Source organism: Paracoccus methylarcula, assembly GCF_003007735.2.
In the GTDB taxonomy this organism is placed as follows: Bacteria; Pseudomonadota; Alphaproteobacteria; order Rhodobacterales; family Rhodobacteraceae; genus Paracoccus; species Paracoccus methylarcula.
The window spans coordinates 171366-229036 of record NZ_PXNQ02000003.1; the positions used below are offsets into that span (position 1 = coordinate 171366).

Below are 57671 nucleotides of genomic sequence, written 5' to 3' on the forward strand. Positions count from 1 at the left end.
GGCTGCGCGACATGGATGCGCGGATGGTCATCCAGGCTGGCGGCCTGCCGATCAAGCTTGGCGATGCGCTGGTCGGTGGCATCGGTGTCGGTGGCGCACCCTCGGGCGATATTGACGCCAATTGTGCCATTGCCGGCCTGACCGCGATCGGAGCGGCAGAGTAGACCTGTCTCGGAAATCGGTGCGGCTCGCCTCGCTGCGGGCCGCACTTGCTCAGGGGGGAATAGATATGCCGGGAACATTTCCCGTTTGCCTGTGCCTGGCCGCGGCAAGCGCCGGACCTGCCGCCCATGGAGGCCGGAGGCAAATCCGGATGGATCAGATCGCCGTCTTGCGGCTCTCCTCCAGATAGATTTCGCGCAGGCGGGTTGCCACGGGACCGACCTTGCCGCCCCCCACCGATGTGCCGTCGATCTCGACCACCGGCATCACGAAGGCCGAGGCCGAGGTCACGAAGGCCTCCGCCGCCGCCTGCGCCTCGGCCAGGGTAAAGCTGCGTTCCTCGACCTGCATCTGCGCCTCGCGGGCAAAGCGCAGCACGGCGGCGCGCGTGATCCCGTGCAGGATGTCGTGGCTCAGTTCACGCGTGATGATCTTGCCGTCCTTGACGATGTAGGCGTTGTTCGAGGTGCCCTCGGTCACCTTCCCGTCCTCGATCAGCCAGGCATCGTCGGCACCGCGCGCCTTGGCCTCCATCTTGGCCATCGACGGGTAGAGAAGCTGAACCGTCTTGATGTCGCGGCGGCCCCAACGCTGATCCTCGACACTGACGATCTTCCAGCCGGTTCGGGCAGCCGGGGCATCCGCCAGGCCGGGCTTCGCCTGCGTGAACATGACCGTGGTCGGAACCGTTCCCTTCGGCGGATAGGCGAAATCGCGATCACCGGGATTGCCGCGAGAAACCTGCAGATAGACCAGCCCGTCGGTGATCCCGTTGCGCTCGACCAATTGCCGATGCGCGTCGAGATATTCATCCTCGGACAACGGGTTGTCCATTTCCAGCGCCTCAAGGGAACGGGTGAGCCGCGCCATGTGGCCAGCGAAATCCAGCAGTTTTCCGTCCAGGACGCTGACCACCTCGTAGACGGCATCGGCCATCAGGAAACCCCGGTCGAAGATCGAGACCGTGGCCTGATCCTCGGGCAGATATTCGCCATTCACATATACGGTCCGCGCCATGCCTTTTCCTCCGTTCCGGCCGATTTCCCCGGTCCTGCGCCGAAAGCGGCACAGCGTCAAGCACGACAATCCGACGGAACCGCAATGCTGCGGTGCAAAAACCCGGCTTGATGACCGCGAAGGGCTGCGCTAAACGGTCACGCAACATCGTTTCACCGAACGCCAAGGATTCGCAATGAGCTTTCGCCTTCAACCTCAGCCCCCTGCCCGCCTCAACCGCTGCCAATTGTTCGGCCCGGGTTCGCGGGTGGCACTGTTCGAGAAGATGGCCAAGTCCGATGCCGATGTGATCAATATCGATCTCGAGGATTCGGTCGCTCCCGACGACAAGGACAACGCGCGCAAGCAGACCATCCAGGCGATCGGGGATATCGATTGGGGCGACAAGACCCTGTCGGTGCGGATCAACGGGCTGGACACGCCCTGTTGGTATCGCGACGTGGTGGACCTGATGGAACAGGCAAGCGAACGCCTTGACCTGATCATGATCCCCAAGGTCGGCAACGCCTCGGACATCTACGCAGTCGATGCGCTGGTGACCGCGATCGAACGCGCGAAGGCCCGTGAAAAGCCGCTTGGCTTCGAGGTCATCATCGAAAGCGCCGCAGGCATCTGCCATGTCGAAGAGATCGCCTCGGCTTCCCCGCGCATGCAGGCGGTCAGCTCGGTGCCGCGGATTTCGCCGCCTCGATGGGCATGGCCACGACCGGCATCGGCGGGACGCAGGAAAATTACTACATGCATCGCGAGGGTCAGAACTACTGGTCCGATCCGTGGCATTGGGCGCAGGCCAAGATCGTCGCGGCCTGCCGCACGCATGGGGTGCTGCCCGTCGACGGCCCCTTTGGCGATTTCAGCGACAAGGAAGGCTTCATGGCCCAGGCCCGGCGCTCGGCAACCCTGGGGATGGTCGGCAAATGGGCGATCCATCCCAGCCAGATCGCCCTGGCCAACGAGGTCTTTTCGCCATCGGACGAGGCCGTGACCGAAGCCCGTGAAATCCTTGCCGCGATGGAAGAGGCCAAGCGTTCCGGCGCCGGAGCCACGGTCTACAAGGGGCGGCTGGTCGACATCGCCTCGATCAAGCAGGCAGAGGTGATCGTGCGCCAGGCCGAACTGATCCGGAAGTAATCACCATACCCGAGCAGGCCCGGTTCAGTGGAGGGAACCGGCCTGCGACCCGGGAGGGCGCGGGCCCGTGGAAACACGGGGCCCGCTGCGTTTCGGTTGACCGCCCCCCCGGAATGGGATCCGCGGAACCGGCCGGAGGGAGTTGCGACAGGATGCGTGCGTTGCATCGGCACGCCAACGCAACACATAACCGCTTCAGCCAGCAAATGCTGGGATTTCGACGGCACAGCCCGTACACAGCCCGTACACAGGTAGCGCGCGTTGCGTGATGAATTACGGTCATTCGTTCGAGTCACGCGGTATGCCAAGCTGTAGCCGGAAACTATCGCGCAGAGTTTAGTACGAAAAACATACTGAGGCAGCCGATAGGGACCGCCACCTTGTCACGAAACTCGATGCGCCCCTTCTTCTTCATGCAACATATCCCCGGGGGGCGCCGGGGGGCAGGCAGCCCCCCGGCCATCGCGGGACGCAAACCATTCCCTTTCCCGGTCGGGTCCGAAACCGGACCACCCAACATACGATTCAGGCGCGGCGCAGCTTGCGGAAAGCGGCAGAGGCGCCCCATCCGGCGATCACGGCAACGGCAAGCGACATCAGCCCGTAGATCAGCGGCTGGTCGAAGGCCAAGCGATAGAGCCAGCGTTCAAGGCCGACCTTGCGCACCTCGATCGGTGCGCGATAGACATCCATGACCTGCCCATCGCGCAGCAGGAAGATCCGGGTCTTGTAATCGCCCTCGATCAGGTTGGCGGGCAGGCGCACATCGGCGCGGAACAGCGTCTGGTCAACCAGCTTCACACTTCCCTCATCGAGCCGATACAGCCCGTTGCTCTCGCGCAGGCGGATCAGTGCCTCGGTAAAAGGCACCGCGTCTTCGACGGCCAGTTTCCCGGCATAGGCCCTGAGCGCCAGCGGCAAGGATATCCGGTAGCGGCGATCCCAATCCTCTTGCAGGATGTCATTCATCGGCCCCGAGGTCGCAACGGCGTAGAACCCCGGCGCGGCACCGATCTCGACTTTCTCGGTGTTGATCCAGATGCCCGCCTTGCGTTCCTTGCGCCAGATCGTCAGCGGACGCGAAGGCGCCTCGACAGTGACGATGATCTGCAATGGCGGGCCGTCCGGGATCGGCGTCTCGCGCTTGATCGCGCCATAGATCAGGATCTCGGAGCCGTCGAAACTCGCCGTGATCGCCACCGAGTCCCTGGACAGCCCGGCCACGACCTGCTCGGCCGGTTGCTCCTTGCGCTTGGCGATCGCGGCGATCACGCGCTGCCGCTGTGACGGGTCCGGGAATGTCGGAATAACCTCGCCGGTTTCGGAAACAGGCGCCGGCTCTTCGCCCGTCTGCGCCACCGCCGGTCCTCCGGTCAGCCACAGCGCCAGAAGGACCGTCAGGACTACCCGCATCACCGCGCCTCCGTGGTGATCGAGTAAAGCTCGTCCGGACGCAGGAACAGATCCAGCGCCAGCTTGCCGCAGACCAGAAGCACCAGCAGCGCCAGCAGGATCCGCAACTGCTCGGCCCTCAGGCGCGCGCCCAGGGTGGTGCCGATCTGCGCGCCGATCACCCCGCCCACGATCAGCAGAACGGCCAGCATGATATCCACGGTATTGTAGCTGACCGCATGCATCACCGTCGTGAAGGCGGTGACGAAGGTAATCTGGAACAGCGAGGTGCCGACGACGACCTTGGTCGGCACGCCGAGCAGGTAGATCATCGCGGGAACCATGATGAATCCGCCGCCCACCCCCATGATGGCGGCCAGCACACCGACGGCCACCCCGACCAGCAGCGGGGGAATGACGCTGATATACAGCCCCGAGGCGCGGAACTTCATCTTGGCGGGCCAGCGATGCACCCACATATGCTGGTGCGACCGCTTGCGATAGGTGGGATTCTTGGACCGGCGCAGCGCGCGGATGCTTTCCTGCAGCATCATCGCACCGATCAGGCCCAGGAACACGACATAGCAAAGCTGCACGACCAGATCGACCTGCCCGACTTCCTGCAGGATGGTGAACACCCACACACCCAGCCCCGATCCGACCAGGCCGCCAGCCAGCAGCACGCCCCCCATCCGGAAATCGACTGTCTTGCGCTTGACATGGGCGAGCACGCCGGAAACCGAGGATGCCACGACCTGGTTGGCGCCCGTGGCCACGGCGATGGCCGGGGGGATGCCGATGAAGAACAGCAGCGGCGTGATCAGGAAGCCGCCGCCCACGCCGAAAAGCCCGCTCATCAGCCCGACAAGGCCGCCAAGCCCGACCAGGGTGAAAGCGTTGACGGATACCTCGGCGATGGGAAGAAAAATCTGCATGTCACGCGCTATCGGGCAAGTTGCCTCAGGATGCAACGGCGGGCCGTTCGCGTCAAACCACTTTCGGTCAGCCGCCAATGGGTTGAAGCCCATCCGGCACAGGGATAAGCAGGGAGATGAAACAACAGCGCGTGAACGGAACCGCAATGCGCATTCTCATCACCAATGACGACGGCATCAACGCTCCGGGCCTGGAGGTGCTGGCAGAGATCGCCGCCGAGATCGCCGGTCCCTCGGGCGAGGTCTGGACCGTGGCCCCCGCTTTCGAGCAATCCGGGGTGGCGCATTGCATCAGCTATTCGCATCCCACCATGGTCGCCCGACTGGAAGAGCGCCGATACGCGACCGAGGGCAGCCCCGCCGATTGCGTGCTGGCCGCGATTTCGGACGTGATGGCCGACGCCCTGCCCGATCTGGTATTGTCCGGGGTGAACCGTGGCAATAACGCAGGCGAGAACGCGATGTATTCCGGCACGATCGGCGGCGCGATGGAGGCGGCCTTGCAGGGACTCCCGGCTGTCGCCCTGTCGCAATATCTGGGCCCCGAGACCGTCGGCCTGGCCGACCCCTTCGAGGCGTCGCGCCGCCATGGTGCGGCGGTGGTGCGCCAGCTACTGGATCATGGCGACTGGAATTCGAGCGACGATTTCCGGCTGTTCTACAACGTGAATTTCCCCGCGAAACCGGCCTTGGGCGTGCGCGGCATCCGGGTCGCCCCACAGGGGCGGCGGAAGGATTCGCGTTTCAGCGTGGTGCCCTATACAGCGCCGAACGGCAGGCGCTTCATGTGGGCCCAGGGTGGATCGCAGCAGGCTCCGGCCAACGAGGGCAGCGATGTGGCGATGAACATGGCGGGCTTCGTGTCGGTCACGCCGATGCGGGCCGACCTGACCTGTCACGCCTCGCTGGAACGGCTCTCGGAGGCGCTGGACCGGGACGGCCAATTGCAGGAGGCCGATCCAGTCAGATGAGCGACGAGGATCATCAGGACAGCCCGGCGGAACGCAAGATGCGCTTTCTTTTCCAGTTGCGCTCGCGCGGGGTGACTGATCCCCGTGTCCTGGCGGCGATGGAACGGATCGACCGCGGCATCTTCGTGCGCGGGCAATTCGCGGACCGCGCCTATGACGACACGCCGCTGCCCATTCCCTGCGGCCAGACGATCAGCCAGCCCTCGGTGGTCGGGCTGATGACACAGGCGCTCAATCCGGGGCCGCGCGACACGGTGCTGGAGGTGGGCACCGGTTCGGGATACCAGGCGGCGGTGCTGGCCGGGCTGTGCCGCCGCGTCTATACCGTCGACCGCCACCGCCGGCTGGTGCAGGAGGCCGAGGCGATCTTTCACGATCTCGGGCTGCCGAATATCACCGCGCAGGTGGCCGATGGTTCTCGCGGGCTGCCCGACCAGGCGCCCTTCGACCGCATCCTGGTGACTGCTGCGGCCGAGGATCCGCCAGGTCCGTTATTGGCACAGCTCAAGATCGGCGGTATCATGGTGGTGCCTGTCGGGCAGTCGGACGCGGTGCAGACATTGATCCGCGTGACCCGGTCCGAAACCGGGTTCGATTACGACGAGCTGCGGCAGGTGCGGTTCGTGCCGCTGGTCGAGGGGTTGGGCCAGACATGACCCCCGGCCGGGCAGTTACAGGTTAAGGATATCGGAATGAGCAGAAATTTCAGGCTTCTGGCCAGTGCGGCAGGGACAATCGCGCTGCTCGCGTCCTGCGGCCCCAATGGATTTGATCCCGATCTGCGTGGCTGGGTTCCCGGTGCGCTCAACACCGCCGATGCGGCCGCCAAGGCCGTGCCGCGCCCGAATCCCGACAGTCGCGGATTGATTTCCTTCCGCGATTACCAGGTTGCGGTGGCCAAGGCGGGCGATACCCCGGCCAGCATCGCGTCGAGATTGGGGCTGGGGGCGGATGAACTGGCGCGTCACAATGCGTTGCCCGCCAACGCCTCGTTGCAGCGAGGGGCTGTTCTGGTCCTGCCGCGCCGTGTTGCGGGCGGAACCCCGGTCCAGGGCGGCATCGTCAGCAGCACCGGGCAGGTCACCGATCCGTTCGCGGGTCAGGGCATCGCCAAACCCGATGTGCCGGGCCGTGACAAGGGCGCCGCTTCAAGCCAGCAAACCACGGCCAAGGGCCAGCAGCCCCGGCAGCACCAGGTCGCCTCCGGGGAAACCGCCTGGTCGATCGCGCGGAAATACGGTGTCAATGTCCAGGATCTCGCCTCGTGGAACGGGTTGCCATCCGATATGCGGCTGCGGGTCGGTCAGAGGCTGATCATCCCGGTGGCCGGTCAGCCTGCGCCCAACGCCGCGCAGGCCACGACGCCTCCGGGTTCCGGCAGCCCGACCCCGCGTCCGCCTTCCGCCGCCCAGCCCCTGCCGGATGAGGATACCGCGCCCGCTTCGGAGCCCGGCCCCGAAGCCGACGCTCCGGATCTTGGCGCAACCCGGACCGCGGCCTCGGGCAACGGGCGTTTCAACATGCCTGTCTCGGGCTCGATCATCCGCGTCTACGAGAAGGGCAAGAATGACGGGATCGACATTTCCGCACCAAGCGGAACACAGGTCAAGGCGGCGGGATCCGGGAAAGTCGCGGCGATCACCCGCGACACGAAAGGCGTGCCAATCGTCGTCGTCCGGCACGATGACGGGTTGATGACCGTCTATACAGGGCTGGACGGGCTGAATGTTTCCAAGGGAGACAGCGTCAGCAGCGGGCAGGCGATGGGAACAGCCGGAGAGTCCGGCGTGGTCCATTTCGAGGTCCGCCGCGGATTCGACAGCGTCGATCCCGAGGGTTACCTGCGCTGACCGCAGGTCAATGACCGGCCATATGGTTTTCGCCAGGATGGCCGGTCGAGCGGTTTTCTCGCTTCAGACGCGATCGAACTGATCCTCGACCGCCGCTGCGATCTCACGCCGGATGACGATCCGCAGGTTGCGAGAGAAGCGTTGGCCAAGCTCTCCCTGCAGCTCGCCCTGGATCATTTCGCGGATCTGGCTGCGAACGCCCTTGACCTCATCTTCGATGATCGGACCGAAAAGCGATCCAAGCCCGCCGGGCGTCAGCGCCTGTTCCTTGTCCTGCGCGCTGTCGGACTTGACCAAATCGTCGAGGCGCAGGTCAACCTTCTCTGCGATTCCGCTATCGGAGAACGGTTTGAGTTCTTCTGCCGTCTGCATCTGCTTTTCCTTTCCTATGTCAGTGACGTCATCCACGGCACCCGCATCCGACGGGTGAGCGTTGCTGCTCTCATCGCTTTGCGATGAAGTGCTTCTTTCGGCAGTTCTGGAAGAATCCGGTGACTCTTGCGGCGCTGCGACGGGGTTGCCAATATCATCGGGTCGCATGTCGTCAGCGATAGCCGGCGGTTCAGGGAGGGCGGCGAGCATATCCCGGACCGACGCCTTCTTTCCCGGCCAGAGGCGCTGACCCGGGTTGGCACTCTTGTCCAAGTCGCCGGTCGAGCCGCCATGCGGCAGGTCTGCCGTCGCCTCGGCGTGATCATTGGAATACCGGGATGCGGCCCGTTTCTGCCGCCTCGACAATTTCATCGCCAACCCGATTCTGCGGGGAACCCCGCCAGTAACCGTGTTTCAGCCATGGGTCACCCCCATGGCCGAATTGTCAGTTGTCGCGGCCGATGGCGCGCAGCACGCGATCCAGGCTTTCGCCCTGCTTGCTGGTAAAGGGCGCATCGCGCACCGCGTTGTAATATTGGGACGGGTCATATGTGGGAATCCCGAGCTTAAGGTTTTCTACCGTAAGCAGACCCATAGCGGCCAGAAGTTGATAATGTGCTAATTGCAGATTGGCTTCCGCCGTGATCTTGTCAGCCCGCGCCTCAAGCAGGGACTGTTCGGCGTCCAGCACGTCCAGCGTCGTGCGGGCACCAAGCTGAGCCTCTTCGCGGACCCCGTCATAGGCTTGCTGGGCGGCGGAAATCTGTTCGTTGATCGATCCGATCTGCGCGCGCGCCACGTCGATATTGGCCCAGGCTGTCCCGACCTGCTGATTGATATCCCTCGCAACGCTCAGAAGCGCGGCCCGGGCCTCGTCCCGCGCGGCCATCGCCTTGCGATGCGCAGCCGGCAGGCGTCCGCCGGAATAGATGGTCTGGCTCAGTTCCAGTCCGACCGATCCGTTCAGCCGGGTGTCGTAATCGCGGGAGCCCTGAATGATATCGCGGCCAACACCCGCCTGCGCCGTGCCGGACAGGGTCGGATTGCGTTCCGCTGCCGCCGCGGCCACGCCCAATTCGGCAGCCGCAGCGGATCGCTGCGCCTGCTTGATCGCCGGGTGGTTCTTTTGCGCGATGGAGCGGGCTGCCTCCAGATTGGCGGGCAGCTTGGGCAGGGGTGGAGGAGCGGATAGCTGGCCGGGTTTCTTGCCGGTCGAGGCCAGATATTGTTCCCGCGCCACCTCGAGATCGCCTTCGGCGGCGGCCAGGGCTGCCCGCGTCGCAGCCAGCCGGGCCTCGGCCAAGGACACATCGGTCACCGTGATCTCACCGACTTCGAAACGATCCTGCGCGGCCTGGCGTTCCTGCCCGATCACCCGGACCGAGTTCTCTTGCAGGGAAACCTGTTCGGTGGCCCGGCGAACATCGAAGAAGGCCTGGGTCGCCCCAAGGAGCACGTCCTGCTCGACCCCGACCAGCGCCTGCCGGGTCGCCAGAACCTGCTCCTTGGCGGAATCGATCGCCAATTGCGAGCGCCCCCAATCGTAGAGTGGTATCTCGGCCCGCAGGGCCAGCGCGCTGGAGCGCGTGCTGCCGTGGTTGCCCTCGATCCGGGAAACCTGATGACTGGCGACCCATTGCAATATCGGCCGAAGCTGGGCCACGGCATTGGCGACATCTTCGTCGGCGGCCCGCAGAACGGCGCGGTTCTGCTCCATCAGCGCGGAATGACGATAAGCTGAGACCATGGTGTCCGCCAGTGATTGCGCGCCCGCAGGCAATGCGGCAACCACAGACAGCGCCGCAGCGGCTGCCATGCGTTTGAAACTCGTCAGATGCTTCACAGGCTGAATCCCCGTTCCTTCGTGAAAGCCTTGAGCACCGGCGCATGCGCATTGAATGCATAGCGCCAGTTCACCCGGCCGTTCAGGCGATATCCGATTCGGGCCACGCCAAGCGAACCTTCCATGAAGAGGGCACCGATCCGTCCCCCTTCCTTCAACTGCTCCAGGATGGCCGAGGGCACGTCCTCGACCGCGCCTTCGATCAGGATGACGTCATAGGGACCTTGCCTGGGCTCTCCCTTGGTCAGGTCGCCATGAAGCGTCGCGACATTGAACACATTCGCGTCGGCAAGCCGTTTCTCGGCCTCGGCCGCCATGGTTTCGTCGTCTTCCACGGCAACGACGGCTTCGGCCATCCGTGCGACGACCGCGGCGGAATATCCATAGCCGCAGGCCAGATCCAGGACCAGATCACCGGGCTGGATATCCAGCCCGTCCACCAGCTTGGCCAATGTCCGCGGCTCAAGCATGACCCTGTTTTCACCGATGGCGAGATTCTCGCCCGAATAGGCGACGGCGCGCAGAGGCGCCGGGACGAATTCTTCACGGGGAATCGCCAGCATGGCTTCGATCACCGGGAACTTGGTCACATCGTTGGGGCGAACCTGGGTATCCACCATCACGGTGCGGCGCGCGGCAAAATCGGTCATTGTCGGAACCTCTGCTCGACCTGCTTCTGGGGCTTATTGCCACGTTTCATGTAGGTGAGCAACGGCGGTCATTCCAGTCTTGCGCGGCGCGCAGCGATCCTTTATCCCGAACGCACTCTCGACGGCGGTGGGTTGGCGGAGTGGTTACGCACCGGATTGCAAATCCGTGAAGACCGGTTCGATTCCGGTACCCACCTCCAGTATCAGCCGAGGGCTTCCGATGATTTACACCGCAACCTCCCGATTGGCCGAAGCCTTCCTGCGATTGCGCGCGCACCTCGGCGGATCAGGGAACCTGCGCGAGAGGCTTGTCCTGGATCGGGTGCCCGGCCGTGCCGATATCTGGGTGCATGGCGCTTCGGTGGGCGAGTTGACCTCGGGCCGCCCGGTGATCGAGGCGCTGGCCGCCGAGTTCGAACTGCAAGTCACCGCGAACAGCGTGACCGGGCGCGACATGGTTGCCGGGTGGGGGCTGCCTGCAAGATTGGCTCCGCTGGACATGCCGGGATCGCTCAGCCGGTTCCTGGATGCCGTCCAGCCCCGGCTGGCGCTGACGATCGAAGGCGAGTTCTGGCCGTTGCGCTCTCGCGTGCTGGCAGATCGGAACATCGCGCAGGCGATGATCGGAGCGCGGATGTCCGAGCGGTCGGCGGCCAAATGGAGCCGGTTGCGCAATGTGATCACACCGATGCTGGGACGGATTGCCGCCTTCTCGGCCCAGGACAGCGGGAGCGAGGCGCGGCTGCGCGGCCTGGGCCTGCCGGATGCGGCGATCCTGCCGCGATTGGACCTAAAACTGCTGTCACCGGCGCAAGTCGCCCCCCCCGCTGACGATCCCGCGCGTGATCTTGTCCTTCTGGCCGCCTCGACCCATGAAGGCGAGGATGCGCCGATTCTGGACAATTGGCTGGCGGCACGGGCCGCTCACCCCGGTCTGCGCCTGATTCTCGCGCCACGCCATCCACAGCGCGGCGACGACATCGCGGCGCTGATCGCGGCGCGCGGGCTGGATGTCCGGCGGCGCTCCGATGGCGCCCAGGACGCGCCGCTCCTGCTGGCGGATACCCTGGGCGAGATGCCGCGCTGGTATGCGCGGGCGGGAATCTGCCTCGTCGGCGGGTCGCTGACGGATAATGGCGGCCATACGCCGTGGGAACCCGCAGCCTATCGCTGTGCGATCCTGCATGGCCCGCATATCGCCAATCACGCCGACAGCTATGACGCCCTCGCCTCGGCGGGCGGGGCGGTCGAGATCGACGGTGAGACCCTGGCGACCGAGCTGATCCGGCTGGCAGGCGATCGTTCCGCCGCCCGCAGGATGGGCCAAAACGCCCGGGATGTGCTGACCGAGCGGGCTGGCGATCCGACGGCATTGCTTGCCCGGCTCGGAGAACTTGCCAAAACCGGGCGATGACACGATATAGAAGGAACATGAATGAGGTTTTCGCATGATCCGCTATGCGTTGCGCTGTGACAAAGGCCACGATTTCGACGGCTGGTTCCGCTCGTCCGACGGTTTCGAGACGATGCGGGATGCCGGCCAGGTCACTTGTGCGCAATGCGGCTCGACCAGCGTGGAGAAGGCGTTGATGACCCCCTCGGTGCCCGTCGAGCAGAAACGGCCCCTGGACGCTCCGCGCAATCCATCAGAGGCCGCGCTGGAAAAGCTGCGCGAACATATCGAAAAGAATTCCGATTACGTTGGGCTGCGCTTTGCCGACGAAGCGCGCGCCATGCATGAAGGCGAACGTCCCGGCCGCGCGATTCACGGCGAGGCGAAACCGGAGGATGCCCGAAAGCTGATCGAAGATGGCGTGCCGGTCGCCCCGTTGCCCTTCATCCCGCGCCAGAAGGCGAATTGACGTCGCATGCGACATGCGGCCACGGGACATGCCGGTTGCATCTCCTCTTGCGGTTTCCCCTGCTCACTCATAAAAGCCGCGCCGATGGACAAGTCTGAGGCTGGAGGCCCGCAATGCCGCTTCTGGTAATGAAATTCGGCGGCACTTCCGTGGCCGACCTGGAGCGGATCGGGAATGCCGCCCAGAAGGTTCAGCGCGAGGTCGAGCGCGGCTATGACGTCATCGTAATCGTCAGCGCCATGTCGGGCCGGACCAACGAACTGGTCGGATGGGTCGAGCAGACCTCGCCGCTATTCGATGCGCGCGAATATGACGCGGTGGTAAGCTCGGGCGAGAACGTGACCGCCGGGCTGATGGCCCTGACATTGCAGGAAATGGGCGTGCCCGCGCGCAGCTGGCAGGGCTGGCAGGTGCCGATCAACACCACCGACGCCCATTCGGCAGCGCGTTTCGTGGAGATTCCGCGCGACAATATCGACCGCAAGTTCCAGGAAGCTTCAAGGTCGCCGTAGTGGCGGGTTTCCAGGGGCTGGGACCTGACGGGCGGATCACGACCCTGGGGCGTGGCGGCTCGGATACCACCGCCGTCGCCTTTGCCGCCGCCTTCGAGGCCGAGCGCTGCGATATCTATACCGATGTCGATGGCATCTATACCACCGATCCGCGCATCACCTCGAAAGCGCGCAAGCTGGAAAAGATCGCCTTCGAGGAAATGCTTGAACTGGCCAGCCTGGGGGCAAAGGTGCTGCAGACCCGCTCGGTCGAGCTGGCAATGCGCTACAAGGTCCGGCTGCGCGTGCTATCCTCTTTCGAGGATACCGACGAGAATTCCGGCACGCTGGTCTGCGATGAGGATGAAATCATGGAATCGAAAGTCGTAAACGGGGTCGCCTATTCGCGGGAAGAGGCCAAGATCACCCTCGTCACCGTCGAGGATCGGCCGGGCATATCCGCCGCGATCTTCGCGCCGCTGGCCGATGCCGGCGTGAATGTAGACATGATCGTGCAGAACATATCCGAAAAGGATTATGACGATCACCCCGGATCGGTGACCGACATGACCTTTTCGGTCCCGGTCAATCAGGTCGAGCGCGCCAAGCGCGCCATGGAAGAAGCACGCGCGGCGGGCCATATCTCATATGACGAATTGATCGTGGACACCGAAACCGCCAAGGTCAGTGTCGTCGGTATCGGCATGCGCAGCCATACGGGCGTTGCGGCCCGGATGTTCAAGGCGCTGGCTGATGAAAATATCAACATCAAGGTCATCGCCACCAGCGAGATCAAGATTTCGGTGTTGATCGACCGCAAATATATGGAACTCGCGGTGCAGGCGTTGCATGATGCCTTCGGGCTCGAAGCGGCCTGACAACAAACCGGGCGCAAGATCCGGAGAACGGCCCAAAGGGCCATCGCGGCAGAAAAGACAGGGGCGCGATGCCGGACCGTAACGAAAGCGATTCACGCAAGCTGCTGAGGCGGCTCAAGGAAATTCTTGCCGCTCCCGGAGGCGGGCAGGACCGGTTGGATCAGATCACCCATCATATCGCCGATTCGATGGGCACGCAGGTCTGTTCGATCTACCTGTTCCGCGATGCCGAAACGCTGGAGCTCTGCGCCACCGAAGGGCTGCGCAGCGAGGCCGTCCACCAGACAAGGCTGCGCTTGGGCGAAGGCCTGGTCGGGCGCGTCGCCCGCACCGGACGTTACGTGAATACCGCCGACGCCCCCTCGGCTCCCGGTTTCCGCTTCATGCCCGAAACCGGCGAGGAAGTGTTCCCCAGTTTCCTGGGTGTCCCGATCCAGCGCGTGGGCGAGCGGCTCGGGGTGCTGGTCGTCCAGTCGCAGGACAAGCGGCTGTTCAGCGATGACGAGGTTTACGGCCTTGAGGTCGTCGCCATGGTGCTGGCCGAGATGACCGAGCTTGGCGCCTTTCAGGGCAGCCAGTCCGACAGCATGCCCCTGGCCCATCGCTTTCCGCTGATGTTCCGCGGCGGCACCGGACAGGAAGGCGCTGCCGAGGGGCATGTCTGGCTGCATGATCCACGGGTGGTGATCGCCAATCCGGTCGGCGACGATCCCGAGACGGAACTGCAGCGCCTGCATGACGGCGTGAACCGGCTGCGCGAGACAGTCGATACCATGGTCGCCGCAGCCGACATGGGGGGCGGCGGCGAACATACCGCCGTGCTGGAAACCTACCGGATGTTCGCCCATTCACGCAGTTGCTGCGCCGGATGGAAGAGGACATCAAGCTGGGCCTTTCGGCGGAGGCCGCGATCGAGAAAGAGCAATCCGCCGCGCGTGCGCGGCTGGAGATGTCCGCCGATCCCTATCTGCGCGACCGGCTGCACGATCTGGATGATCTGTCGAATCGATTGCTGCGGATCCTGACCGGCCAGGGCAGCAATACCGGCGCCGAAATGCCCGACGACCCGATCCTGGTCGCCCGCAATATCGGCCCGGCGGAACTGCTGGAATATGGCCGCAAGCTGAAGGGCGTGGTGCTGGAAGAGGGCTCGGTCGGCAGCCATGCCGCCATCGTGGCGCGGGCGCTTGCCATACCGCTGGTCATCCATACCAGCCGCATCACCGCCGAGGCGCTGAACGGCGATCCGATCCTGGTCGATGGGGATCAGGGCATCGTGCATCTGCGTCCCGAGGAGAGCGTCGCCGCCGCCTTCCGCGACAACCTTGCCATGCAGGCCGAGGCACAGGACCGCTATGCCAGCCTGCGCAACCTGCCCGCCACCGGTACCTGCGGCACGACGATACAGCTTTACATGAATGCCGGGTTGATGGCCGACCTGCCCTCGCTGGAAGGATCGGGCGCCGAGGGCGTGGGGCTGTTCCGGACCGAATTGCAGTTCCTGATCCGCAACCATGTGCCCCGCCGGGCGGAGCTGGCAAGGCTTTACCGCCATGTCATCGACAGCGCCAAGGGCAAACCGGTCATGTTCCGCACGCTGGATATCGGTTCGGACAAGGTGCTGCCCTACATGAAGCCACAGGACGAACCAAATCCGGCGATGGGCTGGCGCGCCATCCGCGTGGGCCTGGACAAGCGCGGCGTGCTGCGGATGCAGTTGCAATCGCTTATCCGCGCTTCGGCGGGATGCCCCCTGCATGTGATGTTCCCCTTCATTTCCGATATCACCGAATACGAGGCCGCCTATCGCATCCTGATGCATGAACTGGCCCGCGAACAGCGATTGGGCCATGACATGCCCAGCGATATCCGGGTGGGGGCGATGCTGGAAACGCCCGCGCTGGCCTTTGCACCCAAGCGATTCTTCGAGATGTGCGACTTCATCTCGATCGGCGGCAACGACCTGAAGCAATTCTTCTTCGCCGCCGACCGCGAGAACGAGCGTGTACGCCGGCGCTACGATACGCTCAGCGCGTCTTTCCTGATGCTGCTTCGGCAGATCGTCGCGCGCTGCGAAGAGGCACGCGTGCCGCTCTCTTTCTGCGGCGAGGATGCGGGCCGTCCGATCGAGGCGCTGACATTCGCCGCCCTGGGCATCAGGCGGCTCTCCATGCGCCCGGCCTCGATCGGGCCGGTCAAGCACCTGATCCGCCGCGTTTCGATCAGCGAATTGCGCCAGGTCATCGATGACGCCCAGGACTCGGGACTGACCAATTTGCGCCGTCCCATCACCGAATGGCTCGCGCGCCAATAAGTGAACCTGCCCCGCTTCCATGCAAAACGACGTCAGGTTATTCTCTTCCAGGCCCACGGCACGGAAACTCGCTGGCAGACCAGCGCGTTACCGCCTATACAGCTTGCTGCAATGCGGCGGTGTCCGTATGATAATCAGGTTTTTGGCATCGAAATCCACTCATGAAGCGCAGACAATTTCTTAATGCCGCCAGTGCGCTGGCTGTCGGAGGCCAGATCGTGGCCACCAAGGCGCAAGCCCAGGGCGGCGCGGCCGAAGGGCCGTCTCCGATGCCTGATGTCTTCGGATTCGAAGAGGTCGCGGCGCTTGCGGCGGACCGGGCGACGCGCGTCTATACGCAGCCGGTCGCGGAACAGGTCGCAGTTTTGCCGATCTGAACTACGATCAATATCGGGCAATCCGGTTCCGCCCCGAGATGGATCCGCTGAAGGGGAGCGGAGGATTCGCCCTGGATCTCCTGCCACCGGGGGCGATCTTCTACGAGCCGGTGAATATCAGCATTGTCCGTAACGGAGTGCCGCAAAAGCTGGGCTTTGATCCGCATATGCTGGAATTCGATCCGTCGCATTTCCCCGACGGCGCCGATCTGGAAACCAGGGGCGATATGGGATGGTCGGGATTTCGCCTGCGCACGATGCTGAACAAGCCGGGCGTGATGGACGAATTCCTGGTCTTCCAGGGCGCCACATATTTCCGCGCCGTGGCGCGGGGGACGCTTTACGGGCTTTCCGGGCGCGGACTCGCCATCAAGACCGGCAGCCCCGATGGCGAGGAGTTCCCGCTTTTCACCGATTTCTGGATTCATGAACCGACCGAGACCACCGGCTCGATCCGCATTCACGCGATGCTTGACAGCAAATCCGTGACCGGGGCCTACCAGTTCGACGTCAATCCCGGTGCTGTCACCATGATGAAGACCCGGGTCGCGCTATTCCCCCGGGTCGACCTGCGCGAGACCGGCCTAGCACCCCTGACGTCGATGTTCTGGTTCGGTCCGGCCGGGCGGCGCGGGGTGGATGATTATCGTCCCGCCGTCCATGACAGCGACGGGCTGCAAATGCATACGGGTGCCGGGCAGGCTTTGTGGCGCAGCCTGTCTTCGCCTGCGAAATTGCAGATCGCATCATTCGTCGACCGCGATCCCAGGGGATTCGGCCTGATCCAGCGCAAGCGCGATTTCGAGGATTACGAGGATGCAGAGGCCCTGTATCATCTGCGCCCCTCGGCCTGGATCGAGCCGGAGGGAGCATGGGGCGAGGGCGAAATCCGGCTGGTCGAGATCCCGGTCGAAAACGAGTTCAACGACAATATCGTCAGCTACTGGGTCCCGAAGGAGCCGATGGTGAAAGACAAGCGGCATGAATTCAGCTATCGGCTCAGCTTTGCCGCGCTGCCGCCCAACGACCTGCCGCTTGCGAAGATCCGGCAGGTGCGATCCGGCCGGTCGATCAATTCAGACAGCATGCGCAGCTTCATCGTGGATTTCGACCTGCCGCTCTTCACGGAAGAGATGCCCGAATCCAAGGTGACCACTTCGACAGGCGACATCGTCCATGCCTATCTGAAGCCCCTGCCGGATCAGCAAGTCCTGCGGCTGGCCTTCGAATACGAACCCGGCAATGCGCAATTGGCCGATCTTCAGGCCGTGCTGACCAGCAAGGACGGTGTCGCGCTCAGCGAAACCTGGATGACACGTTGGACAGTATGATCGCCATCGCCGCGCAAGAGCATCTCGCGCCATCCCCGATGCCGCCCGAAGCGCCGTTGGACATGCCGGTGCAGGATTTCCGTGCACCGCCCCCCGCCGGCCCGCGCCGCAGCCGCGACGGATTGCGGGTCTGGCTGGCCAGAACGGTCGCTTTCGGCGGCACCATCGCCCTGGCCGCGTTCGGTTTCTTCCAGATGCTGACCGCGTTCGGGGACAAGCCGACACCGATGCAGTTGATGCTGCTTGCGCTTTTCGTGCCGACATTCGCCTGGATCGGCTTCAGCTTCTGCGCCACGCTTGCCGGCCCGCTCGCCCCCCGTCCCGGAACCCCGGCCCAGCCCGGCAAGGCGAAAGTCGCGGTGGTCATGCCAATCTACCACGAGGACGCCTCGACCAGTATCGGGCTGCTGACGGCGCTGGCGCGCGAGCTTGAACAGGAGGGCATGGCGGACAGGGCAGAGATTTTCGTGCTGTCGGACACACGCGATCCGGCGGTGGCGGTAAACGAAACGCTGGCGGTCGCCGCCGCGCGCGAGATGTCCCCCCTGCCCTTCTGGTATCGGCGGCGGGAAACGAATACCGACCGCAAATCCGGAAATATCGCCGAGTTCCTGCGCAGATGGGGCGGTCGCTACGATCAGATGGTGGTCCTGGATGCAGACAGCGTGCTGAGCGGGGAAACCGTCAGGGCCCTGTCGGCCCGGATGGAGGCCTCGCCCGACCTCGGGCTGATCCAGACCATGCCGGTGCTGATTGGTGGAGAGACGATCTTTGCCCGCCTGACCCAATTCGCGGGCCGCGTCTATGGCCCGATGATCGCCCGCGGAGTCGCGGCCTGGTCCGGGAATACCGGAAACTACTGGGGACATAACGCGATCATCCGCATCAGCGCCTTCGCGCAATGCTGCGGCTTGCCGAGACTGCCCGGCAAGGCCCCCTTTGGCGGCTCGATCCTCAGCCATGACTTCGTCGAGGCGGCGGCATTGTGCCGGGCGGGCTGGAAGGTCCGGCTGGATTACGATCTGCGCGGCAGCTACGAGGGCTGCCCGCCGACATTGCTGGACATGGCGGTGCGTGAGCGGCGTTGGGCCCAGGGCAATCTCCAGCATCTCAGCCTGATCGGCATGCGCGGCACCCGCGCCATCAGCGGGGCGCATTTCGCCATCGGCATATTGGGCTTCCTGATGAGTCCGATCTGGCTTGCCCTGATCCTTGTCGGGCTGGTCCTCTCTGCCACGGTGCTTCTGTCCACGCCGGAATATTTCCCGAACGCCTACCAGCTTTTCCCCGACTGGCCGGTTTTCGACTCCCGCCGGATGCTCTGGCTCTTTGCGATCGCCATGGGCCTCCTGTTGCTGCCCAAGCTCTTCGGCATCCTTCGCGCATGGTCCCGCCCGCTGGCGAAGAATTCGGGCGGTCCGGTGCATATCTTCGCCAGCGCGCTGTTCGAGGTCATACTCTCGGCCCTGATCGCTCCGGTGCAGATGCTGACCCAGACACGGCAGATCTACGAGATCCTTTGCGGCCGGGACAGCGGATGGAAGGCACAGACCCGTGCCGGATCGATGCCCGCCTGGCGCGTCGTGCTGAGCCGCCACTGGGCCCATGTCGTCCTGGGCCTGGGGACATTGATCGTGCTGGCGGAGTTTTCGCCCCAGCAATTGATCTGGCTGTCGCCGATCCTTGCCGGGCTGATCCTGTCGCCGCTCACATCGCGTCTCTCGGCCAGCCCGGTCTTTGGCCGATGGGCCCGCATGCGCGGGCTCCTGGTAACCCCGGAAGAGCGTGAAACGCCGCCGATCATAGCGGATGCGCAGGCAATGACCCGCCGCCTTCCCCGTCCCGTCGACGGGATCGAGTCGATCCTTCGCCTTGGCCGGGACCCCGAGCTCATGGCCCGGCATATCGCCATGCTGCCCGCAGAAATCGATCGTCCTGCAGCCGAGAATCTGGCCAGCATCACCGCCGAAGCCAAGATCGCCAATGCGGCGAGCCAATCGCAGGCATTGGATTTTCTGAACCAAACCGAAGCGGATGCGTTGGTGTCCAGCAAGAGCCTGCTGACACTTTGGAGCCGTCTGCCCGCATGAAACGAATAATAGCACTGGACATGCTGCGCGGCTATGCGCTGGTCTGCATCATGGTCGATCACATGCCGCGCTCGGTATTGCGCGAGACCACGCTCGGAAATTTCGCGGTATTCGATGCCGCCGAGCTCTTCGTGCTGCTGTCCGGGTTTCTCGTCGGGCTGGTCTGGAAGACGGTCGAGGAAAAACAGGGCCGCCGTGCCGCGCAATGGCGCTTCACCCGCCGCGCCTTCGAGGTCTGGCGTGCGCTGGTGATCGGTGGAATCGTCATGGCCCTGCTATCGGCCGGGCTCCTGGCGATGGGGATGAAGCATACCGCGATCTGGAACCAATATGCGATCTGGGTCATCGAGAACCCGCTCGGATATCTGGGAACCCTGGCAACCATGTGGCTGCAGCCGAACCTTCTGGACGTGCTGGCAGTCTATGTGGTTCTCATCGCCTCGGCGCCGCTTCTTGTTCCCGTCCTGCTTCGCTGGCCTCTGCTTTTCGCCGCGGCATCGCTGATCACCTGGTGGTTCGCACCCGAGTTCAACAAGATGATCCCGAACCATCGCGGCAACGGGCTGCTGTTCAATCCGTTCGGCTGGCAGATGCTTTTCTATACGGGCACGGCAATGGCCCTGTTCAGGCATCGCTTCATGCCGGTCCTGCTGCGCCACAGGCACCTGTTGACCGCGCTCTCCATCGGCATGTTCACATTTGGCGCGGCGATCGTCATCGCGGTCAAGTTCGGCGAGACCGCCCTGCCCGTTCGGGAAGCGTTGAAACAGGTCTATGGCGTCATCGTCAAATGGCACCTGGATGGCACACGCTATCTTGCGATCCTCGCCGCCAGCTGGCTGATCGCCGTACCGTTGAGCAACCCGATGGAACGGTTGGCCGCAAGCCGCCCTGGTGTCGCGTTGCAGCAGATCGGGCGCGGCGGGCTCTGGTCATTCGTCATGTGCGTTCTTCTGTCCGTGATCGGCGATGCGCTGCAACAGAATCCGCCCGATCAGTTCTTCCTGCGCAAGCTGGGCATCGATTTCCTGGTTGTCCTGGCCTTGTGGTCGCTCTCGGTTCTCTGGCTGACTTATGGCGCACCACGTCAAAAGGCGCCGCACGCCAAGCGCGGGCCGTGGCAAGCGCCCCCATGCAGGACGACCAGCCCATCAAGGCGGTGAGCATGAAACCCCGTCCGGCCCAGAGACCGGGCAAACCGGTTTGCCCGGATCCGCTTCAGCCAGTCAATCAACGGGCTTGACGGATATTCCCCGTAATCGTCGCGCCACGCGCAGAATATACCTGCCCTCATCTATCAAGTCGGCGATGGCTGGATCGCAGCATTCTGCGAAAAGCGCTCGTGCCTGACGTCCGCATATCAGTGGATGATGGAATCAAGGCAAGATCGAACCAACCAGTTTTTGCTTAATACGCGAGGTGAAGCTGCTAAAGTCGCGGCAAGATGACCAGATCCTCGCCTCAACTCGCGGATGACACGCTGGAAAGCCGCAAGGGCGGCCTTGGCCGGATACTGCCCCTCTGCGGCGTTCTTGCCCTTTGCATCGCCCTGCCGGGTTTCGGCATCGGTCCGCTGACGAATTACTACCTGTCGGAAAGCAAGGCTCGTGGCGACAGCACGATGAAGCTGGCCGTGGCAACGCTGGACGGAGAGCTTGCCCGATACGAGCGGCTGCCGCAGCTTCTGGCCCAGCAGCCGATCCTGCGAGAGGTGATCTCGTATCCGGACGATCAGGGGATCGCACGGGCGGCTAACGCATATCTGAAGGACGTGAATGCCCTGCTGGAATCGTCCGATCTATATGTCATGAGGCCCGACGGCTTGACCGTGGCCGCCAGCAATTACGATTCCGACATGCCCTTCATCGGGCAGAATTTCTCGTACCGCCCCTATTTCGACGATGCGCTGGCGGGCGGGTTGGGGCGCTTCTTCGGGTTGGGCACGACTTCGTATCGCCGGGGCTATTATTTCGCCGCACCGATCCGGGAAAATGGCAAGGTGATCGGTGTCGTGACCCAGAAGATCGATCTGGCTCAGCTTGAGGACAGTTGGAGGGCGTCGGGATATGAAATCATCGTGACCGATCCCGAAGGAGTCATCTTCCTTTCGACCCGTGCGAACTGGACCTATTACTCGCTCGCCCCGCTCAGCGCCTCGATGTTGCGGCGGTCTCGCGAGACTCAACGATATGCCCGGACCGAAATCGGAACCCTGCCGCTGGAAGAGGCGGGAGACGCGAATGGCCATCCACTCGTCACCATTGACGAGAACGGCAGGACGCGGACCTTCATGATGATCGGGCAAGAGATGCCGGAGGCCGGATGGACCGTGCGGGTGCTGGTCGACACCGCCTCGGCCCGGCGGCAGGCCTGGGCCATGGCGCTGATCGCGATGCTGGCGATCGTCGTCGCGACGCTGGCCGCCGCGATTCTTGTCCAGCGCCGCAATCGCGGACGGGAACGGGCGGCCTATCAGCGCGCGACACAAGCCCTGCTGGAACGGCGCGTGGCAGAGCGCACGGCCGAGCTGGGCAGTGTCAACCAGCAGCTGAAGGGCGAAGTGGAGGAGCGGCGGGCAGCCGAGATGGAATTGCGGCGCACACAGCGGCGGCTGGTTCAATCCGCGAAACTGGCGGCGATCGGACAGATGTCGGCCGCGCTGAGCCACGAATTCAACCAGCCGCTTGGCGCGGTACGCAATTTCGCCGACAATGCCGAAACCTATATGCAGCGGCAACGCTATGACGAGGCGCGCAAGAATATCGTCCGCATCCAGGGTCTGGCCGACCGCATGGCCGAGATCAGCCGCACATTGCGGAATTTCGCCCGCAAACCGCGGCAGCGTCTCGAACCGGTCGAGCTGTCGGGACTGGTTCGAGACAGTGTCGAAGTCATCTCCTGGCGGCTCAAGGGCAGCCCGGCGAAAATCTCGGTCGATGACATCCCCGATGGGCTTGCGGTCGTGGCCGAGCCGGTGCGATTGCAGCAGGTTCTCGTGAATTTGATGGCCAATGCCCTGGATGCCCTGGACGGCTTGGAAGATCCCCAAATCGGGATAACCGTGAAATGCGAGGGCAAGGCAGTAACGTTGACGGTCGCCGATAACGGACCGGGGATTCCTGCCGAATTGCAGGAAAGGATCTTCGATCCGTTCTTCTCGACCAAGGGCGTCGGGCAGGGGCTGGGACTTGGCCTGTCGATCTCCTACAATATCATCCGGGATTTCGGCGGCGAATTGCGATTGTGCGATGCACCCGGCGGCGGCGCGATCTTTCATATCGAGCTGCCCGCCCCGCCGGTCGGCGAAGATGAGGCGGCGGCATGAGCGGACGTGTATTGTTGATCGACGACGAAGACGACATTCGCCTGTCGATGGAGCAATCCCTGGACCTCGCCGGCTTCGATGTCGAAAGTTTCTCAGATGCTCAATCCGCATTGGAACTGGTCAATTTCGGCTTTCGCGGGATTGTCGTCACCGATATCCGCATGCCCGGCATCGATGGCCTGACCTTGATGAACCGCGTGGCCGAGATCGATTCCGAGATCCCGGTCATTCTGGTCACCGGGCATGGCGATATCCAGTTGGCGGTGCGGGCCATGCATGAAGGCGCGCATGATTTCCTGGAAAAGCCCTTTCAGGCGCAGCAATTGGCGGATATCGCGAAGCGCGCGATGGATTTCCGGCGGATCGTCCTTGAAAACCGGGTTCTGCGCGCTGCGGCCGGTCAGGCCGATGACCTTGAGATACGGCTGATCGGGCGCTCGAACGCGATGGTTGACCTGCGCCGCCGCATGCGAACCATTGGACCGACAGAGGCCGATGTCCTGGTCATCGGCGAAACCGGCGTCGGAAAAGAGATCGTGGCCCGCGCCCTGCACGATCTGTCGCCCCGCGCGACAAAACCGTTCATCTCCATCGACTGCGCGGCCTTGCCGGCAAGCCTGATCGAATCCGAGCTGTTCGGGCATGAACCGGGCGCGTTCGCCGGCGCCATGCGCGAGCGTTACGGCAAGTTCGAGCATGCGCAGGGCGGAACGATCCTGCTGGACGAGATCGCCTCCATGCCGATCGCTGTGCAGGGAAAATTTCTCAGGGTGATCGAGAACCGGGTCATTACCCGCCTTGGATCGCATGACGAACGCCCGCTGGACGTGCGCTTCATCGCCACCTCGCGCTCCCCGCTCGAGGAAGAGGTTGCAGCCGGCCGCTTCCGGGCGGATCTTTTTTACAGGCTGAATGTCGTTACCCTCATCATTCCTCCGCTTTCCGACCGGCGTGAGGATATCCCGCTGCTGTTCAGCAAGCTGGTGCAGGAGGCTGCCTCGAGATATCGCCGCGAGCCGCCGGCGATCTCGCCGCGGCTGATCAGCCAGGTGAATGCCGCCAGATGGCCGGGCAATGTCCGCGAGCTGCGCAACGCCGCGGATCGCTATGCCCTGGGTGTAGCCCTGCAGCCCGCCGCCGACGCGGACCAGGAACCCATGCGCCTCGCCGATCAGGTGGCAGAGTTCGAACGCAATGTCCTGATCGGCGCATTGCTGAGCCATGGCGGCAAGTTGAAACCGGTTTACGAATCGCTCGGATTGTCGCGTAAATCGCTTTACGAGAAGATGCAGAAACACGGCATCGACAAGAAGCAACTCGGCATCGAGGCCGAGGATCAGGACGACTGATGGGAAGAAGTCGGAACACGGCGTCGCCCCAATGTTACCATATCCACCCATTGCTGCGTTGCGGCAGCGTTTTCTCGCGCTGAACGCGGTCAGATTGCTTGCCGCAAAAGGGGGCGGACTGCTTTCCAGAATGCACGTCACGGGTATCTGCCCGTGGAACTGTTGCATTTCGGGAGGAAACAAATGCGCATTTACCGTTTCGCCGCCGCAGCCGCGTCTGCCTTCATGCTGGTTCAGCCCGCCATCGCACAAGAGGATCGCGAGGACTGGCCAAGCAGCATGACCATCGGCACCGCCAGCCAGGGTGGGACCTATTTCATCTATGGCACGGGCCTGGCGGCATTGATCAGCAAGAACCTTGGCGTGAACGCGTCAGCCGAGGTCACCGGCGGCCCGGTGCAGAACGCCACGCTGGTCGAAACCGGCGATCACCAGATCGGCCTGCTGACCATGGGCCCCGCCCATGAAGCCTGGAGCGGCGAAAGCGAATTGGCTCCGGGTGTCGAACACAAGCAGTTGCGTGCATTGTTCCCGATGTATCAGACTCCGTTCGAATCCGTCGCGCTGGCATCTACCGGAATCGGCGATGTCTCCGACCTGGATGGCAGGAACGTCTCGGTCGGACCGGCCGGCGGAACCGCCGCGACCTATTGGCCGCGCTTTTTCGAGGTGGTCGGGGTCAGCCCGAATGTCAGCTATGCCGGTGGCAGCGATTCGACCGGGCAGGTCAAGGACGGCCTGATCGACGCCTTCGCCTTCGCCGCCGGTGTTCCGATTTCCGCCTTTTCGCAGATCGCGGCTGAGAACAAGGTAAACATCTTCGGCTTCACCGAAGAGCAGCGCGACCAGATCCTCGAGACAATGCCCGAGGTCTCGGCCTATGACATCCCCGAGGGCATGTATCCCGGTGTTCCGGCGCATGGCACCGTGGCAATGTGGAATTTCGCCACCGCCTCGGCCGAGATGTCCGAAAGCCTTGCCTATGAAATCACCAAGCTGGTGATGGAGAACAACGAGGCAATGGTCCAGATCCATGCGGCCGCCGCCGAAACGCTGCCCGAGAACGCGGACAAGAACGGCTTCCTGCCCTATCATCCGGGCGCCGTCCGTTATTTCGACGAGGCCGGGATCGAGATCCCGGACGAATTGCGCGGCTGACGCGCAGCGGCGCCCCGATGCCGACAATCCGGGGCGCCGCATTCTCTCCGACAGCACCGTGCGGAAGGTCTTGCCGCACATGATCCGGACAACCGGGCGAACCGATCGCCGCCGGTCCTGTCCTCATTTGCAATGGAGTCCTCGATGTCCCATGCCAACCTGTCACAGCCGAGCCCTGCCGATCCGGAGACGCCGGTCATCGCGCAAGGGGTCGATGACGAACCGCTCACCCCGACGCAACGCGACCTGCGGGGCCGCATCGGCCTGCTCTTTGCCGCGCTTTGTATCGGCTATACGCTGTTTCACCTTCTGGTCATGAACCTGTTCCCGCTTGAGACATGGGCCTATCGCATGATCCATGTCACCGGCGGCCTGGTGATCGGCTTCCTGGGCTATTCGGCGCTGACCCAGTCTGACGCAGCGTTGAAAGGCGAGTTCGGCCTCGCCCGGCGCGGCTGGCCGGAAAAGGCGCTTCTGGCGCTCGCCCTGGCGGGTACGGGCTATGCCTTCGCGATGATTGCCTATGCCTGGCTGGGCTGGTGGTTCGCCGGTGCGGCCAATCCGCCCCCCTTCGTGTTCGGCAGTTTCGGCATTCCGCTGATCCTGGGAACCATCGCGGCAGTTGTCGCGGGCTGGTTGTATTCCGGGCGTGACCGCAGCCGGATCTATGAAGGCGACTGGCTGCTGGGCATCGCATCAATCGCGATGCTCGGCTATATCCTGTTCGTCGTGGGCGCGCTGCGCCTGCGGGCGGGAACCGCGATGGCGCAACCAGGAGATCTCTTCGCGGCAGCCGCCGGTGTCATCCTGATCCTGGAACTGACACGCCGCCTGACCGGGCTGGTGCTGGTCGTCATCGTCTGCGTCTTCATCGCCTATTCCTTCATGGGACCGTGGTTGCCGGGTTTCCTGAACCATCGCGGCTATGACGCGTCGCGCTTCTTTACCTATATCTTCACCGATCAGGGGATTCTCGGTGCGCCGATCGCCGTGTCCTCGACATATATCATCCTGTTCATCGTCTTCGCGGCTTTCCTGCAGGCCTCGAAGGTCGGCGATTATTTCGTCAACTTCGCCTTTGCCGCCGCAGGGCAGGCGCGCGGCGGTCCGGCCAAGGTGGCGGTCTTCGCCAGCGGGCTGATGGGCATGATCAACGGGACTTCGGCAGGCAATGTCGTCTCGACCGGCTCACTGACGATCCCGTTGATGAAGCGTGTCGGCTATCCGGCGAAATCGGCGGCCGCGATCGAGGCCACGGCCTCGTCCGGCGGGCAGATCCTGCCACCGATCATGGGCGCGGGCGCCTTCATCATGGCCGAGGTCACCGGGATTCCCTATACCGAGATCGTCGTCGCCGCGATCATCCCGGCGGTGCTGTATTTCATCTCGGTCTATTTCATGGTCGATCTTCAGGCCCTGAAACTGAACATGAAGGGCCTGCCCCGCGCCGAACTGCCCAAATTCGCCTTGCTGGTGCGCCAGATCTACCTGTTTTTGCCAATCATCATCCTGATCTACACACTGTTCGCCGGCTATTCGGTCATCCGTGCGGGCACGCTGGCGATGATCTCGGCCGCGGTCGTGAGCTGGCTGACACCGCATCGGATGGGAGTGCGGCAGGTGCTGCACGCATTGGACCTGGGCGCGCGCATGTCGATCCAGATGGTGGCCGTCTGTGCGGCAGCCGGGGTGATCGTCGGTGTCATCGCCCTGACCGGGGTCGGTGCGCGCTTTTCCACCCTGCTGCTGACCATCGCCGATCAAAGCCAGCTCCTGGCGCTGTTCTTTGCCATGTGCATCTCGGTCCTGCTGGGAATGGGCATGCCGACGACCGCGGCCTATGCGGTGGCGGCGGCGGTGGTCGCGCCGGGGCTGGTCTCACTGGGCATTCCCGTCCTGGTCGCGCATTTCTTCGTGTTCTATTACGCGGTGATGTCGGCGATCACGCCGCCGGTGGCGCTGGCCGCCTATGCCGGCGCGGGGCTGTCGGGTTCGGATCCGATGAAGACTTCCTTCGAGGCGTTCCGCCTCGGTCTTGCCGCCTTCATCGTGCCGTTCATGTTCTTCTCGTCGCATGAACTGCTGATGCAGGGCGAATGGCTGGACATCCTGCATGTCTTCGTCTCGGCGATGCTGGGCATGTTCCTGCTGTCGGCTGCGGTCATCGGCTATTATTTCGGCCCGCTCAATATCGCGCTGCGCGCCGTTCTGCTGGCTGGCGCGCTGGCCATGGTCGATGGCGGCTGGTTCAGCGACCTGGCGGGCCTGGCCATCGCGGGCGGGCTGTTCATCCTGCAACGCGGCCTGCCGACCCGCCGGCCGGCAGGTTGATCATGTGACATCGGGCCGCCCATGAACAGGGCGGTGGCATGGCCACCAACAGGCTGCCATGCCATCGCCGGATTCTGCCTAAATCCTCGACACCGGATAACCCCCTGACATCCGGTTGGTTCTCGTGGCCGCTCTTGCCTTGTGTTATCCTGCGCATCCAGCAAGATTGACATCACCACAATCCGACGGGGGACAATATGATGAAAGACGCGGATCAGCGATTCATGGCCCTGGCCCTGGCCGAGGCCGAGCAGGGGATGGCGGATGGCGGGCTGCCGATCGGCGCGGTGCTGGTCCGGAACGGCGAGGTGGTTGCGGCAGGCCATAATCAGCGCGTGCAGCACGGTGATCCCATCGCGCATGGAGAGATGGACTGCCTGCGCAAGGCCGGACGGCAGCGCAGCTATCGTGACACGGTGCTTTATACCACGCTCAGCCCCTGCATGATGTGCAGCGGCACGATCCTGCAATTCGGCATCCCCCGCGTCGTCATCGGAGAGGCCGAGAATTTCGAGGGCGACATCCCCTTCCTGCGCGAGCGCGGGGTCGAGGTCACGCTGATGGATGACGAGGACTGCAAGGACGTGATGCGGCGTTTCCTGGCCCGGCCCGGCAATCTGGAGCTGTGGCACGAAGACATCGCCGAAGATTGAGGGGCAGCGAGATGGATCAGAAAAGCCAGGATTACCCGCTGTCCGAAGTGCCTCAGGCGGCGCGCAAGAGCTTTGGGTCGCTCGTTGTCGTGCTGCTGGGCTTCACCTTCTTCACCGCGACGATGTTCGCGGGCGGCCGGATCGGCGCGGCCTTTCCGCTCTGGCCCGACCTGGTCGCGATCATCGTGACCGGGAACCTGCTTCTGGGCGCCTATGTCGCGGTGCTGGGGATGATCGGCGCGCGTACGGGGTTGAACACCGCGCTGCTCAGCCGTTTCAGCTTTGGCCGGATCGGGGCGAAACTGCCCGATCTGCTGCTCGGCTTCACGCAGATCGGCTGGTATGGCTGGGGCACGGCGACCATGGCCGTCGTGCTGCTGCGATTGGTCGGGATGGATGCCGAGACGCATTCGACCCTGGCTTACGCCTTGATGATCCTCTTCGGCCTTGCCTTCTGCTGGACGGCCTATATCGGCTATCGCGGGCTGGAGATGTTGTCGGTCGTCTCGGTGCCGCTGATGATCCTGCTTCTGGCGATATCGCTGTGGATCGCGGTCGGTGACGGCGGAGGCGGCCAGGGCCTGATGGCGATCCAGCCCGGCGAGGCGCTTGGCATCGGCACCGCCATCACCATGGTTTTCGGCACTTTCGTATCCGGCGGCACGCAGGCGACCAACTGGACCCGTTTCGCGGCCAGCCCGAGCCAGGCTGTCTGGGCGTCCCTGATAGCCTTCTTCATCGGCAACGGCCTGATGATCGCCACCGGGGCGCTCGGGGCATTGGTCTATCAACAGCCCGATATCGTCGATGTGCTGGTGATCCAGGGGCTGACCATGCTGGGGATCGTGATGCTGTTTTTGAACCTGTGGACCACGCAGGACAACACCATCTACAATTTCTCGGCCGTGGGCTGCACAGGCTTCGCCACCGAGAACCGGCGATTGGTCACGATCATCGGTGCAGCCATCGGGACGGTCCTCGCGCTTCTGAGGATCGACCTGCATCTCATCCCGTTCCTGCTGCTTCTGGGCACATTCATTCCGCCGATCGGCGGGGTCATCATGGCCGACTACCTGGTCAAGCGCCGCGGCTCCTATCCACCGGTCGCGACGGCCGATCTGCCGGATTTCAACAAGGCGGGCCTGGCCGGATATGTCGTCGGCTGCCTCGCAGCCTATTTCAGCCCGGGCATTCCGCCGCTCATCGGCATCATCGTGGCAATCCTGGTCTATATCGTGGTCGACCGGATACTGACGGCACGGGACACACCGGCGACCAGTTCGCAATAAGACATCGCATGGCGGGCAGCCCGCCATCGCGACCCGCCCGCCGATGCGGATCACGGCGAGTCACCTGGACGGGAAGCACCGGAATACCGTAACCCGCCTGCTCGGCACGGACCATTGACCCGGCGGCCCGTTCGCGGAACTCGCCCCCACGGGCTGAGATTTTCCTTGCACAAGAGCGCGAATGCGCGCCTATTCCACGACCACCGACAGGCGCGGTTTGCTGTCATGCGGACGGTCGTTCTCCAACTGCGAGACACGAGTTTCCAGCTCCGCGATCCCGGCGGCAACCTCTTCGGGGGCAAGTGCCTCGGGTTCCTCCTCCTTGCGGCCGATCATGCCGCGTGTCAGCCGGGCCAGCAGGCGCGACAGATCGTCCATGATCAGGAAGAAGGCCGGCACCACCAGAAGCGACAGCACGGTCGAAACGATGATCCCCCCGATCACCGCCGTCGCCATGGGCGCGCGGAAGGATCCCCCCTCGCCCACCCCGAGGGCCGAGGGCAGCATCCCCGCCGACATGGCAATCGAGGTCATCACGATGGGCTGGGCGCGCTTGTGCCCGGCCTCCATCACCGCCTTGATCCGGTCCATCCCCTGCCGCCGCATCTCGATGGCGAAATCGACCAGCAGGATGGCGTTCTTGGTCACGATCCCCATCAGCATCAGGATGCCGATCATCACCGGCATCGATAGTGGCGACGAGGTCAGGATCAGTGCCGAGGCCACGCCGCCGATGGCCAGCGGCAGCGACAGAAGGATGGTAAAGGGCTGGATCACGCTGCCGAACAGCAGGATCAGCACCGACAACACCAGCATCAGCCCCATGATCATGGCATTGCCGAAACTTTCCATCAGTTCGGCCTGGATCTCGGCATCGCCGGATTCGGCCACCCGCACGCCGGGCGGCAGATCCACCCCGGTGACAAGCTCGTTGAAACGCTCCGTCGCAGAACCGAGCGCCACGCCGACGGGCAGGCTGGCGCCGATGGTCGCCTTGCGGGTGCGGTTGAGCCGCTCTATGGACGAAGGACCTTCGCCGATGCGGATATCGGCGACGGATTTCAGCGGCACCGAGCCGCCCGTGACCGTCGCGACACGCAGGGCGCCGATCCGGGCAAGATCGCCGCGCGTCGCGTCGTTCAGCCGCACCCGCACGGGCACCAACCGGTCGTCTATCGCGAGCTTGGCCAGCGCCGCATCGATATCGCCGATGGTCGCCACCCGCACCGTCGCGGCGATGGCGGCGGTGGTCACGCCAAGCCGTGCTGCCTCGTCGGGCTTGGGCGTGATCTGCAATTCGGGCCGGGGCAGCGCGCCTTCGGTGCCGACATCTGCCAGCAACGGATCGCCGCTCAGCGCGTTTTCCAGCATGGCGACGGCGCGGTTCAGGCTCTCTTCGTCGTTGGACAGGATCGAGAAGGACAGGTCGCGCTCTCCCCGGTCGTTCAGCCTGTAGGTGCGAATATCGGGGACATCGCGCAGCATCAGGGCAATCTCGGCCTCGATCACGTTCTGGGGCTTGGTTCTGCCCTTGTTCTCGACATCCGGAACGATGGCAGAAAGCAGCGGCACCGAATTGCCGATCCCGGCCAGCCTATGCAGCAGCGAATGGTCCAGCTTGTCCAGAAGCACCGTCACCGAGGCACGGCGGATATCGAGATCCCCGGTCGGCGACGAGCCGCCCAGAACGAAGATGTCTTTCACCCCCTCGATCCCGCGGATGCGCTCGGTCATGGTGCTGGTCGTGCGCTCGGTTTCCTCCAGCGTTGCGCCGGGTGGCAGTTCGACACTGATCGAGATACGGCTGACATCCTCGGGCGGCAGGAAGCTGCCGGGCACCCGAAGCATGAAAAAGACCGAGACGATCAGGACCAGGATCGCGGTCAGCATGGTCAGGTATTTGTGCCGGGTGGTCATCGCCACGAAACGCAGGTAGCCGCGCATCACTGGACCGTCACGTTTTCCCTCCCCGTGCCCGGCGGCGTCCTTGTCGCGCATCAGGTAAGCCGCCATCATCGGCGTGATCAGCCGCGCCACCAACAGCGAGAAAGCCACGGCGATGGCCACGGTCAGGCCGAACTGCCGGAAATACTGGCCTGGAATGCCGGGCATGAAACTGACCGGGACGAACACGGCGATGATGGTGAAGGTGGTCGCGATCACCGCCAGCCCGATCTCGTCTGCGGCCTCCATGGCCGCGCGATATGGCGTCTTGCCCATGCGGATATGGCGGGCGATATTCTCGATCTCGACGATGGCGTCATCGACGAGGATGCCGGTGGCCAGTGTAAGTGCAAGGAAACTGACCAGGTTCAGCGAAAAGCCCAGCAGGTCCATCATCCAGAAGGTCGGGATGGCCGATAGCGGCAGGGCCACGGCGGCGATGAGCGTCGCGCGCCAGTTGCGCAGGAAGGCGAGCACAACCAGCACGGCCAGTAGCGCGCCCTCCAACAGCGTATGCAGCGCCGCCTCGTAATTGCCATAGGTGTAATAGACCGTATCATCGACGAGGCTTATTCCGACCTCGGGATACTGGCCCCGCAACTCGTCCAGCATCTCGTTGGTCACCTCGGCCACCGACACTTCCGAGGCGCCCTTGGCCCGGAATACCGCGAAGGTCACGACCGGCGTGCCGTTGAAACGTGAGAACGACCGCAGTTCCTCGTAGGTGTCGGTGATCGTCCCCAGTTCCGACAGCCGGACATAACGCCCGCCGCCAAGCGCGATGGTGGTGCGGGAAAGCTGCTCGACCGTGCTGGCATCGCCCAGGGTGCGGATCGCCTGCTCTCCGGCGCCGAGCTCCGCCCTGCCGGAACCGAGATTGGTGTTGGTCAGGCGCAGTTGCGAGCTGACCTGTTCGGCAGTCACGTCATAACTGGCCAGCCGCACCGGATCGAGTTCGATGCGGATCTCGCGGTCGGCGCCGCCATAGCGGTCCACCCGGCCGATGCCGGGCCGGCCCTGGAGCGCGCGCTTGATCTTGTCGTCCACGAACCAGGACAGTTCCGCCATCGTCATATCGGGGGCCGACACGGCGAAGGTCATGATCGCCTGCCCCTCGACATCGATACGGTTGACGATGGGGGTTTCCACGTCGCCCGGCAGGTCCCCGACGATCTTGTCGATGGCGTCCTTGGTATCCTGCACCGCCTTGTCGGTGGGCACTTCCATGCGGAACTCGACCAATGTCTGGGACTGCCCGTCGGTCACGGTCGAGGTCACGTTCTTGACGCCCGCAATGCCCGCGACGGAGTCCTCGACCTCCTTGGTCACCTGCGTCTCAAGCTCGGCCGGGGCGGCGCCGGATTGAGCTACCGTCACTGCGACAAGCGGCACATCGATATTGGGAAAGCGGGTGATGGGCAGGCTGTTGAAGCTTTGCCAGCCCAGCATCAGCAGCATGAAGAACGCCAGAAGCGGCGCGACGGGATTGCGGATCGCCCAAGCCGAGAAATTCATGGTTCCACCCTCACCCTGCGCCAGCCAGGACAGCGTTGACCCGGTCGCCGTCGCGGACAAAGGCGGCAGCCTTGGTCACCACCAGGTCCTCTTCGGCAAGCCCCGAAGTGATCTCGACCATGTTTCCGTCGCGTATACCGGTTTCCACTGGCAACTCGCGCACCACGCCATCCTCGACCCGCATCACCACCGGCTTCCCGTCAGTGCTGCTGCCAATAGCAGTGACCGGCACTGCCAGCCCTTCGCGCTCGGCCAGGATGATCTCGGCATCCGCATACATGCCCGAGCGCAGCGCATCCGGATCATCGATGGAGATCCGCGCGATGCCGAGCCGGGTCGTGACGCTGATCCCCGGTTCGACCAGCCGCAGGGTCCCGGAGATCGGCGCCTGGCCGCCGACATTGCGGATCAAGGCCGGCATACCCGGCTTCAACCGTAGCAGGTCAGCTTCGGAAATCTCGGCCCGCAGTTCCAGCGCCCCCTCTTTCATCAGCACGAACATGGGTTCGCCCGCCGCGCTGGCCACGGCGCCGACCTGTGCATTACGGGTCAGCACCTCGCCCGCCACCGGGGCAACGACCTCGGTGCGTTTCAGGTTCAACTCGACATCGGCAAGCTGCGCCTCTGCCAGGTCCACCTGGGCCTGCGCGGCCTCCAATGTCTGCCGCGCCACGGTGACCCGCGCCATAGCCGACACCGCCGCCGCCTGAGCCTGGTCATAGGCCGCCTGCGAGGCATTGCCGCGCGCACGCAAGGCGCGATTGCGTTCAGCCACGCGCTGCGCCTCGTCCGCCGAGGAATCGGCTTCGACAACCTGCGCCTCGGCCTGCGCGACCGTCGCCCGTGCCGAGGCCAATCCGGCCCGAAGCTGGCTCTTTTGCAGTTCCAGCGCCGCCGTCGAGAGGCGCGCGAGCACCTGCCCGGCATCGACATGATCGCCGACATCGGCCTCCAGCGTTTCGATCGGCTGGCCCTCGACCAATGGCTGGACGGTCACCTGTTCCACCGCACCGACGAGCCCCCCGGCAATCACCCGGTCGCGCAGGACCGTTCGCGCAACCTCGGAAACCGTGATCGCGGGCGGCGCGGGCTGGGTGGTGGCGGCGGATTCCTCTTCCGCCGCCCAGGCAGGCAGGGCGAGCGACAGAACCAGCACGGAAAGAATCCTGCACCTCATTTCGGCTCCTTCGGCCTTGCTGCGGCCACTTCATCCAGGATCATGTCGACCAGGCGCTGGACCAGCGCCGTCAAATCGTCGCGCGACAGCCGGCATTGCGCGCTTGGGCCATGCGCCTGGATCGATGTCGTCTTGACCAGCATCACCACCATCGCCGCATGCGCAAGAAAACGCCGCTCCGCCTCTTCACGAGACACGCCGGCGATCAGTGCGAAGGCGGCAACCAGGTAACTTGTTATCCCCCACTCCATATGCTGGACGACATTCCCGATCTCGGGCTTGCGCTGCGCCGCCGCCGTGATCTCGGCCCAGAGCGAGGCATCCTCGACATCGCAGCATTCCTCGGCCACACGCAGATGCAGCCCCTCGCGCAGCGCCGCCAGCGGATCGTCGGCCGTTGCGATATCGGTGAATTTCTGCCCCACCTCTTCAAGGTCGCGGGTGATGATCGCCGCCACCATCGCCGCTTTCGACGGGAAATAGCGGTAGAAATTGCCCACGCTCATCCCCGCCGCCCGCGCCAGTTCCTGCATGGAGGCGCCATCGAACCCTTTCTCGGCAAAGGTCTGGCGGATGCTGTCCAGAATCTCGCTCTCGCGCGGCCGGACAGGGGCGCCATCGGGATTCTGCGTATCGAAGGGAATGGGACGGATGACCATGTCGGGGGAGCGATTCCATAAGTGAACGTTCATTCACATGATTGCAGATATTGAGCAATCGTCAAGGAAAACTATCCAGCCCAACCCACCAGGCACTTGAAGGATATCGGCAATCGTCTGAATACTCTCCGGTATGAGCCTGGAGGCTGCCGCAATTCCGCAGCAGCACAAACGCGAATACAGGAGCCGATCATTGCGATACCGTCTGCTTTACCTCGTTCCTGTCGTCATGCTGATCATGGCCGGAGCGGCGGTCGGCTACACCAAGATCATGGCGAGGATCGGGTCGGGAGAACCGCCTGCCAGTGCCCCGGCTGAAAAACAGGCTGATCGCATTATCGTCTCGAAAAACGACAAGACGATGTATCTGCTGCGTGATGACAGGATCCTGACATCCTATCGCATCGCCATGGGCGCCGATTGGGACCAGGGGCACAAGCAACGGGAAGGCGATGAGCGGACACCCGAGGGAACCTACCGGATCGACTGGCGCAATCCGAACTCCGTCGCGCATCTTAGCCTGCATATCTCCTATCCGAACAAGGACGATGCCGAACAGGCGCGCCGCGGCGGCTATGATCCCGGCGGCAATATCATGATCCATGGCCTGCCCAACGGATGGGGTGCGGCAGGAGGATTGCATCGGCTGATGGACTGGACAGATGGCTGCATCGCCGTGACCAATGACGAGATGCGGGAAATCTGGTCCCTCACTCCCGATGGCACGCCCATCACCATCGCAGCCGAATGGAAAGAGCCGTGACCATCTGGTCTTTTTTCGAAATCCACCCACAAGAGGATGAAAGAGATGAATGTCCGCCTTGTCATGGGAATCGTCCTCATGCTTGGTGGGTGCAATCAAGATGAGGTCGAAGGCATATATCACGAGGATGACGGCGAGGGCACCCGCGTGACAATGATCCTCGAGTCCGGAAAGGTGCGGCTCTGGCAAGGCGATACAGATCTTCCGCCGCTTACAGGACATTACCGGCAAGAGGCCGGGCGCGTGATCCTTTCCCTGGCCGGGCGGGTCCTGACCCTTTCCCTGGAAGGCAACTGTCTTTACCCGATCGATGACCCATCTCAGGCGATTTGCAAAAGCCGATACTGAAGAGATGCCGTCTTCATAAGGCCCGTCTCGGTATCGGCGTTACGAAGATGCGGATCGCATCCTGGTGGCACTGATGCGCTGCGGCAGCCGGTGGACTCGCCAATGAACGCTGATCGGGCCTAATCGCGTCTGGAGGAAATATCCCGGGGCAGGTCACCCGATATCCGAAAGCAGATGGTGCATGCGCCCGGTGACGATGCCCGGAAATCGTTGAGACCGGCCCCGCCAAGGGATATGCTGCACCTTCAGCCAGGGTGTATAATCTGCTCCCAAACCCGACCGCGCCCCACCTTGCGGAAACGCGCAATCTTCGCTTCATCGGATCCGTAGCGGAACGCCATGTTGACCAGCTTGGCAACGTGTTTCTCAGGCAATCCATCATAGCTCGAGGTCGGGTATGACCTTTATTCCGACTTCACATGTATTCCGCAATCCGGTCGAGGCTCACTCCACGGTCACGGATTTCGCGAGATTGCGCGGCTGATCGACATCCGTGCCCTTGGCCACTGCCGTGTGATAGGCCAGATATTGCATCGGAATAGCATAGAGGATCGGCTGGAACAGATTGCCGCCTCCGGGCATGGTCAGCGTCGCGTAGACGCCGTCATTGGCCGCGGCAATGCCCTCGTGATCCGACAAGAGCAGGATCTGGCCGTGGCGCGCCATCACTTCCTGCATGTTCGAGATGGTCTTTTCGAACAGATGGTCATACGGAGCCAGCACGATGACCGGCACGTCACGGTCGATCAGGGCGATTGGACCGTGCTTCAACTCGCCCGAGGCATAGCCTTCGGCATGGATATAGCTGAGTTCCTTCAGTTTCAGCGCACCTTCCATCGCGACCGGGAACAGCGCCCCCCTGCCCAGATACAGCACGTCCTGCGCCTGCGAGAGCCATTCGGACAATGCCCGGCAATGATCCGACAAATCCAGCGTCTGCTGCAAGAGCCCCGGAACGGCCCGCAACTCGGCCAGATGCCCGGCCAGTTCGGCATCCCCGATACGGCCACGGTCATGCGCGGCCTTCAGGGCAAGGATCGCCAGCACGGTCAACTGGCAGGTGAAAGCCTTGGACGACGCCACGCTGACCTCGATCCCGGCCAGCGTGGGCAGGGCGATATCCGAATCGCGGGCAATCGCGGAAGTGCCGACATTGACCAGCCCGACGGTCCGGCTGACATGATCGCGGGCGTAATGCAGCGCGGCGAGTGTATCGGCGGTCTCACCTGACTGGCTTATGGCGATGAACCAGCTTTGCGGCGACAACGGAGGCTCGCGGTAGCGGAATTCCGAAGCCACGTCGATATCGCAGGGCAGGCCCGCCAGCGCCTCGAACCAGTATTTCGCGACATGGCCCGCATAATGCGCCGTGCCGCAACCGACCAGCGACAGCCTGTCCACCTCGCGGAAATCCAGCCCGTCGGGCAGCACGATCCTGTCACCCTTGACGTAATGGTTCAGGACATCGGCGATCACCGATGGCTGCTGGGCGATCTCCTTGGCCATGAAATGGCGATAACCGCCCTTGTCGATGGCGGTGGCACCGACATCGATCCGCCGCTCCGCGCGGCCGACCTGCTGGCATTCCTCGTCATATATCTGCACACCGGCACGGGTCAGGACCGCGTGATCGCCATCCTCCAGATAGGTGATCCGGTCGGTGAAGGGCGACAGCGCCACGCGTCGGAACCCAGGAACATCTCTCCTTCGCCATGGCCGATGGCCAGGGGGCTGCCCTTGCGGGCGGCGATCATCAGATCACCCTCGCCCTCGAACAGGAATGCCAGCGCGAAGGCCCCTTTCAGGCGGGCAAGGGTTGCGCGGGCAGCCTCGCGCGCGGTCATGCCCTGCTCCATGAAATGGCCGGCCAGAAGCGCCACGGTCTCCGTATCGGTCTGCGATTGCGGCTGGATACCGTTGGCGATCAGCTCCTCGCGCAATTCGCGGAAATTCTCGATGATGCCGTTATGCACGACCGCCACCGGGCCGGAGCGGTGCGGATGCGCATTCTCCTCGGTCGCGGCGCCGTGGGTGGCCCATCTCGTATGGCCGATGCCGGTATGGCCGCGCAGGGGATCATGCACCAGCCGGTCCGACAGATTGGCCAGCTTGCCCACGGCGCGGCGCCGGTCCAGCCGCCCGGCCTCGTCGATCGTTGCGACACCGGCGCTGTCATAACCGCGATATTCCAGCCGTTTGAGCGCGTCGACAAGCTGCGGCGAAACCTCGTGACGGCCCAGGATCCCGATAATGCCGCACATCAGCCCTTCTCCTTCTTCGCACGCAGGGCCTGCATGAGCCGGATGCCGAGGCCCGGTTTCGTGGCCTGCCTGGCGCGGCCGATGGCAAGGGCGCCGTCCTCTACATCCTCGGTGATGACCGAGCCGGATCCGGTCACTGCCTCGGCCCCGACCCGAACAGGGGCAACCAGCATGGTGTCGCTGCCGATGAAGGCATTGGCGCCGATCTCGGTGCGGTGCTTCATCACGCCGTCATAATTGCAGGTGATGGTGCCAGCGCCGATATTGGTCTGCTCGCCGATATGGGCATCGCCCAGATAGGTCAGATGGCCGACCTTGACACCCTCGTCCAGCACGGCGTTCTTGATCTCGACGAAATTGCCGACATGGACATCGCCGCAAGTTCCGCACCTGGACGCAGGCGGGCGAAGGGACCGACGGTTGCCCCTGACGAGATGTGACAGCCTTCCAGATGGCAGAAGGGCAGGATCTCGGCGCCGGATTCCACCGTGACGCCCGGGCCGAAGACGACATTCTGGCCAATGACGGCATCGCGGCCGATGGCGGTGTCCAGCGCGAACCAGACGGTTCCGGGATCCGCCAGCGTCACACCGTTCTCCAGCGCTTCGGCGCGGGCGCGGGCCTGGAATGCGGCCTCGGCCGAGGCAAGCTCGGCGCGGGTATTGATGCCCAGGGTTTCCTCTTCGTCGCAGGTGACGACATTGCAGCGGCGATCCTCGGCGCGGGCCAGCGCCACAAGGTCGGTCAGGTAATATTCCCCCGCCGCGTTGTCATTCGTCAGCCGGACGATCAATTGCCGCAGCAACCCGGCATCCAGGGCCATGACGCCGGAATTGCAAAGCGCGATCAAGCGAATAGCCTCATCGGCATCCTTGTATTCGACGATCCGTTCAAGGCCCGCCTCGGTCACGACCAGACGGCCATAGCGGCCCGGATCCTCGGCCTCGAAACCCAGCACGACAAGATCGGCCGTATGGCTCGCCAGCGCGGCCAGCGTATCCTCGCCGATAAAGGGGGTATCGCCGTAAAGCACGATCACCTTACCCTCGAACCCTTCCAGCGTGGGCAAGGCCTGACGCACGGCATGGCCGGTGCCAAGCTGTTCGGATTGCAGGACGATCCGCGCGTCCGGTTCCAGTTTCCGGACCGCCGTCTCCACCGCATCGGCGCCATGACCGGCAACGACGACGATCTCGGCGGGTTCAAGGCTGCGCGCGGCGGCCAGCGCATGGCCGACCAGCGGCACCCCTCCAAGGCGATGCAGCACCTTGGGCAGGTCCGACTGCATCCGGCTGCCCTGTCCCGCCGCAAGAATGACCACTGCTACCGGTTTTTCCGCCATGCCTGCCCCATTGCCTGTTCAATTTCGTTGTTCCGGGTTCTAATCCGTGCAGATGCGCTGGAAAGCCCTTGGGCATTCACCTTTGGTTTCGGATTGTTAACTGAAAGGGAAGACAGATGGCGGGAACGGTGGTTTTCGATCTGGATGGCACATTGGCCGACACTTCGGCCGATCTGATCGCCGCTGCGAATTCCTGTTTCGAGGCACGTGGGCTGGGCGCGCTTCTGGATCCGGTCGCGGATGCGCTGATCGCCTTTCATGGCGGGCGGGCGATGCTGCGGGCGGGATATGGCCAGATGCCGCCGGACATGCTGTTGCCGCCCGGCGCCGAGGAAGAGGATTACCCCCGCCTGCTGGATTTCTATGGCAACAATATCGCGGTCCATACCCGGCTTTATCCCGGCGTCGAGACGGCGCTGGAACGGCTTGCCTCGGATGGCCACCAGCTTGCCATCTGCACCAACAAGCCCGAGGGTTTGGCGGAAACGCTGCTTCGCCATCTGGGGATACGCGATGCCTTCGCCGCATTGATCGGAGCGGATACGCTGCCGGTGCGCAAACCGGATCCAAGGCCCTATCGCGCGGCGGTCGAGGCTGCGGGCGGCGAGGTCTCGACATCCTTCCTGCTGGGCGACACCGAGACCGATTGCAAGACCGCTGCAGCAACCGGCGTCCGGATCGCGCTGGTTGGTTTCGGTCCCGAGGGAGAGGCGATCTCGCGATTGAAACCGGATGCGCTGATCGGTCACTATGACGAATTACCGGTTTTGGCGCGTAGCTGGTTGGGCGAACGCGTGTCTGCCTAGGACCCAAGCGCGGCGTTGGCAGCCCGCACCAGGCTCATCCGGCAAATGCTGGGAATTTGGCTGCACAACCCCTACACAGCCGGTGCAACGGCGGCGCGCGTTGCACGACGTTTCTTCCGCTTTCGCACGAAAGTAGAGGCATCCGAAACATGAATCCGAAACCGGCGCGGCAAAACCAGTACGAAAAACATACTGGACCGGGTTGGGATAAAGGTGGGTCGCTCTTTCTTCTTCATGCAAAATATCCTCCGGGGGGGGCCACTGGTTCGAGAACCAGCCGGCGACGGGGCAGGCAGCCCCCGGCCGTCGCGGGGCGCATATCCTCGGGAAACGCCTCCGCCTTACCGGTTGCCGATCATGCCGAAGAACCGTGCCGTTCCGCCGCCATCCCCCAACCGGTCCACGGCCTGTTCAAGTTCGGCAGTCCCCGCCTCGCCCAGGACAGGCAAAGCATAGGCCCGGTATTTCGAGCGCAGCACGGCCATCGGCACCGGCGCCTCGGGATCGCCGGTCGCCTCGGTCGGGCCCGAGGCCAAACCCGCCCGTCCCGCATGAAAAGCCGCAGATCGGCAATGCGCCGGTGCGGGAATGCCGTGCTGTAATCCTCGCTCTCGGTGATGGTCATCAAGGCCGCAAGCCGCCGGATCTCGGGATCGGCAAAGCTATCCCCGGCGATATCCACGGGATCGACGCGTCCGCGGGCCAGCGCCACGGCGGTTGGATAGGCGGTGGAATACTGCGCCTCTTCGGTCGTGACCGGATCGCGCGTGGCGAGGCGGCGGGACTGGTGGAAGGTGACGATCTCGACCCGTTCGACCTGTTCGGATGTCAGTCCGTGTTCCGCCCGCAGGTTCAGTGCCGCCTGCACGGGGGGCTGTGCCCATCGGCAGATCGGCCAGGGCTTGAAATATTGCTCGGCGATGCGCCAGCGCTGGCCGAGATCGGACCAGAGATCGGCGGTATCCTCGCCCTCGACGGTGATCGCGGGGGCGCCGGTAAAGCCATCCGCCGCAAGATATCCCGCCGAAACACCCGCCATCGCGCCCCAGCCAGAGCCGTCCTTGAGCATGGTCGGATGATCGATGCAGCGCATCATCTGGCTGCGCGGTCCGTGATACTCGGCAATGCCGATGGCATGACGGGTCCGGACGCGATCCAGCCCGAGCAGTCTTGCTGCCAGGGCCGCTGCCGCCACGGCGATCCATGCGCCGGATGTGTGGTAATCGCTGGCGGTGCGGTGCAGCGCGATCCCGGCGCGGGTGCCGATCTCGTAGCCCAGCACCAGCGAGGCCAGGAATTCGCGGTCATCGGTCAGCCCCTCGGCCTGCGAGATGGCCAGCAGCGCGGGTAACAGCCCGCAGCCGACATGGCCCTTGGTCAGCTTGTGGCCGTCATGCCCGTCCAGCGAGTCGATGGTCATGCCACCGGCCAGGGCCGCCCCTGCCGGGCTGACCCTGCGGCCATCCATCAGCATGATCGCGCCTTTCGATCCCGCCGCGAAATGCTCTGCCGCGTGGTTGCGGATGATCCGCGACAGGCTTGTGCGGCTGCCCCCGGCGGCGACACCCAGCAGGTCCAGAAGCCAGCGGCGGCCAAGCGCCAGCGCCTCGTCGGGCAGGTCGGCGGCGCTTGTGTCATGGAGGAAGTCGTGGAGCTCTGGCATGATCCGGCCTCAGTCGCGGACGAAATCGGGAACGCCGAGCGTTCCCAGCAAGCGTGAGGTTTCGTTATGGACCAATGCGATATTGCTGTCGCGCACGGTCGGCAGCAATTGACGCGCACGGCGAATCTCGTCGTAATCCAGCACGGCCGAGACAAGCTCCTCGCCCTGGCCCGCCTGTGCCAGGATACGCCCGAAGGGATCGACGATACATGACCCGCCCCAGAAGCTCAGGTCACGCTCGGTCCCGGTCCGGTTCACCATGATGACCGGTGCACCGTAGATCATCGCGTAGAAACGGCAGGTCAGCACCCATCCACCGGGATTGTCGAATTCGACGCCAACCGCCTCGATGCCGGAACTGACCGGACAGATCAGCATCGTGGAGCCGTGCAGAAAGGCCAGATGGGTCAGTGCCGGGTTCCAGACATCGGCGCAGATGAGCAAGCCCGCCCGCCAGTGTTCGTCCATCGCCCATGTCTCGACGAAACGGCCCGAGGCGTAGTGCTTGCCCTCTTCCAGCTTGCCGTAATTGGGCAGGTTCACCTTGCGATGCAGATGCACGAGCTTACCATTCTGAAGAATGGCCGCCGAATTGTAGAATTGCGCGGCAGGGCCTTCTTCGATGAAGCCGACGGTGAGCGCCATCGGCCCGGCTGCCTCGGCCAGTTGCCTCAGCCGGGGATCCTTGCGCGACATCGCCGCCGTCAGCAGCTTTTCCGGCCCGTAATGGCCGGTCAGAGAAAGCTCGGGCATGACCAGCATGTCCAGCCCGGCCTCGCGCCCCTTGGCGATCCAATGCAGGTGGCGGTCGAGATTGGCATCGACATCGCCGATCTCGCTGGCGAACTGGGCCGCGCCCAGGTTCAGCTTCTTGCGGTTGATCATGGGCGCGTGCCTTGTCAGCAAAAACGTGTTGGGTGGGATCATGCCCACCCGACTGGTCAGATCAGGCCGTTATCCTTCAGGAACTGTGTGGCCGCGTTCTCGATCGAGACCTTCTCGACATCGACGCTGGCGTTCAGCTTGGCCATCACCTCGTCATTCAGCTTGGCCGAGACCTCGTTCAGCAGTTCGCCGATATCGGGATTGGCTTCCAATACCTCGTCGCGGATCACCGGGGCAAGGGCGTAGCTGGGAAAATAGCCCTTGTCGTCGGCGAGCACGGTGAAGTTGAAGGCGGGAATCCGGCCATCGGTCGCAAAGACCAGCCCGACATCGACCTGTCCGTCCTTGAGCGCCTGATAGACCAGCCCGGTATCCATCCGCTTGATATTGGCGCGGCCGAATTCGAAGCCATAGGCCTCTTGCAGCGGCTTCAGCCCGTCGGCGCGGGCATAGAATTCGGCATTCGAGGCAAGGGTCAAGTCGCCATCGTCATTCACGGCCTGGGCCAGGTCCGAGATCGTCTTGATGCCGGTTTCCTCGGAATCCTCGGCGCGCATGGCGAAGGCATAGGTGTTGTTGGCCTCGGACGGGTTCAGCCAGACGATGCCCTTTTCGGCGTCCAGTTCCTTGACTCGGCTATAGGTCGCTTCGGGGTCCAGCTTTTCCTCGACCTTGTTATAGGTGATCAGCGAGGTGCCGGTATATTCCCAGTAGACATCGATCTGGCCGTTCTCCATCGCCTGCCGCACAGCAGCAGAGCCCATGCCGGCGCGGTTGTCGACATTATGGCCATTCGCCTCCAGCACCTGCTGGGTGATAGCCGAGAGGAGCTGCTGTTCGGTAAAGTTCTTGCCGCCGACGACGATATCGGCAGCCTGCGCGCCCATGGCGAAACCGGCGAGGGCAAGGCCGGTGAGGGTGGATTTGACGGTGATGTTCATTTGAAACTCTCCCTTTGTTGGCTGGATGGTATTTTTCTATCGCAGCGGGTTCACGCCTTTGGGGATCAGGTGCAACTGCGCCTGTCCCATCAGGAAATCGACGGCAACGGCAAGCGCAGCGGTCGGGATCGCCCCGGCCAGCAGCATGCCGGTATCCATCAGGTCGATGCCGGTGAAGATCAACTCGCCCAAGCCCCCGCCGCCGATCAGGAAGGCCAGCGGCGTCGTGCCGACATTGATCGCCAAAGCGGTGCGGATGCCGGAAAAGATCACGTAGAGCGCGTTGGGCAGCTCGATCCGCCAGAGGATCTGGCGCCGGGTCATGCCCATGCCGGTCGCGGCCTCTTTCAGATGCGAGGGAACCGTCAGCAGACCGGCATAGGTATTGCGCACGATCGGCAGAAGCGAGGCGACGAACAGCCCGAAGAACGCGGGCGGAAAGCCGATGCCCAGAAGCGTCATCGACAGCGCGACGACGGCCAGTGTCGGGATGGTGGTGCCGATATTGAAGACCTGCATCACCGTTTCGGCGTAACGCTCCATCGACGGGCGCGACAGCCAGATGCCGACCGGCAACCCGACCAGGATTGCCGCTGTCCCGGAGGAAACGACAAGCACAAGATGCTGCTTGGTCAGGTAGACGATATCTTCCCGATAGGTGACAATCGAGTCGACCAGACCCGAGGCCGAAACCCATATGCCGAGCGCGAAGACCAGAAACAGGGTGGCGCGCGGCCAAGGCCAAGCGACTGCGTCATGACGCCTCCAGCTTTTCGGGGGTATTCCGGTCGCGGGCATAGGTAGCTTGCAGCGCAGCGGTCACGTCGGGCTGCGAGATGACGCCCGCAAAGCGGCCCTGATCGTCGGTGCAGGCCAGCCACATGGTGTCCTGCGCGAACATCTCGGACACGACGGCGCGCAGATCGGCGCGGATGGGCACTGTCGCAGGCAGCGGATGGGCCAGGTCGCGCACCGTTCCCGAGGCGCCGGTCATCTCTTCGGCGGTCACGAAACCGACCGGGCGGTGATCGCTGTCGATGACCACCGCAATCCGGGCCTTTGCCCCAGAAAGGGCCTGCCGCGCATCGTCGATCTTGGTCGAGCGAGAGGTGATCGGCGCATCGCTCCTGGCGACCTGTTCGGCGGTCAGCAGGCGCAGCCGCTTCAGGGTGCGGTCGGCACCGACGAAATCAGCGACGAATTCATTCGACGGATGCGCCAGGATCCGGTCGGGCGAGGCGTATTGCTCGATCTTGCCCGCCCGGAAGATGGCGACCTTGTCGCCCATCTTCACCGCCTCGTCGATATCGTGGCTGACGAACATGATGGTCTTCTTCATCTCGGACTGCATCTTCAGGAACTCGTCCTGGATGATCTCTCGGTTGATCGGGTCGATGGCCCCGAAGGGCTCGTCCATCAGCATCACCGGCGGATCGGCGGCCAGCGCCCGGATCACCCCGACACGCTGCTGCTGGCCGCCCGACAGTTCTTTCGGAAAGCGCTTCAGGTATTGGCGGGCATCGAGCCCGACCAGGTCCAGCAACTCGGCGGCGCGGTTCGCGGCCCGCTTTGCGTCCCAGTTCAGCAGCCTGGGCACGACGCAGATATTTTCCTCGATGGTCATGTTGGGGAACAGGCCGATCTGCTGGATCACATAACCGATATTGCGGCGCAGTTCGATATCGTCGAGCCCGGACGTATCCTTGCCATCAAGATAGATCTTGCCGCTGGTGGGCGGGATCAGCCGGTTGATCATCTTGAGCGCGGTGGTCTTGCCGCAACCGGAAGGGCCCAGAAGGATGCAGATCTCGCCCTCGGGCACCTCCATGTTCACCCGGTCGGCGGCAACGACATCGCCATTCGGCGTCCTGAAAATCTTGGTCAGGTCTTCGAGACGGATCATGTGAGATGTCCTTCCTGTGATTTGTTGTCCTTGCCGGCTTTACGCATTGACAGCGCTTTTACCGGTTCCTGGCCCCGTTGCATTGGACAGTGGGACGAAGGCGGGCCTCGCCCCCGTCAGCGTTTCAGCCCGGCCGGGGTCAGCCGCTTTTGCAGTTTCAACAAGCCCCAATCCGCAACGATAGCCAGCAGCGAGACGGCAATCGCCCCGGTGATGAGCTGACGCGGATCTGTCTGGGATATGCCTCGGGCGATCAGCACGCCAAGCCCGCCCGCACCGATATAGGCGGCAATCGCGGCCACGCCGATATTCATCACCACGCGGTGCGGACGCCCGCCATGATGACCGGGATGGCGATCGGGATCTCGAGCCGCGCCAGACGCTGGAACGGGGTCATGCCCATCCCCGTCGCCGCCTCGCGCAGGGCGGGATCGACATTGGTGATCGCGGTATAGGTGTTCCGGACGATGGGCAGTTGCGAATAGAGCAGGATCGCGATCACGGCGGGCAGCCAGCCGATCCCCTGCCCGATCTTCGAGAGTATCGGGATCATCAGGCCGAACAGGGCGATCGACGGGATCGTGACGATGATCGAGGCGACGTAAAGCACCATATCCGCGATGCGCTTGTTCTGGGTGATGGCGATGCCGATCGGCACACCCGTCAGGATCGCGAAACCCACCGCGACCACGACGATCGAGATATGTTCGCCCGCCAGTCCGAGGATCACCAGCCAGTTATTCGCGATGAAGCCCAGAATCTCCAATATGTCCCCCCTTTCCTCTGGTGATGGATCGCGATCTATCGGCAGCTATCCCGGGATAGCCCGGATCGGCCCGAGTCACGTTGCGTGTTTCCGCCATCGTCTTGCATAAATCCGCCATAAGCCTTGATCTCGGGCGGCGGCCAGCGGTTGCGGACTGGCATGGCGGCATCTGTCGACAGCTGCGGAACCCGATTATAGACCGCGTGCCATACCGATCTTCAAGAGAAACTTCGTCGCGGATGCTGTCCTTCCTTCCGGTCGGAAAGCTGGCTGCCGATGTCGGAATCATTGGCGCATATCCGACTGCCAAGGCGTCAGGATGGAGGGCATCGAGAAGCGGGGCCTCGCCCGCGATTGGACATTCAGGAGGCATCAGGGATGCTGAAGGAACGAATTGCAGGGCTGCTGGACCAGCGGCTTTCCGGCCACTCGCTTCCCCGCGATTTTTATGTGGACGAACAGGTCTTCCAGGCCGATATCGAGGCCGTGTTCGAAACCGACTGGCTTTTCGCCTGCAGCACGGTCGAGATTCCGCGCCCCGGCGATTACCTGACATTGCGGGTTGGTCACAACCCGATCGTGGTGCTGCGCAACCGCGAGGGCGAGGTCGTGGCCTTCCACAATACCTGCCGGCATCGCGGCTCGCAGATCTGCCTGAAGGAAAGGGGCCGCGCCAATCGGCTGGTCTGCCCCTATCACCAATGGGTCTACGAGTTGGACGGCAGCCTGATCAATGCCCGGCAGATGCCCGAGGGTTTCGATACCAGCGCCTATAGCCTCGCGCCTGTGCATGTTGAGGTGATCTGCGGCATGGTCTATATCTGCCTTGCCGACGAGCCGCCGTCGCTGGAGCGTTTCAGGGCGGGTGTCACTCCCTATATCGCCCCGCATATGCCCGACCGCACCAAGGTTGCATTCACCTCGACCATTGTCGAAGAGGCGAACTGGAAACTGGTGATCGAGAATAACCGCGAATGCTATCACTGCGCGGCGAACCATCCCGAACTGCTGGTCTCAATGGTCGAATTCGCCCTACCGGACGATCCGCAGGCAAAGACCCAGTTCCAGGGGCTGATGGATCGCTCGACCGCACGATGGGATGCACTGGAATTACCCCACAAGCCCGCCGATGGCGGGATCGAGTTCCGCTGCATCCGCCTGCCCTTCAACGAAAATACGGTGTCCTTCACGACGGATGGAAAACCGGCCTGCAACAAGCTGCTGGGTGATTTCACCGAGCAGGATCTGGGCTCGGTCCGCATGTTCCGCGTGCCGCATAACTGGAACCATTTCCTGTCCGATCACATCATCCATTTCCGCGTCCTGCCGATCTCGGCGAACCGGACGGAGCTGCGCACAACCTGGCTGGTTCACGAGGATGCGGTCGAAGGCGTGGATTACGATGTCGAGCATCTGACCGAGGTGTGGATGGCGACCAATAGCGAGGACGGAATGCTGGCCGAGAACAATCACCGGGGGGTTCTGTCGCGCGCCTATCGGCCGGGTCCCTATGCACCGTCGGAATTCATGCTGACCCATTTCACCGATTGGTATGCGGGCAAGATGGGCGACTATGTCGGCACCCCGCACAGGGCGGTAGCAGCGGAGTAGGGGCGTGGATACGCAAGCAATCGCTACGGGCCTGATGCCCCTGTCCTGCATCGCGATCCGTCAGGAGACGCCGACGATCAAGACCTTCCGCCTGCGCGCGCGGTCGGGGCCGGTCAGCTTCGTGCCGGGGCAGGCGCTGGTGCTGAAAGTGCCGATGCCCGATGGTCCGCTCTGGCGCAGCTTTACCATCTCGGGCGGGGGCGGGGGTGATCTTCACCTGACCATCAAGGCGCAGGCGGCAGGCGGCGCGACCCGCTGGCTGCATGACCATTTCCGCGAAGGCGATGTCATCGAGGCGCGCCCGCCGCGTGGCACCTTTACGCTGGCGCTTCGAAGCAATGAGAAACTGGCCTTCGTCTCGGGCGGGTCGGGCGCGACGCCGATGATGGCTATGCTGCGTGACCTGGCCGAGAGCGAGCCGGAGGCCGATCTGGCCTGGTTCCATGCCGCGCGCGATCCGTCCGAAATGCTGTTCACGTCCGAACTGACCGAGTTGCAGCGCCGGATGCCCCGGTTGAGCGTGGCCGTGACGGTGACGCGGCCCGCTCCGGGCTGGTTCGGGTATCATGGCCGCATCCGCCGTGGGCTTCTCGCAGCGGCTGTGCCGGATTTCGGTCGCCGAGAGGTGTTCTGCTGCGGTCCCGGCGGTTTCATGCAGGAGGCGCGGCTGATCCACGCGGCAGAAGGCGGCGCGAAGGCGCAATTCCATACCGAGAGCTTTGGCACCGAGACTCCCGTCACCCCTGTTGCACCCGAACCGGTTGAAACGGGCGGCCCCGCCCATCTGCTGAAGGTGAATGGTCGCGACCTGCATATCCGTCCGGCCGAGACGGTCCTGCAAGCCAGCTTGCGTCAAGGCGTCGTCATCCCCTGCGGCTGCGGCGAGGGCATGTGCGGGACCTGCATGGTCAGGCTGGTGTCGGGCGATGTCGATGCCCGGCCCAATGGTGGGCTGACCGCAGAAGAGGCAGAGCAGGGCTATATCCTCGCCTGTTCGAGCCGTGCGGTCTCGGATGTCGAGATTGCCCTGGAATAGCGGTGTTCGGGTTGCCCGGGGGGTGACGGCTTGAAAGATCTCTTGAAGCCGGTACGGCGTCCGATCAATCATGGCGCAATGCCATCAGGGACCGCCAATGTTTTACCATGAGATCAGGGAACCCCTGTGTTTCGCCTTTCTGATGCTCGACGGGCAATCGATGATGAGCCTTGCCTCGGCGACGGAACCCCTGCGGGCGGCCAATCGCCTGTTGGGGCGCGAAGCGTTCCGGTGGGACCTCTGCAGCCTTGACGGATCGCCCGTTCTGGCCTCGAACGGGCTGCCCTTTCAGGCGGTTACATTGGATCAGGCGCTGGAACGCAATCACGCGATCTTTCTGTGCGGCGGGGTCCGGCTGGAGCCGCCGGACGAGCGGCCATACCTGGCGGCGATGCGGCGGGCGGCGCGCAGCGGGCTGGCGCTTGGCGCCCTCTCCACCGCCAGCTATCTCATGGCGCAGGCGGGGCTGCTGGACGGCTATCGCTGCACCATCCACTGGGAAAACCGGACGGCCTTCGAAGAGGATTTTCCGCATCTCGAGATGACCTGCACATTGTTCGAGATCGACCGGAACCGGCTGACCTGCTCGGGCGGGACGGCGGCCATGGACCTGATGTTGCAGATCATCGCCGACCGGCACGGGGCCGATCTTGCGCAGGCCGTCGCCAACCAGTTCCACCACGAGCGGATTCGCGAGGCGAACGAGGATCAGCAGGGCGGCAGGGAGCAGCAGATGACCGCCCTGCCCCAACCCCTGCAAAGGGTCATCCGGCTGATGCGGCAGAACCTGGAAATTCCGGTGCCGATCGAGGAGCTGGCCGAAGAGGTCTGCCTGAGCGCAAGGCAGCTTGAGCGCTTGTTCCGCCTGCATCTGGGGATGACCCCGGTGCGCTATTACATCTCGCTGCGCGTGGATCGGGCGCGCGAGATGCTTCTCTATACCGGAAAGCCGATCATGGATATTGCCGTCGCGTCGGGTTTCGCCTCGACTTCCCATTTCTCGAAATGGTTCAAGGAATTCAACAAGACCCGCCCGACGGAATTACGCGCGCGTGCCCGACTCTTGCGCTCGCAATATCATCGCGGCCCGCTCGCCTCCGATGCGCAGGGTCAGCCGTAGATCGCTCTTGCCATAGGGGTGGAATCAGAAGTTTGGAATCCATCCCGCCTGCTTCCTTTGAAGGGCGCACATGGCCTGTCCAGGCAAGAGAATGTCTGTTTCAGGCACATTCCATCCCCATTGCTGTGCCAGATTGGAACGGAACAAGGAGTGCCATGCGATGCATTTTTCCGGCTTTCGCGTCATCAAGGAGGCCCTGACAGGGCACAAGGGATGGAAACCGCTCTGGCGCAATCCCGATCCGCAACCATCCTATGACTATGTCATTATCGGCGGCGGCGGGCATGGGCTGGCGACGGCCTATTACCTCGCCCGCACCTTCGGGCAGGCGCGTATCGCGGTTCTGGAGAAGGGCTGGCTCGGGCAGGGGAATATCGGCCGGAACACGACAATCATCCGCTCGAACTACCTGCTGCCGGGGAACGAGCCCTTCTATGAATTCTCGATGAAATTGTGGGAAGGGCTGGAGCAGGAGTTCAACTTCAACGCCATGATCAGCCAGCGCGGTGTGCTGAACCTGTATCACAGTGACGCACAGCGGGATGCCTTCCGCCGCCGGGGTAATGCGATGCTGCTGGCGGGTGCGGATGCCGAACTGCTGGATACGGCCGGGGTCCGGGCGATGGCACCTTTCCTGAATTTCGACAATGCCCGCTTCCCGATCAAGGGCGGGTTGCTGCAGCGCCGGGGCGGCACGGTCAGGCATGACGGGGTAGCCTGGGGCTATGCCCGCGGTGCCGACAGGCGCGGGGTCGATCTGATCCAGAATTGCGAAGTCACCGGTTTCCGGATCGAGGATGGCCGCATTCGGGGTGTCGAGACCTCTCGCGGTTACATCGGTGCGAAGAAGGTCGGGGTTGCCGTGGCCGGATCCACGGGGCGTGTCATGCAGATGGCGGGGATGCGCCTGCCGATCGAAAGCCACGTGTTGCAGGCCTTTGTCACCGAGGGGCTGAAACCGGTCATTCCGGGCGTGATCACATTCGGCGCGGGGCATTTCTATGTCAGCCAGTCGGACAAGGGCGGGCTGGTCTTTGGCGGCGATATCGACGGCTACAATTCCTATGCCCAACGCGGCAACCTGCCGGTGGTCGAGGACGTGGCCGAAGGCGGCATGGCCCTGATGCCGATGATCGGCAGGGCGCGGCTGCTGCGGTCATGGGGCGGGATCATGGACATGTCCATGGACGGCTCTCCGATCATCGACCGCACGCATGTCGAGGGGCTCTACCTGAATGCCGGCTGGTGCTATGGCGGCTTCAAGGCGACGCCTGCCAGCGGTTATGCCTTCGCGCATCTGCTGGCCAGGGATGCCCCGCATGACACCGCCCGTGGTTACCGCCTCGACCGTTTCGCACGCGGTCATGTCATCGACGAAAAAGGCGTGGGCGCCGCGCCGAACCTGCATTGAGGTCAAGACATGCTGATTCCCCATCCCCTGCTTGGCCTTCGCGACGCGCAGGAATTCACCTATCTGGGCGATGCAAGGCTGATCGAGCGCCCCGACGGAATGGCCGAGGGTGCCGAGGCTGCGTTCGCCGATTACGTCTATCTGCGCGACAACCCGGCGGGTGTGCATCGCGAGTTGTGGTTTCACGAACAGGGCGACCGGTCCTGGCTGGTCGTGACGCGCGACACCGTTACGCATGAGATCCTGGGCGCAGAGCTTGCCCGCGACGTGGCGCTGCGCGGAAAGGGAGGTGCGGCATGACCCGGCTTTCCGGCGGATTGATCGACCGTTCGCGCAGCCTGTCCTTTACCTTTGACGGACGGACATTTTCCGGCCATCCGGGCGACACGCTCGCTTCGGCGCTCTTGGCCAATAATGTGCGGCTGATGGGGCGCAGCTTCAAGTATCACCGCCCACGGGGACTGATCGCGGCCGGGTCCGAAGAGCCCAACGCACTGGTCGAACTGCGCAGCGGCGCGCGGCTGGAGCCCAATACCCGCGCCACAGTGGCCGAGCTGTATGACGGGCTGAGCGCCCGGAGCCAGAACCGCATCGGCTCGCTCAGCTTCGACCTGTTGGCGATGAACGATCTTCTGTCGCCCTTCTTCGCGGCGGGGTTCTATTACAAGACCTTCATGTGGCCCCGCGCCTTCTGGGAAAAGCTGTATGAGCCCGCGATCCGCCGGGCGGCGGGGTTGGGCAGCCTGTCCATGCAGGCAGATCCGGATGCCTATGACAAGGGCTTCCTGCATTGCGACCTGCTGGTGATCGGCGGCGGCGCGGCAGGTCTTGCGGCAGCGCTGACAGCGGCGCGCTCGGGTGCACAGGTGATCCTGGCAGACGAGGATTTCCGCCTTGGGGGCCGGTTGCTGGCCGAGACGCATCTGCTGGGTGATGAACCCGCCACCGAATGGGTGGCCGGGGTTGAAGAGGAACTTGCCAGCCTGCCCAACCTGCGCATCATGCGCCGCACCACCGTCTTCGGGGCCTTCGATCACGGCATCTATGGCGCGGTCGAGCGGGTCGCGGATCACCTGCCCGAGCCGGGCGGCAAGCCGCGTCAAACATTGTGGCGGATCACGGCGAAACGCGCGGTTCTGGCGGCAGGCGCCATCGAGCGGCATATTCCCTTCGCCAATAATGACCGCCCGGGCATCATGCTGGCGGGCGCCATGCGCGCCTTTGCCAATCGTTGGGCTGTCAGCCCCGCCGAGCGGGTGGCTATCTTTACCAATAACGACGATGGCCATCGCACTGCCATCGATCTTGCCGCCAAGGGGATCGAGATCGCGGGTGTTATCGACAGCCGCACGGATGCAAAGGCCCTGGGCGACTACCCGATCTTTGCCGGAGGCTTGGTCAGCAATGCCAAGGGCCGTCTCGGCCTGACCAAGATCGAGGTCAGGCAAAACGGGCGCAGCCAGTGGATCGATTGCGGCGCGCTCGGGATTTCGGGGGGGTGGAACCCGAACCTGCACCTGGCCTCGCATCACCGTGGCCGACCGGTCTGGGACGAGACGCTGCAAAGCTTTGTTCCGGCCAAGGACGGACCGCCGGGTCTGATCGCCGCAGGGGCCGCCAATGGTCAGGGGAGCACAGCCGCCGCCTTGCGTTCCGGCGCGGAAGCTGCGGCCCAAGCGCTTGCCGAACTGGACCTCAAGGCCATGATGCCCGAATTGCCGCAGGCCGAGGACGCGGTATCGAAGCCGCAAGCGCTCTGGCATGTGCCCGGCAAGGGCCGGGCCTGGGTGGATTTCCAGAACGATGTCACGGTCAAGGACATCAAGCTGGCCCATCAGGAGAACATGCGCCCGGTCGAGCATCTGAAGCGCTGGACGACGCTTGGCATGGCGACCGATCAGGGCAAGACGGCGAATGTCACCGCGCTGGCCGTCATGTCGGAACTGACCGGCAAATCAATCCCCGAGACCGGCACCACGATCTTCCGCCCGCCCTATACAGGCGTATCGTTGTCGGTCCTGGGCGGCGGCAACACGGCCGAGCATTTCCGCCCCCGCCGCCTGACACCGACCCATCACTGGGCCAAATCGCAGGGCGCGGTATTCGTCGAGGTCGGACCGTGGATGCGGGCGCAGTATTTCCCCCGCCCCGGCGAGACGCATTGGCGCGAAACGGTCGACCGCGAGGTTCTGGCCACCCGCAAGGGCGTTGGCATCTGCGACGTGACCACGCTTGGCAAGGTCGATGTGCAGGGCGCGGATGCCGGGGAGTTCCTGAACCGGCTTTACTGCAACGGCATGAAGACGCTGAAGGTCGGGATGGTCCGCTATGGCCTGATGCTGCGCGAGGACGGTATCGCTTGGGATGACGGCACCTGCGCGCGGCTGGCCGAGGATCATTACGTCGTCACTACCACGACGGCGCAGGCCGGGCCCGTCTATCGCCACATGGAATTCGCCCGGCAATGCCTGTGGCCGGACATGGATGTGCAACTGATCTCGACCACGGATGCCTGGGCGCAGATCGCGGTCGCCGGTCCGAATGCGCGGCGGCTGCTGGAGCGGATCGTGGACGAGGGTTTCAATATCTCGAACGAGGCCTTCCCCTTCATGGCCTGCGCCAGCCTGACGATCTGCGGCGGGCTCAGGGCCCGGCTGTTCCGGATCTCGTTTTCGGGCGAACTGGCCTATGAGGTCGCGGTGCCGGCGCGATTTGGCCATGCGCTGATGCAACGGCTGGTCAAGACGGGAAAGGATCTGGGCGCGACCCCCTACGGAACCGAGGCGCTCGGCGTCATGCGGATCGAAAAGGGTCATGCCGCCGGTAACGAGCTGAACGGTCAGACCAGTCCGCAGATGCTGGGCATGGGCCGGATGGTCTCGACCAAGAAGGACAGTATCGGCGCGGTGATGTCCCGGCGCGAGGGGTTGGCCGCCGAAACGCGGCGGCTGGTCGGGTTGCAGCCAGTCGATCCAGCACAGCCGGTGGTTGCAGGGGCGCATCTGTTCACCGAGGGCGCGGCGCAGAGCATGGCCACCGATCAGGGTTGGATCAGCTCTGCCGGTTACTCGCCTCATATCGGCGCGCATATCGGGCTGGGGTTCCTGGCCCATGGCGACGAGCGCATCGGAGAAGTCATTACCGCCGCCAATCCGCTCGACGGGCAGCAGGTCGCATTGCGCGTCGTCTCGGCCCATTTTGTCGATCCAGATGGAGGACGCCTGCGTGACTGACCTGACACCGATCACCGCTCTTGGCGCGGACAAGCCCGCCAAGCAACAGTTTGGTCCGTTGCGGATTTCCGAGAATCCCGCGGCGGCGCTTGCCTCGCTGGCCTTGCGCCGGGGGGCATCGCGGCCCATGCCGATGGGGTTGGAACTGCCCGGTCCGGGCAAATGGGCTGCGGGGCATGGGGTGGCCGCCTTCTGGACCGGCCCCGATCAATGGATGATCGAGGCGGAAAACCGCGCCATCGAGGATTTCGCAGCCGATCTCACGGCCCATGCGGCGGGCTGTTCGATCACCGAGCAGACCGATGGCTGGACCGTTTTCGAAATCGTATCAGAGAGCGGCGACGCTCCGATCCGGGCGATGATGGAGAAGCTCGTCAATCTGGATGTGGCCGCCTTCGGCCCCGGCAGCGCCACCCGCACCGGGCTGCATCACATGAGCGTCTTTCTCATCCGCCGCAGCGGAGACAGGCTTGCCATCATGACCATGCGCAGCACCGCAAGCGAACTCTGGCACGTGCTGGAAGAAACGGCGAAGGGACTGGGCTGAAGCCGTATTCGGGCAGATTGGCCTGCTATTCGCGATATCCTCGCAGCAGCGCCCCTGACCGGCGCGCATATCGTTGCAGGTTCTGTTCGGACCCGTCGTCCCCCGGGGACTTGGGTTCGCGCAGTCATATCGCCAATGCCCGAGTCCCGGCAGAGATCGCCAAAAACATGAATAGCGCTGGCCGCGAAACGGGGCCAGCGCTATTCATGCCGCATGGTTCAAGAAGCGCGCGTTTTACGCGACGCCCCATTCCTTGTTCTCGGCGATATCCCAGCCAGCCGTGGATTCGGCACCGGCCGCGCCGGATTCTTCCTGCAGGGTGTAAAGCACCTCGAACTTGCGGAAGTTCAGCGTCACGGTTTCCTGGATACGGTCCAGGCCGTCTTTCGCACCGCCGGTGTTGTAGCTGGTGATCATGAGATTTTCCAGCTTGATCCGGAAATACTCGATCGGAGCCGCACCGCCCGATTTGCGGACGATCAATTCGCCGCTTTCGATATGTTCGCCCGAGGTGGAGCGCTTGATCAGGTCCGAGGTGGCCAGGTCGACATATTTGGTCAGCGTGATGTCCTGGACATTGACCTTGCCGCCACCGCCGCCCGAGCCGATATGCGTGGTGCCGGATTGGGTCAGGCCCCAGTTCCAGGCCAGCACGTCAATTTCGTCGCGATGCGTTTCGTCCTGCGATTCGCCACGGATATTGTTCGAGAGTTTCAGGAAAATATCGACAGCCATTAAATTAATCCTCTGTTGCAATGCCGAGTAAAAACTATTGTTCCTATAATCAAAATCCGCGCTTTTCTCCAGTCTGACCTAACGTCAACCTTGCTCGAATATGGCAAGAAAAAGCGGTCTGGGCATGGCTGTAGTTCCAGTGGCCTGTTCGCGTATCGGTTCGATACCCGATCGCGGCAGACGGTCCCGATATCGACAAGCCAGGCAGCACGGCACGGCCGAGACCGGCAACTCGGGCCTCAGGCTTCCTCCTCCATCGCCGTTGCCCCATCGGCGCCGCCATTGCGCAGCTTGTCCAGAATCCGCTGTTGATCGGCCATCCGGCCCGTTGTCTCGCGGCAGGCCGGATCGGCGGCATTCAGAGGCCGGGCCGCCCGTTCCTCCAGCGAGGCAAGCGCCTCCATCGCCGACACGGCCTGTGCCTTGCGGGCGGCGATAAATCCAAGCGGCCGGTTTTGCTGCAGGAACATCTCCAGCCAGGCGCCGTGATATTCCTGTTCGAGACCAATCACGGATCGCCCGGGATCAAGCGCATATACCGCGATCGGACCATCCGGTCCCGGCGCCCGTGACCGGTTTCCCGCCGCTGGCACCATGACATTCGCGATCTCGTAGCGCCCGAGCAACCAGCGCATGACCAGATCCGGCGCGGCGTGCAGGGCGCTGGGCAGATCCTCCGCCCGTCCCGAGCGAAACGCGGGAAGAAGTGCGGTATCGAGGCAGCGCCACTGGCCGGCCGCCCCGGAATGGAATGTCAGCAGGAATCGCATCGCAGCATGCCCGATTATTCTGTTGTCGCTGCCGGTGGGTTACGGAAATGACCTAGGCATGGATGTCCCGACCTGCAAGGGATAATGTTAGAAATCCGCGATACACGCATGATTATTCGCGTTTTTCGGGCATCATACCGGCAGTGGTCGATGTAACGCTTCTCGACGGGATGACGATGGCGCAGGTGAGCGGGGCATCGTCTTTCCGGCGGATCTGCCCGGTCATGGGATCATCTGCCGCGCCGCGCGCATGGCTGCCGGACTATCCCGCTTGGGCAGATCGATACAGCTTCCATTCATCGACCACGCGGCCATCGGGAAGATGGCAGTATCCGACCGTACCCCGCTCTTCGTCGCGAAGCTCCACAACTCCGCGCTGGTTGATGCAATGAAGCGATGCGGGATTGGGCATGCCGATTGCCGTGGGTTCCTGTTTGCATGCCGCCAGAAGCAGGCATGCCGCA

General features: G+C 63.6%; 45 protein-coding genes, 1 tRNA gene and 5 pseudogenes (2 of these 51 cut by a window edge). 30 read left to right on the plus strand and 21 right to left on the minus strand.

The features are described 5' to 3' along the window. A protein-coding gene (locus A7A09_RS06320) for a GlcG/HbpS family heme-binding protein (protein ID WP_106690579.1) crosses the window boundary here: on the plus strand, positions 1-164 show its end. Its footprint begins 322 nt before the window's first position; 164 of the gene's 486 nt are visible here — the last part of the coding sequence; the start codon falls outside the window, past its left edge; it ends in the stop codon at positions 162-164. Between the two features lie 154 nt (positions 165-318). On the opposite strand, the gene A7A09_RS06325 is transcribed toward A7A09_RS06320, so the two are convergent. Next, positions 319-1179, minus strand: a complete 861-nt coding sequence (locus A7A09_RS06325) for a D-amino-acid transaminase (RefSeq protein WP_106690580.1) — start codon at positions 1177-1179, stop codon at positions 319-321. Positions 1180-1354: 175 nt separating this feature from the next. On the opposite strand from A7A09_RS06325, the pseudogene A7A09_RS06330 reads away from it, so the two are divergent. Further along, a pseudogene (locus A7A09_RS06330) lies at positions 1355-2310 on the plus strand (L-malyl-CoA/beta-methylmalyl-CoA lyase). Between the two features lie 525 nt (positions 2311-2835). Here the strand turns inward: A7A09_RS06330 and A7A09_RS06335 are convergent. Beyond that, on the minus strand, positions 2836-3723 hold the full coding sequence (locus A7A09_RS06335; RefSeq protein ID WP_106690581.1) for a TIGR02186 family protein: 888 nt from the start codon (positions 3721-3723) through the stop codon (positions 2836-2838). Then, the gene (locus A7A09_RS06340; RefSeq protein ID WP_106690582.1) at positions 3723-4637 is read right to left on the minus strand and encodes a sulfite exporter TauE/SafE family protein; all 915 of its coding nucleotides are present in this window, start codon (positions 4635-4637) and stop codon (positions 3723-3725) included. The genes A7A09_RS06335 and A7A09_RS06340 overlap by 1 nt, the downstream gene beginning before the upstream one ends. 146 nt (positions 4638-4783) lie before the next feature. Between A7A09_RS06340 and surE the strand changes: the two genes are divergently transcribed. The 3 genes from surE to A7A09_RS06355 are packed head-to-tail and all read left to right on the plus strand — an operon-like array spanning position 4784 to position 7458. Beyond that, a complete protein-coding gene (surE, locus tag A7A09_RS06345) occupies positions 4784-5608 on the plus strand; it encodes a 5'/3'-nucleotidase SurE (RefSeq protein ID WP_106690782.1) in 825 nt (274 codons plus the stop codon). Beyond that, positions 5605-6264 (plus strand): protein-L-isoaspartate(D-aspartate) O-methyltransferase, encoded by a 660-nt coding sequence (locus A7A09_RS06350; RefSeq protein WP_106690583.1) that lies wholly within the window; start codon positions 5605-5607, stop codon positions 6262-6264. Before surE ends, A7A09_RS06350 begins: the two co-directional genes overlap by 4 nt. Positions 6265-6300: 36 nt before the next feature. Then, positions 6301-7458 (plus strand): LysM peptidoglycan-binding domain-containing protein, encoded by a 1158-nt coding sequence (locus A7A09_RS06355; RefSeq protein WP_106690584.1) that lies wholly within the window; start codon positions 6301-6303, stop codon positions 7456-7458. 63 nt (positions 7459-7521) lie between these two features. Here A7A09_RS06355 and A7A09_RS06360 read toward each other — a convergent pair whose 3' ends face one another. The 3 genes from A7A09_RS06360 to A7A09_RS06370 all read right to left on the minus strand — a co-directional run bounded on the left by A7A09_RS06360 (position 7522) and on the right by A7A09_RS06370 (position 10323). Then, entirely contained in the window at positions 7522-8208 is a 687-nt protein-coding gene (locus A7A09_RS06360; protein ID WP_148043615.1) for a hypothetical protein, read from the minus strand. A 67-nt stretch (positions 8209-8275) separates the two neighbouring features. After that, positions 8276-9646: a TolC family outer membrane protein gene (locus tag A7A09_RS06365; RefSeq protein ID WP_106690783.1), complete on the minus strand. Its 1371-nt coding sequence runs from the start codon at positions 9644-9646 to the stop codon at positions 8276-8278. Between the two features lie 23 nt (positions 9647-9669). After that, a complete protein-coding gene (locus A7A09_RS06370) occupies positions 9670-10323 on the minus strand; it encodes a protein-L-isoaspartate O-methyltransferase family protein (RefSeq protein ID WP_106690586.1) in 654 nt (217 codons plus the stop codon). Positions 10324-10449: 126 nt separating this feature from the next. Here A7A09_RS06370 and A7A09_RS06375 point away from each other — a divergent pair. The 15 genes and pseudogenes from A7A09_RS06375 (at position 10450) to codB (ending at position 29771) form a co-directional block, all read left to right on the plus strand. Continuing rightward, positions 10450-10523: transfer RNA gene (locus A7A09_RS06375), tRNA-Cys, on the plus strand. A gap of 20 nt (positions 10524-10543) precedes the next feature. Further along, complete coding sequence (locus A7A09_RS06380) at positions 10544-11737, plus strand: 3-deoxy-D-manno-octulosonic acid transferase (protein WP_106690587.1); 1194 nt, start codon at positions 10544-10546, stop codon at positions 11735-11737. A gap of 34 nt (positions 11738-11771) precedes the next feature. Next, on the plus strand, positions 11772-12185 hold the full coding sequence (locus tag A7A09_RS06385) for a DUF1178 family protein (RefSeq protein WP_106690588.1): 414 nt from the start codon (positions 11772-11774) through the stop codon (positions 12183-12185). A gap of 113 nt (positions 12186-12298) precedes the next feature. After that, positions 12299-13554 (plus strand): annotated as a pseudogene (locus A7A09_RS06390) (aspartate kinase). Between the two features lie 68 nt (positions 13555-13622). Next, positions 13623-15868, plus strand: a pseudogene (gene ptsP, locus A7A09_RS06395) (phosphoenolpyruvate--protein phosphotransferase). 161 nt (positions 15869-16029) lie between these two features. Next, positions 16030-16245 carry a hypothetical protein gene (locus A7A09_RS21370; RefSeq protein WP_245999182.1) on the plus strand — a complete coding sequence of 72 codons (216 nt, stop codon included), beginning with the start codon at positions 16030-16032 and terminating at the stop codon, positions 16243-16245. A gap of 38 nt (positions 16246-16283) precedes the next feature. After that, entirely contained in the window at positions 16284-17576 is a 1293-nt protein-coding gene (locus A7A09_RS06400) for an OpgD/OpgG family glucan biosynthesis protein (protein WP_245999184.1), read from the plus strand. Continuing rightward, a complete protein-coding gene (gene mdoH / locus A7A09_RS06405) occupies positions 17573-19666 on the plus strand; it encodes a glucans biosynthesis glucosyltransferase MdoH (RefSeq protein ID WP_106690589.1) in 2094 nt (697 codons plus the stop codon). The genes A7A09_RS06400 and mdoH overlap by 4 nt, the downstream gene beginning before the upstream one ends. Beyond that, entirely contained in the window at positions 19663-20829 is a 1167-nt protein-coding gene (gene opgC / locus A7A09_RS06410; protein WP_106690590.1) for an OpgC domain-containing protein, read from the plus strand. Before mdoH ends, opgC begins: the two co-directional genes overlap by 4 nt. A gap of 281 nt (positions 20830-21110) precedes the next feature. After that, on the plus strand, positions 21111-22991 hold the full coding sequence (locus A7A09_RS06415) for a sensor histidine kinase (RefSeq protein ID WP_106690591.1): 1881 nt from the start codon (positions 21111-21113) through the stop codon (positions 22989-22991). Continuing rightward, positions 22988-24340, plus strand: coding sequence for a sigma-54-dependent transcriptional regulator (locus A7A09_RS06420; protein ID WP_106690592.1), 1353 nt, complete (start codon positions 22988-22990; stop codon positions 24338-24340). The genes A7A09_RS06415 and A7A09_RS06420 overlap by 4 nt, the downstream gene beginning before the upstream one ends. A 183-nt stretch (positions 24341-24523) precedes the next feature. Then, complete coding sequence (locus tag A7A09_RS06425; RefSeq protein ID WP_106690593.1) at positions 24524-25498, plus strand: TAXI family TRAP transporter solute-binding subunit; 975 nt, start codon at positions 24524-24526, stop codon at positions 25496-25498. 144 nt (positions 25499-25642) lie between these two features. Further along, positions 25643-27829: a TRAP transporter permease gene (locus A7A09_RS06430; protein ID WP_106690784.1), complete on the plus strand. Its 2187-nt coding sequence runs from the start codon at positions 25643-25645 to the stop codon at positions 27827-27829. A gap of 200 nt (positions 27830-28029) precedes the next feature. Then, on the plus strand, positions 28030-28482 hold the full coding sequence (locus tag A7A09_RS06435) for a nucleoside deaminase (protein ID WP_106690785.1): 453 nt from the start codon (positions 28030-28032) through the stop codon (positions 28480-28482). A gap of 11 nt (positions 28483-28493) precedes the next feature. Beyond that, positions 28494-29771, plus strand: coding sequence for a cytosine permease (codB, locus tag A7A09_RS06440; RefSeq protein ID WP_106690594.1), 1278 nt, complete (start codon positions 28494-28496; stop codon positions 29769-29771). Between the two features lie 189 nt (positions 29772-29960). Here the strand turns inward: codB and A7A09_RS06445 are convergent, their stop codons facing one another. From A7A09_RS06445 to A7A09_RS06455, 3 genes are read right to left on the minus strand one after another with little or no spacing between them, the layout of a single operon-like run. After that, the gene (locus A7A09_RS06445) at positions 29961-33230 is read right to left on the minus strand and encodes an efflux RND transporter permease subunit (RefSeq protein ID WP_106690786.1); all 3270 of its coding nucleotides are present in this window, start codon (positions 33228-33230) and stop codon (positions 29961-29963) included. Positions 33231-33240: 10 nt separating this feature from the next. Beyond that, positions 33241-34407 carry an efflux RND transporter periplasmic adaptor subunit gene (locus tag A7A09_RS06450; protein ID WP_106690595.1) on the minus strand — a complete coding sequence of 389 codons (1167 nt, stop codon included), beginning with the start codon at positions 34405-34407 and terminating at the stop codon, positions 33241-33243. Beyond that, a complete protein-coding gene (locus tag A7A09_RS06455; protein ID WP_106690596.1) occupies positions 34404-35066 on the minus strand; it encodes a TetR/AcrR family transcriptional regulator in 663 nt (220 codons plus the stop codon). The genes A7A09_RS06450 and A7A09_RS06455 overlap by 4 nt, the downstream gene beginning before the upstream one ends. A gap of 193 nt (positions 35067-35259) precedes the next feature. On the opposite strand from A7A09_RS06455, the gene A7A09_RS06460 reads away from it, so the two are divergent. Both A7A09_RS06460 and A7A09_RS06465 read left to right on the plus strand, forming a co-directional pair. After that, positions 35260-35829 (plus strand): L,D-transpeptidase family protein, encoded by a 570-nt coding sequence (locus A7A09_RS06460; protein ID WP_245999186.1) that lies wholly within the window; start codon positions 35260-35262, stop codon positions 35827-35829. Positions 35830-35874: 45 nt separating this feature from the next. Then, positions 35875-36177, plus strand: coding sequence for a hypothetical protein (locus A7A09_RS06465; RefSeq protein ID WP_148043616.1), 303 nt, complete (start codon positions 35875-35877; stop codon positions 36175-36177). A gap of 444 nt (positions 36178-36621) precedes the next feature. On the opposite strand, the pseudogene glmS reads toward A7A09_RS06465, so the two are convergent. Together glmS and glmU are read right to left on the minus strand one after the other, a co-directional pair. Continuing rightward, positions 36622-38438 (minus strand): annotated as a pseudogene (gene glmS, locus A7A09_RS06470) (glutamine--fructose-6-phosphate transaminase (isomerizing)). After that, positions 38438-39780: pseudogene (glmU, locus tag A7A09_RS06475) on the minus strand (bifunctional UDP-N-acetylglucosamine diphosphorylase/glucosamine-1-phosphate N-acetyltransferase GlmU). Before glmU ends, glmS begins: the two co-directional pseudogenes overlap by 1 nt. Positions 39781-39896: 116 nt before the next feature. Between glmU and A7A09_RS06480 the strand changes: the two are divergent. Next, the gene (locus A7A09_RS06480; protein WP_106690598.1) at positions 39897-40586 is read left to right on the plus strand and encodes an HAD-IA family hydrolase; all 690 of its coding nucleotides are present in this window, start codon (positions 39897-39899) and stop codon (positions 40584-40586) included. A gap of 355 nt (positions 40587-40941) precedes the next feature. Here the strand turns inward: A7A09_RS06480 and A7A09_RS06485 are convergent, their stop codons facing one another. The 7 genes from A7A09_RS06485 to A7A09_RS06510 form a co-directional block, all read right to left on the minus strand. Continuing rightward, a complete protein-coding gene (locus A7A09_RS06485) occupies positions 40942-42249 on the minus strand; it encodes an MmgE/PrpD family protein (protein ID WP_245999187.1) in 1308 nt (435 codons plus the stop codon). 9 nt (positions 42250-42258) lie between these two features. Continuing rightward, positions 42259-43134: a nitrilase-related carbon-nitrogen hydrolase gene (locus tag A7A09_RS06490; RefSeq protein WP_170167031.1), complete on the minus strand. Its 876-nt coding sequence runs from the start codon at positions 43132-43134 to the stop codon at positions 42259-42261. A gap of 56 nt (positions 43135-43190) precedes the next feature. Beyond that, positions 43191-44075, minus strand: coding sequence for a glycine betaine ABC transporter substrate-binding protein (locus A7A09_RS06495; RefSeq protein ID WP_106690600.1), 885 nt, complete (start codon positions 44073-44075; stop codon positions 43191-43193). Between the two features lie 36 nt (positions 44076-44111). After that, positions 44112-44873: an ABC transporter permease gene (locus tag A7A09_RS06500; protein WP_106690601.1), complete on the minus strand. Its 762-nt coding sequence runs from the start codon at positions 44871-44873 to the stop codon at positions 44112-44114. Further along, positions 44830-45978 (minus strand): ABC transporter ATP-binding protein, encoded by a 1149-nt coding sequence (locus tag A7A09_RS06505; RefSeq protein WP_106690602.1) that lies wholly within the window; start codon positions 45976-45978, stop codon positions 44830-44832. Before A7A09_RS06505 ends, A7A09_RS06500 begins: the two co-directional genes overlap by 44 nt. A gap of 116 nt (positions 45979-46094) precedes the next feature. Then, positions 46095-46298, minus strand: a complete 204-nt coding sequence (locus A7A09_RS21825; RefSeq protein ID WP_281277420.1) for an ABC transporter permease family protein — start codon at positions 46296-46298, stop codon at positions 46095-46097. Continuing rightward, complete coding sequence (locus A7A09_RS06510; RefSeq protein WP_281277422.1) at positions 46292-46744, minus strand: ABC transporter permease; 453 nt, start codon at positions 46742-46744, stop codon at positions 46292-46294. The genes A7A09_RS21825 and A7A09_RS06510 overlap by 7 nt, the downstream gene beginning before the upstream one ends. 378 nt (positions 46745-47122) lie before the next feature. On the opposite strand from A7A09_RS06510, the gene A7A09_RS06515 reads away from it, so the two are divergent. The 7 genes from A7A09_RS06515 to A7A09_RS06545 all read left to right on the plus strand — a co-directional run bounded on the left by A7A09_RS06515 (position 47123) and on the right by A7A09_RS06545 (position 55702). After that, positions 47123-48355: an aromatic ring-hydroxylating oxygenase subunit alpha gene (locus A7A09_RS06515; protein WP_106690603.1), complete on the plus strand. Its 1233-nt coding sequence runs from the start codon at positions 47123-47125 to the stop codon at positions 48353-48355. 4 nt (positions 48356-48359) lie between these two features. Continuing rightward, on the plus strand, positions 48360-49391 hold the full coding sequence (locus A7A09_RS06520) for an FAD-binding oxidoreductase (RefSeq protein WP_106690604.1): 1032 nt from the start codon (positions 48360-48362) through the stop codon (positions 49389-49391). Positions 49392-49488: 97 nt separating this feature from the next. Beyond that, complete coding sequence (locus tag A7A09_RS06525; RefSeq protein ID WP_106690605.1) at positions 49489-50511, plus strand: GlxA family transcriptional regulator; 1023 nt, start codon at positions 49489-49491, stop codon at positions 50509-50511. A gap of 160 nt (positions 50512-50671) precedes the next feature. After that, positions 50672-51922: a sarcosine oxidase subunit beta family protein gene (locus A7A09_RS06530; RefSeq protein ID WP_106690606.1), complete on the plus strand. Its 1251-nt coding sequence runs from the start codon at positions 50672-50674 to the stop codon at positions 51920-51922. A gap of 9 nt (positions 51923-51931) precedes the next feature. Continuing rightward, positions 51932-52222: a sarcosine oxidase subunit delta gene (locus A7A09_RS06535; protein WP_106690607.1), complete on the plus strand. Its 291-nt coding sequence runs from the start codon at positions 51932-51934 to the stop codon at positions 52220-52222. Continuing rightward, positions 52219-55155 (plus strand): sarcosine oxidase subunit alpha family protein, encoded by a 2937-nt coding sequence (locus tag A7A09_RS06540; protein WP_106690608.1) that lies wholly within the window; start codon positions 52219-52221, stop codon positions 55153-55155. Before A7A09_RS06535 ends, A7A09_RS06540 begins: the two co-directional genes overlap by 4 nt. After that, entirely contained in the window at positions 55148-55702 is a 555-nt protein-coding gene (locus tag A7A09_RS06545; RefSeq protein WP_106690609.1) for a sarcosine oxidase subunit gamma, read from the plus strand. The genes A7A09_RS06540 and A7A09_RS06545 overlap by 8 nt, the downstream gene beginning before the upstream one ends. A gap of 234 nt (positions 55703-55936) precedes the next feature. Here the strand turns inward: A7A09_RS06545 and A7A09_RS06550 are convergent, their stop codons facing one another. From A7A09_RS06550 to A7A09_RS22045, 3 genes are all read right to left on the minus strand, one after another. After that, positions 55937-56437 carry an Hcp family type VI secretion system effector gene (locus A7A09_RS06550; RefSeq protein ID WP_106690610.1) on the minus strand — a complete coding sequence of 167 codons (501 nt, stop codon included), beginning with the start codon at positions 56435-56437 and terminating at the stop codon, positions 55937-55939. Positions 56438-56676: 239 nt separating this feature from the next. Continuing rightward, positions 56677-57207: a hypothetical protein gene (locus A7A09_RS06555; protein ID WP_106690611.1), complete on the minus strand. Its 531-nt coding sequence runs from the start codon at positions 57205-57207 to the stop codon at positions 56677-56679. 262 nt (positions 57208-57469) lie between these two features. Further along, positions 57470-57671, minus strand: partial view of a putative hemolysin gene (locus tag A7A09_RS22045; RefSeq protein ID WP_366465566.1) — the 3' portion only. The gene runs 68 nt beyond the window's last position; 202 of the gene's 270 nt are visible here — the last part of the coding sequence; its start codon lies beyond the right edge, outside the window — the gene reads right to left on this strand; it ends in the stop codon at positions 57470-57472.

What these genes read in the sequence shown, in the direction of transcription:
- mdoH (WP_106690589.1), top strand. Translation starts at nt 17,573, where the DNA reads ATGATCGCCATCGCCGCGCAAGAGCATCTCGCGCCATCCCCGATGCCG.
- A7A09_RS06335 (WP_106690581.1), bottom strand. Translation starts at nt 3,723, where the DNA reads ATGCGGGTAGTCCTGACGGTCCTTCTGGCGCTGTGGCTGACCGGAGGA.
- A7A09_RS06445 (WP_106690786.1), bottom strand. Translation starts at nt 33,230, where the DNA reads ATGAATTTCTCGGCTTGGGCGATCCGCAATCCCGTCGCGCCGCTTCTG.
- A7A09_RS06485 (WP_245999187.1), bottom strand. Translation starts at nt 42,249, where the DNA reads ATGCCAGAGCTCCACGACTTCCTCCATGACACAAGCGCCGCCGACCTG.
- A7A09_RS06540 (WP_106690608.1), top strand. Translation starts at nt 52,219, where the DNA reads ATGACCCGGCTTTCCGGCGGATTGATCGACCGTTCGCGCAGCCTGTCC.
- A7A09_RS06550 (WP_106690610.1), bottom strand. Translation starts at nt 56,437, where the DNA reads ATGGCTGTCGATATTTTCCTGAAACTCTCGAACAATATCCGTGGCGAA.
- A7A09_RS06500 (WP_106690601.1), bottom strand. Translation starts at nt 44,873, where the DNA reads ATGCCCGCGACCGGAATACCCCCGAAAAGCTGGAGGCGTCATGACGCA.
- A7A09_RS06435 (WP_106690785.1), top strand. Translation starts at nt 28,030, where the DNA reads ATGAAAGACGCGGATCAGCGATTCATGGCCCTGGCCCTGGCCGAGGCC.
- A7A09_RS06325 (WP_106690580.1), bottom strand. Translation starts at nt 1,179, where the DNA reads ATGGCGCGGACCGTATATGTGAATGGCGAATATCTGCCCGAGGATCAG.
- codB (WP_106690594.1), top strand. Translation starts at nt 28,494, where the DNA reads ATGGATCAGAAAAGCCAGGATTACCCGCTGTCCGAAGTGCCTCAGGCG.
- A7A09_RS06450 (WP_106690595.1), bottom strand. Translation starts at nt 34,407, where the DNA reads ATGAGGTGCAGGATTCTTTCCGTGCTGGTTCTGTCGCTCGCCCTGCCT.
- A7A09_RS06340 (WP_106690582.1), bottom strand. Translation starts at nt 4,637, where the DNA reads ATGCAGATTTTTCTTCCCATCGCCGAGGTATCCGTCAACGCTTTCACC.
- A7A09_RS06455 (WP_106690596.1), bottom strand. Translation starts at nt 35,066, where the DNA reads ATGGTCATCCGTCCCATTCCCTTCGATACGCAGAATCCCGATGGCGCC.
- A7A09_RS06430 (WP_106690784.1), top strand. Translation starts at nt 25,643, where the DNA reads ATGTCCCATGCCAACCTGTCACAGCCGAGCCCTGCCGATCCGGAGACG.
- A7A09_RS06355 (WP_106690584.1), top strand. Translation starts at nt 6,301, where the DNA reads ATGAGCAGAAATTTCAGGCTTCTGGCCAGTGCGGCAGGGACAATCGCG.
- A7A09_RS06555 (WP_106690611.1), bottom strand. Translation starts at nt 57,207, where the DNA reads ATGCGATTCCTGCTGACATTCCATTCCGGGGCGGCCGGCCAGTGGCGC.
- A7A09_RS06370 (WP_106690586.1), bottom strand. Translation starts at nt 10,323, where the DNA reads ATGACCGATTTTGCCGCGCGCCGCACCGTGATGGTGGATACCCAGGTT.
- A7A09_RS06490 (WP_170167031.1), bottom strand. Translation starts at nt 43,134, where the DNA reads ATGATCAACCGCAAGAAGCTGAACCTGGGCGCGGCCCAGTTCGCCAGC.
- A7A09_RS06465 (WP_148043616.1), top strand. Translation starts at nt 35,875, where the DNA reads ATGAATGTCCGCCTTGTCATGGGAATCGTCCTCATGCTTGGTGGGTGC.
- A7A09_RS06480 (WP_106690598.1), top strand. Translation starts at nt 39,897, where the DNA reads ATGGCGGGAACGGTGGTTTTCGATCTGGATGGCACATTGGCCGACACT.
- A7A09_RS06535 (WP_106690607.1), top strand. Translation starts at nt 51,932, where the DNA reads ATGCTGATTCCCCATCCCCTGCTTGGCCTTCGCGACGCGCAGGAATTC.
- A7A09_RS06515 (WP_106690603.1), top strand. Translation starts at nt 47,123, where the DNA reads ATGCTGAAGGAACGAATTGCAGGGCTGCTGGACCAGCGGCTTTCCGGC.
- A7A09_RS06420 (WP_106690592.1), top strand. Translation starts at nt 22,988, where the DNA reads ATGAGCGGACGTGTATTGTTGATCGACGACGAAGACGACATTCGCCTG.
- A7A09_RS06385 (WP_106690588.1), top strand. Translation starts at nt 11,772, where the DNA reads ATGATCCGCTATGCGTTGCGCTGTGACAAAGGCCACGATTTCGACGGC.
- opgC (WP_106690590.1), top strand. Translation starts at nt 19,663, where the DNA reads ATGAAACGAATAATAGCACTGGACATGCTGCGCGGCTATGCGCTGGTC.
- A7A09_RS06425 (WP_106690593.1), top strand. Translation starts at nt 24,524, where the DNA reads ATGCGCATTTACCGTTTCGCCGCCGCAGCCGCGTCTGCCTTCATGCTG.
- A7A09_RS06495 (WP_106690600.1), bottom strand. Translation starts at nt 44,075, where the DNA reads ATGAACATCACCGTCAAATCCACCCTCACCGGCCTTGCCCTCGCCGGT.
- A7A09_RS06365 (WP_106690783.1), bottom strand. Translation starts at nt 9,646, where the DNA reads ATGGCAGCCGCTGCGGCGCTGTCTGTGGTTGCCGCATTGCCTGCGGGC.
- A7A09_RS06415 (WP_106690591.1), top strand. Translation starts at nt 21,111, where the DNA reads ATGACCAGATCCTCGCCTCAACTCGCGGATGACACGCTGGAAAGCCGC.
- A7A09_RS06505 (WP_106690602.1), bottom strand. Translation starts at nt 45,978, where the DNA reads ATGATCCGTCTCGAAGACCTGACCAAGATTTTCAGGACGCCGAATGGC.
- surE (WP_106690782.1), top strand. Translation starts at nt 4,784, where the DNA reads ATGCGCATTCTCATCACCAATGACGACGGCATCAACGCTCCGGGCCTG.
- A7A09_RS06525 (WP_106690605.1), top strand. Translation starts at nt 49,489, where the DNA reads ATGTTTTACCATGAGATCAGGGAACCCCTGTGTTTCGCCTTTCTGATG.
- A7A09_RS06350 (WP_106690583.1), top strand. Translation starts at nt 5,605, where the DNA reads ATGAGCGACGAGGATCATCAGGACAGCCCGGCGGAACGCAAGATGCGC.
- A7A09_RS06380 (WP_106690587.1), top strand. Translation starts at nt 10,544, where the DNA reads ATGATTTACACCGCAACCTCCCGATTGGCCGAAGCCTTCCTGCGATTG.
- A7A09_RS21370 (WP_245999182.1), top strand. Translation starts at nt 16,030, where the DNA reads ATGAAGCGCAGACAATTTCTTAATGCCGCCAGTGCGCTGGCTGTCGGA.
- A7A09_RS06530 (WP_106690606.1), top strand. Translation starts at nt 50,672, where the DNA reads ATGCATTTTTCCGGCTTTCGCGTCATCAAGGAGGCCCTGACAGGGCAC.
- A7A09_RS06400 (WP_245999184.1), top strand. Translation starts at nt 16,284, where the DNA reads ATGGATCCGCTGAAGGGGAGCGGAGGATTCGCCCTGGATCTCCTGCCA.